Here is a 56,853-nt window from a genome sequence, read left to right on the forward strand (position 1 = left end):
CTTGGCGGCCACGCCGCGCAGCGTCGTGGTGCCGGCGGCGCTCGCGGTCGGCGCCTTGGCGGCCGGCTTGGCCGGGGCGGACTTCTTGGCCGGCTCAGGCGCCTTCGCCGCCGGCTTCGCCGCGGGCCTGGCCGGGGCGGCCGCCTTCGGCTCGGCCTTGGCGGGGGCCGCCTTGGCGGGCTGCTCCTTGACCGTGGCCACTGCTTCCTGCTGCTCGGCCGGCTCCGGCTTCGCGGCCGGCTTGGCCTGCCCCTCCGGGCGCGGTGTGGCGGCGCCCGGGGCCGGCCGGTAGTCGGCGAAGAAGTCGTGCCAGGCCGAATCGACGCTCGAGGGGTCGGCGAGGTAGCGCTGGTACATCTCCTCGACGATCCACTCGTTCGGGCCGAAACCCGCCAGTGGGTTCTCCTGCGAAGTCTGCTGGGTCGACACGGCCGCTAATCGCCTCTTTCACGCGGTTGTGAATGTCACGGTGGCCCCCGGTGACCCCCGGTTGCCGACGCTGGGTAAACCGATGCCAAGGCTACGCCGTGCGCTGGGCGCAGGCATTCTCGCCTCCGGCTGGTGGTCCGTTTCACAGAAGATGCCAGAAGTTCGGCAAACGCTGCGTGATCCGGCGACTCCTGCTAGACGGCGAAGGCCCCCGCCGGTGACGGGTGTCACCGGCCGGGGCCCGGCCTGAGCGCGAGGTCAGGAGATGTCGCGCTTGCGGATCGTGGCGACGCCGATCGCGCCGGTCACCACCGCGTACCCGATCAGCACCGCGGCGCCGGCCCAGCGGGGCGGGTTGCCGGGGATCTCGGTGCCGGCCACCATCAGGCTGGAGGCCAGCGACGGCACCAGCAGCTGGAGCTGGTTGATCCAGTCGCCGAAGCGGCCGGCCAGCAGGCCGATGGCGATCGCCGCGCCGATGGTGCCGCCCAGGTAGAGCAGGATGCCGGTCACCGTGGCGCCGATCTGGCTGCGGATCAGCACGCCGAGCCCGACGCCGAGCACCGACCAGAGCAGGTAGGCCAGGCCGTTGAGCGCGACCGACGTCCAGACCTCTCCGCTGCCGAGCTGGGTGCCCACATTCGTGGCATTCAGGATCATCGGCCCGAAGATCAGGTTCAGCACCGTGGTGACGACCCAGAACAGCAGCGCCAGCACGCCGGCCGCGACCAGCTTGGCCAGCATCACCGCGGTGCGGTGCGGCGCGGTGAGGAACGTGGTGGTCACCGTCTGGTGGAAGAACTCGCTGGTCACCACCACGATGCCGAGCAGCAGCACGATGAGCAGGCCGAAGAACTGGCCGTTCGTGTAGAGGTTGGCGGCCAGGCTGTCGGCGCTGGAGATCGCCTGCACCTGGTCGGCCTGGTCGGCCGGTACCTCGCCCAGGTCGCCGCCGGCCAGCGCGTCGGTCTGCAACCAGTTGAACAGCAGCGCCAGCGCCCAGAGCGGCAGGCTGATCAGCCCGAAGATCCACCAGGTGCTGGTGGTACGGATCTTGAGCAGTTCGGATCGGACAAGCGTCATCGGATCTCCGCCTTTCCGGCCGTCAGCTCCAGGAAGACCCCTTCGAGGTCGGGCCGCTCGGTGGTCAGCTCGTGCAGCTCGACCTTGGCGGCCAGTGCGAGGCGGCCCACGGTCGGGGCGTCCACGCCGCTGACCAGCAGCGCGCCGTGCGGGTCGGCGTCGACGGTGGCGGACTGCTCGCGCAGCACCGTGGCCAGCTCGTCGGCCTGCGGGGTGCGCACCCGCACCCGGACGCCGTGCGTCATCGACGCCATCACCTGGTCGACCGGACCCTGCCGGACCAGCTTGCCGGCCGCGATGATCACCACGTCGTCGGCGAGCAGCTGCATCTCGGAGAGCAGGTGGCTGGAGACCAGCACCGTACGACCCTCGGCGGCGAGACCCTTGAGGAAACCGCGCATCCAGCGGATGCCCTCCGGGTCCAGGCCGTTGGCTGGCTCGTCCAGGATCAGCACCTGCGGGTTGCCGAGCATCGCGGCGGCGATGCCGAGGCGCTGCTTCATGCCCAGCGAGTAGCCCTTGAACTTGCGCTTCGCCGCGGGCGAGAGCCCCACCAGGGCGAGCGCCTCGTCGGCGCGCTCCTTCGGCAGCCCGGCCGCCGCGCAGATCACCCGCAGGTGGTTGATGCCGGTGCGGCCCTTGTGCGCGCTGGACGCCTCCAGCACCGCGCCCACCGTGCGCAGCGGGTCGGGCAGGTCGGCGTACCGGCTGCCGCCGATGGTCGCCGTGCCGGCACTCGGCGTCACCAGGTTCAGCAGCATGCGCAGCGTGGTCGTCTTACCGGCGCCGTTCGGGCCGAGGAAGCCGGTGACCCGGCCCGGCTCGACGGTGAACGACAGGTTGTCCACCGCGCGGACGGTCTTGTATTGCTTGGTCAGGCCGGACACGATGATCTGGCCGGTCCCGGCACTGGGGCGTGGCTGCCCGTCGGACATCATTCTCCTCTCCTGCCCCGGCGGGCATGACGCGCGCCGGTGGGGGCGCTGTTGCGGGGGCGCCCCGCAACAGCCTTCCAACCCGGCGCAAGGGGGTCAATCAGGCGGGACGTGTACGCGCCGTCCTCCTCAGGTAGGACATCAGGCGGTCGCCAGCGCCACCCAGGTGGCCCGGGCGCGGCCGAGCAATGCGCCGTCCGCACCGTACAGGCTGGTGTGCACCTCCGCCTTCCGCCCCTCGCCGCCCACCGCGAGGCCGGTCACCACGCACTCGTCGCCGGGTCGTGGCAGCGCCGTGACCTGTGCGGCGATCCGCCCCAGGACGTACGGGCGGCCGGGCGCGAGCACAGCCCAGCCGCCGGGGCAGTCCAGCGCCGCCCACACCGTCGCGGGCGTCACCTCGGCCGGGGCGCGGAACGGCGCGGCGGTCCGCCCGTCCGGCAGCCGCCCCGGGAAGATCCGCAGGCCGTCCGGGTGCGCCGGGCCGCAGACGAAGCAGCGGGGAAACGGGTGGTCCAGCAGACCGGGGTACGCCCGCGCGGCGTCGGCCGCCGTCGCCCGGTCCACCGGCGGCACCACCGCCTCGACCGGCTCCACCCGGCGTACCTGGGCGATCAACTGGCCGTCCGGGTCGCGTACCTCGCCGTCGGCGGCGGTCAGCGGGGTCTCCAGCGGCGGCGGCCGGCGCAACGTGACCTCCACCGGCCCCCGGTCGTCGATCAGCGCGGCGAAGATCCCGGCGCTCCAGCCGCCGTTGCCCGAACCGTCCGGTCCCTGGAACCGGGCCTCGACCAGCATGCGCACCTCCGGGTTCACCTCCGCCGGCGCCCTCGCCGGCGTCCGGCAGCCTCGCACACCCCCGCGCCGCACCGGCCGTCCCGGTGCGCACGACGCCGCCGACCGGCGTTCACCGGATCGACACCCCTCACCCCGCCCGGTGGCAACCCACGGCACCTACACAGGAGCCATGGCCGTTCTGCACGCCGCTGGCGCACCGCTCACGACCAGCGGTTACACCCTGCTGATCGCCGACGACCCGACACTGGTCGCGGCCGCGCAACGCCTGCGCCACGAGGTGTTCGCCGGCGAACTCGGCGCCACAGTGCCGAGCGCCGTCACCGGGCTCGACTCCGACGAGTTCGACGCGCACTGCGACCACCTGGTGGTGCTGCGCGAGGGCACCGGCGAGGTCGTCGGCACGTACCGGCTGCTGCCACCCGGCCGCACCGCACGCCGGTACGCCGACGGCGAGTTCGACCTGCGCCCGCTCGCCCCGCTCCGCGACGACCTGGTCGAGGCGGGCCGCTCGTGCGTGCACCCGGACCACCGGACCGGCGCCGTGATCAACCTGATGTGGGCCGGGATCTGCCGCTACCTGCATCTGCGCGGCTCCCGCTGGCTCGGCGGCTGCGCCTCGGTGCCGGTCACCGACGGCGGGGTCGCCGCCGCTGCGGTGTGGGCCGAGGTCAGCGCCCGGCACCTGGCCCCGCCGGCGCTGCGGGTGACCCCGCGCCGACCCTGGTTCGCCGAGGCGCCCGCCGCCGACCCGGGCGCGCTCACCCCCGCCGAACGCCGGGCGCTCGTGCCGCCGCTGCTGCGCGGCTACCTGCGGCTCGGCGCCTGGGTGGCCGGTGAGCCGGCGTACGACAGCGACTTCGGCTGCGCCGACTTCTACGTGCTGTTCTCGCTCGACCGGATGAACGCGCGCTACCTGCGGCACTTCCTCGGCGGCGGCTCGTGACCGCCGCTGCTCCTCCGCGTGGCAGGGCCGCGGCCGGTCCCGTCGGGGGCGTGGCCGGTCGTGCCGGGGGCGGGCCGGGGGAGGGCCTGTGGCGGCCCGCGTCGGGCTGCGGGCCGGACTGCCTGCCGCCGCCCACCACCCCGGAGGTGTCGCGCCTGCGCCGGGCGGGACGGCTGCTCGGCGTACTCGGAATGCTGCTGGCCGGGGCCGGCCTGGCCGCGCTCCTGCCGCTGCTGCCGGCGGCGCGTGGGCGGGCCGCGACGCGCGGCTGGGCGCGGTGGACGCTGCGTACCCTCGGGGTGCGGCTGGTGGCCCGGGGCCGGGCGCCGCGCGGCCGGGCGTTGCTGGTCGCCAACCACGTCTCGTGGCTGGACGTCCTGGCGGTGCTGGCGGTCTCGCCGGCCCGGATGCTGGCCAAACGCGAGGTGCGGCGCTGGCCGGTGGTGGGTGCGCTCGCCGCCGCGGCGGGCACCGTGTTCGTGGACCGGTCCCGCCCGCGCGACCTGCCCGCCACCGTCGCGCGCGTGGCCGAGTCGCTGCGCTCCGGGCGGCCGGTGGCGGTCTTCCCGGAGGGTACGACCTGGTGCGGCGCCGCCACCGACTGTCGCCCGGCCGGTGGCTTCCGCCCGGCGATGTTCCAGGCCGCCGTGGCCACCGGCACGCCGGTGGTGCCGCTGGACCTCGCCTACCGGTACGGCGGTGACCCGGGCACGCTCGCCGCCTTCCTCGGCGAGGAGACGCTGTGGGCCTCGATGCGCCGGGTGCTCGCCGCCCGGGACCTGACCGTGGTCGTGACGGTGCGGGCCGCGCTGTACCCGGCGCCGGGGGCGGACCGTAGGGCGCTGGCCCGGGCCGCCGAGGCCGCGATCCGCCCGGCCCCGCCCGTCCGCAGGCCTGACCGGCGCGCGCGTCGCGCCGGACCGTCAGAGATCTTGGAAGCAAACGGCCGTCATGAGGACCTTTTGCTTCCAAGATCTACCGGCTGCGGGCGGACGAGGGGGCGAACGGGCGTCGGAGACGCGACACAGTCGCGATAGGCGCTTGTTCAGTCGCGATGTATCGCGTTACGCTCCTCGTGTTACTCGACGTGCCGTCGGTCGGTACGTCGTCGAGGGGAGGACGCCATGACCAACTGGACGGTCGACAGCCCGCAGCGGATCACGGTGGACGAGCCGGTCACCCGGCTCGACGTCCGGCTGGTCAGCGGCCGGCTCAACGTGGTCGCCACGGACGGCCCGGCACGGGTCGACGTCACCCGGATCGGCCGGCGGCCACTCCTGGTCGAGATGCGCGACGGCCGGCTGACCGTCCAGCACGAGCGGCCGACCCGGTGGCCGGGCGTGCTCTGGTCCTTCGGCGGCTTCCACCGCCGGTATCGCGCCGAGGTGTCGGTCGCCGTACCGGCCGAGGTCCTCGCCGACCTGCACCTGGTGGACGGCACGCTCGTCGCCTCCGGCCTGCGCGGGGACACCAGGGTCGACGTCACGTCCGGCGAGGTCACGCTGCGGGGGTTGCGGGGACGCACCAGCGCCAAGGTCATCTCCGGCCCGGTCGAGGCGCTCGGCATCGGCGGCGACCTCGACCTGGAGACGGTCTCCGGTGAGCTGATCCTCGCCGACAGCGCGCCCGAGCGGGTACGCGCCCACGCCGTCTCCGGCTCGATCACCTGCGACCTGGACAACCCGCGGGGCAGCGAGATCCGGCTCAGCGCCATCTCCGGCAGCATCACCGTACGGGTCCGCGAGGACAGCGACCTCACGGTGCACCTGCACACCACCGCCGGCAAGATCACCAGCGGCTTTCCGCAGGTGGACGGCGGGCAGCGGGGCTTCGGTTCGATCAAGGACAGCCACGGAGTGCTCGGCGGCGGTACGGGTAGGCTCTGGGCCTCCGCGACCTCCGGCAGCATCGCGCTGCTCGCCCGCCCGGTCGCGACCGCCGAGGACGTGGAGGAGCTGCCGTGACCGCCGTGTTCAGCCACGGCCGGCTCCGGCTCTACCTGCTGAAGCTGCTCGACGACGGCCCGAAGCACGGATACGAGCTGATCCGCCTGCTGGAGGACCGCTTCCTCGGCCTGTACGCGCCCAGCGCCGGCACCATCTACCCCCGTCTGCAACGGATGGAGGCGGAGGGCCTGGTCACGCACACCGCCGTGGGCGGCCGCAAGGTCTACGAGATCACCGAGGCGGGCCGCGCCGAACTGCGGCAGCGCGCCGACGAGCTGTCGACCCTGGAGGCCGACATCGGCGCCGCGGTCGAGGACCTGTCCGCGCTGGCCGGTGAGATCCACAACGAGGTACGCGGCTCGGTCCGCGACCTGAAGCGCGAACTGCGCGAGGTGGCCCGACAGACCCGGCAGGGCGCGTGGACGGCCTCCGCCACGGCCCGTCCGGCGGGCGACGGGGGATCGGCCCGTCCGGACGACTCGCCGCTGCTCGCCGAGTTCGACAAGCGGCTGGCCGCGTTCACGGTCGAGGTCGGCGCGCTGGTGCGGGCGCGGCGGCTCAGTGACAACCAGCTCCGGACCGCGATCCGGATGCTCGACGGAGCGGCCGAAGGGCTGCGGCGACTGTTCCGCTGATCTCACAGGTTGTTTCCAGGGTCCACCCAGCGTGGCCGCAGCCGGAGCGCGGATGATGGGGCCCATGGCGGCTACCCAGACGGAGGCTCGACTGCTCGTGGTCGAGGACGATCCCAACATCCTCGAACTGCTCTCCGCGAGCCTGCGTTTCGCGGGCTTCGACGTGGCCACCGCGACCAGCGGCAGCGCCGCGCTGAACGCGGCCAAGGACCACCGGCCCGACCTGGTGGTGCTGGACGTGATGCTGCCCGACCTGGACGGCTTCGAGGTCATCCGGATGCTCCGCGAGGGCGGCACCCGTACCCCGGTGGTCTTCCTGACCGCGCGCGACGCCACCGACGACAAGATCCGCGGGCTCACCCTGGGCGGCGACGACTACGTCACCAAGCCGTTCAGCCTGGAGGAGTTGACCGCCCGGATCCGGGCCGTGCTGCGGCGCACCGCGACCGGCGACCAGACCCCGTCCCGGCTCACCTTCGCCGACCTGGAGCTGGACGAGGAGACGCACGAGGTGCACCGCGCCGGTCAGCGGGTGCAGCTCTCGCCGACCGAGTTCAAGCTGCTGCGCTACCTGATGCTCAACGCCAACCGGGTGCTCAGCAAGGCGCAGATCCTCGACCACGTCTGGAACTACGACTTCCGCGGTGACGACAACATCGTCGAGTCGTACATCTCGTATCTGCGCCGCAAGGTCGACAACACCCAGCCGCGGCTGATCCACACGCTCCGGGGAGTGGGTTACGTGCTACGCAAGCCGGCGGCGTGAACGTCGTCCACGACGCGAAGGGCAGGCTGCGCAGCGTCCCGCTCCGGCTGAAGCTCGTCGCCTCCGTCCTCGCGCTCGTGGCTGCGGCCCTGGTGGTGATCAGCGTGTCTACCGCCTATTTCCTGCGCAGCTATCTCGTCGGGCAGATCGATACCGAGCTGAGCGACTCGGTGAACCGGTTCGAGTCGATCCCGCCGACCGGTATCACGTTGCCCAGCGACTACCTCGTGGTGCTGACCAGCCGGGGCAGCGGAGAGGTCGACGGCGGAATCGCCTACGACACGGATCGGTTCCAGGAGCGGGACCTGCCGAGCTGGCCCACGGAGGTGAGCGGGTTCCGGAAACTGGAGGGAGATCCGTTCACCGTCCGGGCGCGCGACAGCTCGGTCCGCTGGCGGGTGCTCTACACCCAGTTGCCGAACGGGCAGATGGCGTTGATCGGGGAACATCTGACCGACGTCGACATGGCCGTCCGGCAGCTCGTGTGGATCGACCTTCTGGTCGGGGGCGCGGTGCTGATCTCACTGGCGTCCGTCGGCGCCGGAATCGTCCGTACCAGCCTGAAGCCGCTGGTGGAGATAGAGCGTACGGCGGCGGCCATCGCCGGCGGCGACCTGACCCGGCGCGTGCCCGACCCGGAGATGGGACGGCCGTGCCCGACCTCGGAGCTGGGTCGCCTGTCCCGGGCGCTGAACGCGATGCTGGCGCAGATCGAGGCCGCGTTCACCGCGCGGGCGGCCTCCGAGGCGGCGGCGCGCAGCGCCGAGATGGGCGCGCGGGACGCGGCCGCGTACGCGCAGGCGTCTGAGGCGCGGGCCCGCCGGTCCGAGGAGCGGATGCGGCAGTTCATCGCCGACGCCTCGCACGAGCTGCGGACGCCGTTGACGACGATCCGGGGCTTCGCCGAGCTGTACCGGCAGGGCGCGGCGCGCGCGCCGGAGCAGACCGCCGACCTGCTGCGCCGCATCGAGGACGAGGCGGCCCGGATGGGGCTGCTGGTGGAGGACCTGCTGCTGCTGGCGCGGATGGACCGGGAACGGCCGATCGCGCTGGCCCCGGTCGAGCTGCCGGTGCTGGCCTCGGACGCGGTGGAGGCGGCCCGGGTGGTCGCCCCGGACCGGCGGATCGAGCTGGAGCGGGACCCGGGCGCGGGCCCGCTGGTGGTGCTCGGCGACGACGCCCGGCTGCGCCAGGTGATCGGCAACCTGATGACGAACGCGCTCACCCACACCCCACCGGACGCCTCGGTGACGCTGCGGCTGCGGGCGGAGGCGGGCAACCTCGCCGTGGTGGAGGTGGCGGACACCGGTCCCGGCCTCACGCCGGAGCAGGCCGAGCGGGTCTTCGAACGGTTCTACCGGGTGGACGCCGCCCGTACCCGGCGGGCCGGCGGGCCGATCAGCACCGGCCTCGGCCTGGCCATCGTGGCCGCGCTCGTGGCCGCGCACCACGGCACCGTCGAGGTGGACAAGACCCCCGGTGGCGGGGCGACGTTCCGGGTGAAGCTGCCGCTGCTGCCCGAGGCGCCCGAGCCGGGCGAGTGACGTTCAGAAAACTTCCAGGCGGATTCCAGGCTGATGACAGTGCCACAGGGAAAGCTGGGGGCATGACCGACCACGAGACCGATCCGCAGCGGTCGCCGGCCCCCGCCGACGCCGAGCCGTCGCACCACACCGCCGAGCTGCCCCGCGTCGAGAGCGGGACGTCGGACTCCTCGAACACCTCGAACACACCGGCCGCCGCGCCGGTTCCGGCCGACTCCCCGGCCGCCGGAACCACGGCGCAGGCCGGAACCACGGCGCAGGCCGGAACCACGGCGCAGGCCGGAACCACGGCGCAGGCCGGAACCACGGCGCAGGCCGGAACCACGAACCCGGCCGCTCCGCCGGCCGGCCCGTACCCGCCGCAGGGCGGGACGCCGTACCAGGCCGCGGCGCAGCAGCAGCACCCCTGGTACGGGCAGCAGCACCAGCAGCACGGCTGGGCCCAGCAGCAGAGCGGCTCGGGCTACCAGTCGGCGCCGCACAGCGGCGGGCCGGTCCCGTCGTACCAGGCGCAGCCGTACCAGGGACAGCACGGACAGCACGGGCAGCACGGCTACCAGCCGTACCAGGCCGGGCAGCCGACCCCGCCGTGGGGCACGCCGCAGCCGGCGCGGCCCAGCCGGGCCGGGAAGATCGTCGGCGTGGGCGCGCTGGCGCTGGCGCTGATGTTCGGCTCGGGCGTGGCCGGTGGCGCGCTGGCGCTCGCGCTCGACGGGGACGGCCCGACCCGCACCTACTCCGCCGCCCCGATCATCAACAGCGCCGACCTGCCCAAGATCGCGGCGTCCGTCCAGGACAGCATCGTCACGATCATGACGGGCAGCGGTGAGGGATCCGGGGTGATCCTCAGCGCCGACGGGTTCGTGCTGACGAACAACCACGTGGTCGCCAGCGCCGGTGGCGACACCGTCCGGGTGGTCTTCGCCAACGGCAAGAGCGCGACCGCCAAGATCGTCGGGACCGACCCGAAGACCGACCTCGCGGTGGTCCAGGCCAGCGGGGTCAGCGACCTGAAGGCGGCGAAGTTCGGCGACAGCGACGCCATGCAGGTCGGTGACCAGGTGCTCGCCCTGGGCAGCCCGCTCGGCCTGCAGGGCTCGGTCACCGCCGGCATCCTCAGCGCCCGCGACCGCACCATCCAGGCGGGCAGCGGCCAGCAGAACCCGCAGCAGGGCGCCAGCTCGATCTCCGGCCTGCTGCAGACCGACGCCCCGATCAACCCGGGCAACTCCGGCGGCGCGCTCGTCAACACCCGGGGCGAGGTGATCGGCATCAACACCGCCATCGCCACCGCCGGGCAGGGCAGCACCGGCAACATCGGCGTGGGCTTCGCCATCCCGAGCAACAAGGCCAAGGACGTGGCCGAGAAGCTCCAGCGCGGCGAGAAGATCAGCCACCCCTCGCTCGGGGTGAGCGTGAACGGCGCCGAGGACGGCGGCGCGCTCGTCGCCGCCGTCACTCCGGGCAGCCCCGCGGAGAAGGCCGGGCTCCAGCGCGGCGACGTGATCACCAAGTTCGGCGACAAGGTGATCAACGACTCGAACGATCTGGTCGGCGCGGTGCAGGCCGGCAAGGTCGGCGACCGGGTCGAGGTCGAGTACAAGCGAAACGGATCCGCCGAGACCGCAACCGTGACGCTCGCCGAGACGTCATAGTCCCCAAGACCTGCCTCCCTCCTGGGCGGCGGGCGACGGAGCCAAGGGGGTTGGCTCCGTCGCCCGCCGCCCGTCCTCTTTCTCACCCGGTGCGGGTGAGACCGGCTCACCCGCAACCGGGCCACGCTGGGGGCATGACCACCACGTCCACCGTGCGTACCGACCAGCAGATCCAGCGCGACGTCCTCGCCGAACTGGACTGGGACGCGCAGACCCGGGCCACCGACGTCGGCGTGACGGTCGCCGACGGCGTCGTCACGCTCACCGGGCGGGTGGACAGCTACGCGCGGCGGTGGGCCGTCGAGCGCTGCGCCCACCGGGTACGCGGGGTGCGCGCGGTCGCCAGCGACCTGGAGGTCGACCTGACCGCCACGGACCGGCGTACCGACGCCGACATCGCGATCGCGGCCGGCCGGGCGCTGGAGTGGGACAGCTTCGTGCCGGCCGAACGGCTGGACGTGACGGTCGCCGCCGGCTGGGTCATGCTCCGGGGCGAGGTCGAGTTCGGCTTCCAGCGCCGTACCGCCGAGCGTGAGCTGCGCCGGCTGCGCGGCGTACGTGGGGTGACGAACCTGATCGAGGTACGGCCCCCGGCCCCGCCCAGCGACGAGCAGCAGCGCCTCGACCTGCGCCGCCTGCTGCTGCGGCGGACCGGCACCGAGCGCATCGACGCCCGGGTCGACGGCGACACTGTGGTGCTCGACGGCGTCGTGGGCGCCTGGTGGCAGCGCGAGGAGGCGGAACGGGCCGCGTGGGCCCTGCCGGGCGTACGTGAGGTGCACGTCGGGATCGTGGTGTCCGGCTGAGCCGACGGCGTGTCGTTTACCGCGGGCCGGGCCGGGAACCCGCGACCCAGCGGGTACGCCGGGGACCGAGCGGGGAGGACTCGTGGCCGTGAACCAGCAGTCCTCGGAGCGCTGGCGGGCCGGGCCGCTGCGGATCGCGATGGTGGTGCCGCCCTGGCTGTCGGTGCCGCCGCCCGGCTACGGCGGGCTGGAGACGCTGGTCGCGGGACTGGTCGACGCGCTCGTCGAGCGGGGGCACGCGGTGACGCTGTTCGGGGCGGGGACCGGGCACGGCACCTCGGCCGACTTCGTCTCCACCTGCGACGAGCTGCAGTACGAGCGGATGGGCGAGTCGCTGCCCGAGCTGGCGCACCTGGCCCACGTCGACCGCCTGATCGGCCCGGCGGACTTCGATCTGGTGCACGACCACAGCACGATCGGCCCGCTGGTGGCCGGACGCCGCCGGGTGCCCACTGTCGCGACCGTGCACGGCAACCCGGTGGGCGAGTACGGCACCGTGCTCGGCAACACCGACCGGGGGGTGGGCCTGGTCGCGATCTCGCACGCGCAGCGCCGGGCGAATCCGGGGCTGCCCTGGGCCGGCACGGTGCACAACGCGATGCCGCTGCGGGACGTCCCGCGCAAGCGGGCGCCCGGGACGGGACCGGTGCTCTGGCTGGCCCGGTTCAGCCCGGACAAGGGCCCGGACGTGGCGATCGCGGCGTGCCGGGCGGCCGGGCTGCCGCTCACGCTGGCCGGCAAGTGCAACGAGCCGGCCGAGCGCCGCTACCTGGAACAGGTGGTACGGCCGCTGCTGGGCGACGACGTCACGCTCGTGCTGAACGCCGACCGCGAGGCCGCGTGGCGGCTGCTGCTGGAGGCCCGTTGCCTGATCATGCCGATCCAGTGGGCGGAGCCGTTCGGCATGGTGATGGTGGAGGCGATGGCGACCGGCACCCCGGTGGTGGCGCTGCGCCGGGGCGCGGTGCCGGAGCTGGTCCGCTCCGGGGTCACCGGGTTCGTCTGCGACGACGCCGACGAGCTGCCGGCGGCGTTGTCGGCGGCAGCCGGCCTGGATCCGGCGGACTGCGTCGCGCATGTCGCGGAGAACTTCTCGGTGGAGCGGATGGCCGCCGACTACGAGGCGGTCTACCGGGGCTTCCTGGCCGCGCGAGCGGGCACACGGGCACCCCGGGCGGTCGCGCCCGCGGTCGCGGGCTGACCGGTCAGGTCTGCCCGGCCACGAGTTCCGCGGCGGCCGCGTCGAGTCGCCGCGCGTACCCAGGGGTGATGCTGCCCTCGCGGCGGCGTTCGTCGATCTTGTCGCGGAGCCGGTCCACGGCGGCGGTCACCTCGCCCTCACCGCTCGCGGCGACCGCGTTGCGCAGCAGGTTGCGCAGGTCCACCCCGACGTCCTCGCGGATCTGACCCTCCGCCAGCCCGGCCTCGATCAGCCCGTCGACCCGTTCGGCGGCGTCGGGCTGGCCGGTCGCGGGCGGACGGTTGCCGCCGGTGGCGGGCGCGCTCGACGGTGTGGCCGGCGCCGTGACGACCGGCGGCTCCGGCGCGGGCGCGACGGTGGACGGCGGCTGGACCGGCCCGGCGGTCGGCAGCACCCGGGGGTCCTCCGGCCGGTCCGGTGTCAGCGTGGGCACGAGCAGCGCGGCGGCGGCGACCACCGCCACGCCGGCCGCCGCGAGCGCGAGGACGCGCCGCCGGCTCGGCGCGGCGGCCGGGTTGCCCGGCGGGACCGGGTCCGCGGCCGGCCCGGGCGGCGGGGGAGCGGGCGTCGGGGCAGGCGCAGGAGTGGGCGTCGGCGGCAGCGCGGGCAGCGTCATGGTGGGCGCCAGCATGGTGGCGGCCTGCGGGTCGGCGGGCAGCATCTGGTCGCGCAGCACGGCCGCCACCCGGTGCGCGGTGGGCCGCTGTCGCGGGTCGCGGGCCAGGCAGCGCAGGCAGATCTCCGCGACCGGTCCCGGCAGCCCCGGTACGCCGTCGAGGCTGGGCTCCGGGCTCTCCGCGAGCGCGGCGCTGAGCTCCTCCCAGGTCTCCGCCGGGTACGGCGGGTGCCCGGTCAGCGTCTCGAACAGCAGCACGCCGAGCGAGTAGACGTCGGTGGCCGGCTGGGCCGGCGCCCCGTCCAGCCGTTCCGGCGCCACGTACGCGGGGGTGCCGAACGTGCCGCCGTCCTCGTCGTCGTCCGGCGTCCCGACCCGGGTGGCGATGCCGAAGTCGAGCACCTTCGCCCCGGTGCCGGTCATCATCACGTTGGCCGGGGTCACGTCCCGGTGCACGATGCCGAGCCGGTGCGCGGCGGCGAGCGCCTCGGCCACCTGCGCGCCCGTCTCCACCGCCTCCGGCCAGGGCAGCGGCCCCTCGGTGAGCCGGTGTTCCAGCTCCTCACCGGCGAGCAGCTCCATCACCACGAACGAGGTGATCGAGCCGTCCGGCGCCACCGTCTCGCCGTAGTCGTGCACGGCCGTGACATGTGGATGGTCGAGCTGGGCGGCCGAGCGGGCCTCCTCGCGCACCATGTCGCGGAACCGGGCGTCGGCGGCGAGTGAGGGCGCGAGCACCTTGACCGCCACCACCCGGTCGAGCACCTCGTCGCGGGCCCGCCAGATCACCGACATGCCACCGGCGCCGATCCGGTCGATGAGCCGGTACCGACGGGCCAGCAGGCGGCCGGCCTGGAGTGTCGCCATCAGCTCGCACCTGCCTGGGCTCGGGAGCGCTATCAGGTTGCGTGAATGTGTCTTACCTGTCAACAGTCCGCGCGGCGCCGATCGCGCGGCGCGCATCCGTGATGGCTCCCGGTCACCGCCGGGACCAGCGGGGACGGTCCGCCCGGCCGGCTGTGGGCCGCGTGCCAGGATGAACGTCATGGCAGCAGGTCCGGTGGCGTTCGTGCTCGGCGGCGGGGGAGTGCTCGGCGCGGTCGAGGTGGGGATGCTGCGCGCCCTGTTCCGCGCCCGGATCAAACCCGACCTGGTGCTGGGCACCTCGATCGGCGCGGTCAACGGCGCCCTGGTCGCCGCCGACCCGACCGAGGCGGTCACCGACCGGCTGGTCCGGCTCTGGGCGTCGCCCGAGGCCAGCGAGGTGTACGGCGACTCGGTCGCCCGCCAGCTGCGCCGGTTCGCCGCCCGTACCCACCTGCACTCGCCCCGGCCGCTGTACCGCCTGCTGGAGAGCACACTGGGCGAGGACACCACCTTCGCCGACCTGGCCGTGCCGTTCCGCTGCTGCGCCGCGAACATCGAGCGCGCCGCCGAGCACTGGTTCCACAGCGGGCCGCTGGTGCCGGCCGTGCTCGCCTCCGCCTCGGTGCCCGGGCTGCTGCCCCCGACCCAGATCGACGGCCAGCACTACATCGACGGCGGCGTGGTCAACTCGATCCCGGTCGGCGAGGCGGTGCTGCTCGGCGCGAAGCAGATCTTCGTGCTCCAGGTGGGCCGGATAGAGCGTGAGCTGAGCCCGCCGCGCCGCCCCTGGGAGATCGCCCAGGTGGCGTTCGAGATCGCCCGCCGGCACCGGTTCGCGCGGGAGATGGCGGCGCTGCCCGAGGACGTGGAGGTACACGTGCTGCCCACCGGCGGGCTGGAGCCGCGCGACGACAGCCCGTGGGCGTACCGGGACACCGCGGCGGTGGGCCGGCGGATCAGTCGCGCGTACACTGCCTCCCGCCGATACCTGGACACCGCGCTGGAGCGCTGATGCCGTTGCCGCCCCGCTGGCTCCGCCGGCTGGTGCTCGCGCCCGGAGTGGTGCTGCTCGCCTTCTTCGTGGTGACCACGCTGCCGGCCTGGGCGCTGCTCGCGCTCGCCGCGTCGCCGCTGGTGCCGGGACGGCTGCGCCCGCTGCGGCTGCTCTGGTTCGGCACCGTCTACCTGGTCTGGGACGCCGCCGCGCTGCTCGCCCTGTTCCTGCTCTGGCTGGCCTCCGGCTTCGGCGTCTACAAGCGTGCGCCGGCCTTCCAGCGGGCCCACTACGTGCTCGCCGGGTGGTTCCTGCGGGTGATGTTCTGGCAGGCCCGGTGGACGCTGCGGCTGAGCATCGACGTGGTCGGCACCGACCCGGACACCGCCCTGCCCGGCCGCCCCGAGCTGGTGGTCTGCCGGCACGCCGGGCCCGGTGACTCGTTCATCCTGATCCACGCGCTGGTGAACTGGTTCAACCGGGAACCCCGGATCGTGCTCAAGGAGACGCTCCAGTGGGATCCGGCCATCGACGTGCTGCTCAACCGGCTGCCCAACCGGTTCATCGCGGCCGGGCCGGACGGGCGCGACTCGGTGGTGCGGCAGATCGGGCACCTGGCCACCGGCCTGGACGACGACGACGCCTTCGTGATCTTCCCGGAGGGGGGCAACTTCACCCCGTCCCGGCGGCTGCGCGCGATCGACCGGCTCCGCGGGCTCGGGCTGGAGCGGATGGCGCGCCGCGCCGAGCGGATGCGGCACGTGCTCGCCCCGCAGCCCGGCGGGCTGCTCGCCGCGCTCGACGCCGCGCCGGACGCCGGAGTGATCTTCGTGGCGCACACCGGCCTGGACCAGATGCTCACCGTCGCCGACGTGTGGCGCGAGCTGCCGATGGACAAGCGGATCGTGATGCGGTTCTGGTCGGTGCCGCCGGAGGAGATCCCGGCCGGCGAGCAGGAACGCATCGACTGGCTGTTCGACTGGTGGGCCCGCATCGACAGGTGGATCGCGGACAACCGCAACGGCACCGTCGACGCCTGATCCGATTCCCCGCGCCTGTTCGGCGCGCCCGTCGCGCGCCACGTAAGGTGCGCTGGTGGAGCAGATCTGCGTGGTGACGACTGTGGTGGACGCCCGCGGGGTCGCGGACGTGCTGGCGGCCGCGGCGGTCGCCGGCCGGCTGGCGGCGTGCGCCCAGGTCGGCGGCCCGGTGGACAGCACCTACTGGTGGCAGTCGGCGATCCAGACCACCGCCGAGTGGCAGGTGCGGTTCAAGACCGCGCCGGACCGGGTGGACGCGCTGGTCGACCAGCTCCGCGCCAACCACCCGTACGAGGTGCCGGAGATCCTGGTCAGCCGGGAGGACAGCGGCAACCCCGGTTACACCGCCTGGGTGCGCGAGCAGACCCGGCCCTAGGTACTCCTACTCTGTCCGCCCGCCCCGCCGCCCGCGAAGCTGGCCGGGTGGAGAACACCGGCTACCCCTGCCCCGGTTGCGGCGCCCCGGCCGACCTCGTCGCCGGATGCCGCGGCTGCGGCCGTCCGCCCTACCCGCCCGCCGCCGAGGTGATCCGGCTGGACCGGGAGATCACCGAGCTGGCGCCGCGCGTCGAGGCGGCCCGGCTCGCGTACCACGATCTGTCCGGCCGCCTGTCCACGGCCCGGCAGCGGCGGTCGGCGCTGGCCGCCCGGATCCGTCAGGAGATCCCCGTGCCGGGCGCCGCCGGTCCCGCGCCGCTCCCGGCGCCGCCGCCGCGTCAAATCCCGCAGGCCCCCGCCCCGGTACGCCCCGGCGGCGCGGAAACCTCCACCCGGGCGGTGCAGGGGCTGCTGTTCGTCCTGGGTGGACTGCTGCTCGGCACCGCCGCCGTGGTGTTCACCGCTGTCGCCTGGGCCACGTTCGGGGTGACCGGCCGGGCGCTGATCCTGCTGGCGGTCACCGCGCTTGCTCTGGCCGCGCCGCTCGTCGCCCGGGCGCGCGGGCTGCGCGGCACTGCCGAGACGCTCGCCTCGGTGGCGTTGCTGCTGGTGGTCCTGGACGGGTACGCCGCCTGGTCGGTGGACCTGTTCGGGGTGACCGGCCTGCCCGGCAGCCGGTACGCGGCGCTGGTCGCTGCCGTCAGTACCGCGGTGGCGGCCGGATACGCGCTGGTCAGCCGGCTCACCGCACCCTGGTTCGCGGCGTGGCTGCTGGCGCAGCCGGCGCTGCCCCTGGCCGTGGCCGCGTTCCGGCCCACCGCCGCCGGCTGGGCGCTGGTGCTGACCGCCGTGGCGCTCGGCGACCTCGCGGTGGTGGTGGCGCTGCGCCGCCGTACCTCCGGCAACCGCGCCGTGGTGGCGGTCGGGCTGGTGCTGGGCTGGACCGGGCACGGCGTGGCGCTGGTCGTGGCGGCCGGCTGCGCGCTGGTGCCGCTGGCGGTCGGCCACGCGGCGGGCACGCCGCTGCTGGCCGGTGGCCCGCTGCTGCTGGTGGTGCTGGCAGCGGTCGTGGGCGCGGTAGCGGCCGGCGGCCGGTTCTGGCGCGCGACCACCACCGGACTGCTGGCGCCGGTGCTCGCGGGCGCGTTGATCCGGCCGGTCGCCGAGCTGCGTTCCGGGCTGCTGCTGATCGCCGCCGGCCTCGTGGTGGCGGCGCTCGCCGGTGCGGTCCGGGCGCTGCCCGCGCCGGTGCGGACCGGTCCGCTCGTGGGCGTGCTCGCGGTGGCCGCCGCGCTGGGCCAGGTCACCGTCGTGCTCACCGGCGTGGTCGGCGCGGCGACCGCGAGCGCCTCGTTCCCGGCCTGGCAGGGCGGGCGGGACGTGCCGGTCCCGTCCTGGGGCTGGCAGCTCCCGGCGGCCCTGCTGCTGACCGCCGGCGCGGTCGCGCTGCTGACGCCCCGGGCCGGCCGGCCGCTGGTCGGTGTGATCGCCGCCGGGCTGGTCGCGCTCGCCGCGCCGGCCGTGACGGCCGTGCCGTGGCCGCTGGTGCTGGTGGTGGACCTCGTGGCGGCCGCCGCGCTGCTGCTGGCGGCGGTGGCCCGGCCGCGCCCGGGCCGGGTGGCGGTCCCGGTCGCCGCGTCGGCCGCCGCGGTGCTGCTCGGGCACGCGCTGCTGGTCGGCGTCGCCGCGCCCGGCGGGGCGGTGGCGGTGCTCGCCGTGACGGCGCTGCTCGGCGTGACGGTGGCCGGGCTGGGCCGGCGCGGGCTGGGCGCGCAGCCGGTCGTCGGCGGCGTCGCGCTCGCGGTGGCGCTGGTCGCCGTACCGGCGGCGGTGGCCGTCGCGCTGTTCGGCCTCGGCGCGCCGCCGTGGTGGCAACTGCGGGGTGCTGCCGCCGCCGTCGTGGTGCCGGTGGTCGTCGTCCTCGCCGTCCGTCGCCTGTGGACCGACCTGAGCGGGTACGCCTCGACCGGGCTCGCCGTGGCGCTCGCCGGGACCGGCCTGGTGCCGCTCGTCGCGCCGGGCGGGGAACCGGTGGCGCTCTACGCGGCGGCGGGGGTCCTGCTGGCGCTCGCCGCCGGGGGTGGCTCCCGGCCGGCGGCCGCCCCGCGCGCGGTGGGCGCCGCGCTGGCCGTGGTGGCGTTGCTGGCCACGGCGCGGACCGTGCTGCTGGTGCTCGCGAGCCTGCCGGTGCGGCCCGGGTCCGGGGTGCCCGCCGCCGCGGCGGCTTCCGCCGGGACCGCCCGCGCCGGGCTGGTGCTGCTGCTCCTGGGCGTCGCCGCCGGGGCGTACGCCGCGACGGGTCGCCGCGTCGCGTGGTGGGTCGCCGGGGCGCCGTTCGGCGCGGTGGCGCTGCCGGTGCTGGCCGAGGCGGCCGGCGCGCCCTGGCCGGTGGTGCCGGCGACGGCGTTCGGGGTCGGGCTGGCCGCGTTGCTGACCGCCGCGCTGACCGGGGCGTACCGGGCGGTGCTCGTGCCGCTGGCCGTGGTGCTGGCCGTACCCGGGTTCGGTGGTCTGCTCGCCACCCGGGCCGGGACGCTCGCCGCGCTCGGTGTGCTGGTGGTGGCCGGGGCGGTGACCGGGGTGGCCGGACGGCCGGCGGTGGTCCGGATCGTGGGGTGGCTGGGCGCCGTCGCGGCGGCCACCGGGTTCGCCCTCGTCGCGTCGCTGACGGCCGGGCAGTCGCTGCGTACCGGGGCGTTCGCGGTCCTGGCCGTCGCGGCCGTGACGCTGCACGCGGCGCCGCTGCTGCGCGTGGTCCGGTCCGGCGGTCCGGGCGGCGTCGGGCGGGCCGGCGCGTGGGCGCTGGAGGCGGCGGCGCAGGCGGTGGCGCTGCTCGCGCTGCTGCTCACCGGCGGCTCGTTGCGGCACGCGGCGGCGGTCTGCGTGCTGTGGGGCGTGGCCGTCGCGGTCCGGGTGCTGCGCCGGAGCGAGTCGCCGGGCGGGCGTCGCGTGCTGGCCGCGGTGGCCGCCGGCAGCGAACTGGTCGGTGGGTGGCTGGTGCTGGCCGCGCGCGGGGTGGTCGTGCTGGAGGCGTACACGCTGCCGGCGGCGGCGCTCGCCCTGGGCGCCGGGCTGCTGGCGCTGCGACGCCGGCCCGGGCTGACCAGCTGGCTGACGTTCGGTCCGGCGCTCGGCGCGGCGTTCCTGCCGAGCCTCGTGTCGGTGCTCGTCTCCGGTGAGCCGCAGCCGTGGCGGCGGCTCGCGCTCGGCGCGGCGGCGGTGGCGGTGGTGCTGGGCGGGGCGGCCCGGCGCTGGCAGGCGCCGGTGGTGCTGGGCTCGGCCACGCTGGTGCCGCTGGCGCTGCACGAGCTGGCCCGGGGCTGGGACCTGCTGCCCCGCTGGCTCTTCCTGGGCGTGGGCGGGCTGCTGCTGATCGGGCTGGCCGCCACCTACGAGCGGCGCCGGCGTGATCTGGTCCGGCTGCGCGAGGCCGTGGCCCGGCTCGGCTGACCCGAGCGGCGAGCCCTCTCACCGACTGTGGTGAGAGGGCTTCGCTGCGCCGGTGCGCCTCACCTGATCGGCGAGCCGCCGTCGACCGGGATGGTGTGGCCGTGGATGAACGACGCGTCGTCGCTGGCGAGGAAGCAGACCGCGCGGGCGATCTCGTGCGGTTCGCCGTACCGGCCGGCGGGCGCCTGCATGGTCAGGTCGTAGAACGGGAAGTCGCTGGTGATCTCCGCGCCCTCGAAGGCGGCGGTCTTGATCACGCCGGGGCCGATGCCCACAGCGCGGATGCCCTGGTGGCCGTAGTCGTAGGCGATCTGCTTGGTGAGCCCGATGACGCCGTGCTTGGCGGTGGTGTACTCCGCGCCGACCTCGCTGGCGACCAGGCCGGACGCCGACGACACGTTGATCACGACACCCTTGCCGCGCTCCAGCATGTGCGGCAACGTGGCCTTTGTGGCGAGGAAGACGCCCTTCAGGTCGACCTCCATGACGCGGTCCCACTGCTTGTTCTCGATCTCCAGCAGCGGCACGTACGCGCCGAACACGCCGGCGTTGTTCACCAGCACGTCGATGCGCCCGTACGCGTCGAGGGCGGCGCTCACCATGGCGCGTACCGAGTCCTCGTCGGTGACGTCGGCCGCCACCGCCACCGCGTCGCCGCCGGCTTCCTTGACGCGGGTGACAGTCGCCTCGGCGCGTTCCAGGGAGAGGTCGGAGACGACGACCTTCGCGCCTTCGGCGGCCAGCTCGACGCACATGGACATGCCGAGTCCGGAGCCGACCTGGTCGGGGCTGAAGCCGCCGCCCGTCACGAGCACCACCTTGTCTGTCAATCCACGCACCGTGATGTCTCCCGTCTGTCGATGACCGTGCGTCCGGCACGGCTGACCGTTCGGATGAACGGCACTCATCTTTACGTACAGATTAGCTGGTCAGAGGGGGTGCGCCCACCGATGCGTGGGCTTGCTGCGGTGTGACGAAGATCGTTTGCCCGGGTCCGGCCCGGCGGGGTAGGGACAGCACCACCCCCGAGCCGGGGGTCTGCGGGATTACCCACGGCGACGATCGTCGCCAGAATCGGTGACGGAGAGTCGCGTACGAGAGCGTGGCTCGCGCATCGGGGGGCGACATGACTTCTTCCACGTCGACGGAACCCGCGGCACGGCGGGGCAGCGACTACGCGCGGCTGTCCCGCCGCATCGCCGAGGCGGGACTGTTGGAGCGGCGGCCCGGCCGGTACGCGCTGCGGATCGCGCTCACGCTCGGCGCGTTCCTGGCCGGCTGGGCCGTGGTGGCGCTCGTCGGTGACTCGTGGTGGCAGGTGCCGCTGGCAGTGGTGATGGCGGTGGCCACCACACAGGTGGCGTTCCTCGGCCACGACGCCGGGCACCGGCAGATGTTCCGGCGGCGCGGGCCCAGCGAGGCGGCCGGGCTGGTCGCCGGCAACCTCGCCGTCGGGCTCAGCTACGGCTGGTGGGTCGACAAGCACAACCGCCACCACGCCAACCCGAACCACACCGACGAGGACCCGGACGTCGGCGCGGGCGCGCTGGTGTGGACGTACGAGCAGGCGAGCGCCACGCGCGGCCTGGGCCGGTGGATGGCCCGCCGCCAGGCGTGGCTGTTCTTCCCGCTGCTGCTGCTGGAAGGGCTGGCGCTGCACGTGGCGAGCGTGCGGGCGCTCGTCGACCGCGAACCGGACGGGCGGTGGCGGGTGCCGATGCGGCACCGCGCGGTGGAGGCGCTGCTGCTCGCCGCCCACGCCGCCGGCTACCTCGGTCTGCTGTTCGCGGTCATGTCACCGGCCAAGGCGCTGGTGTTCGCGGCCGTGCACCAGGGGCTGTGGGGCCTCTACATGGGCTGCTCGTTCGCCCCGAACCACAAGGGCATGCCGATGCCGACCGACGAGGACGGCCTCGACTACCTGCGTAAGCAGGTGCTCACCTCGCGCAACGTACGCGGCGGCCGGCTCGTCGACCTGGCGCTGGGCGGGCTCAACTACCAGATCGAGCACCACCTGTTCCCGAACATGCCCCGCGCCAACCTGCGCCGGGCCCGGCCGCTGGTGATGGCGTACTGCGCGGAGCAGGGCGTCCCGTACGCGGAGACCGGGCTGATCGAGTCGTACCGGCAGGCGCTGGCGCACCTGCACGACGTGGGCCGCCCGCTGCGCGCGGGCTGACCCGGCCGGCTGCCGGTAGGGTCGTCGCTTGGTGGAGGGCGCGCCACGGTGGTGGCGCGCGGCACGGCGGGGCGTACCACCCCGGCCGCGTCACGGGACGACATCGTGCGGAGCTGCGGCATGAGATTCGAGATCAGCAAGGTGCTCGACGCCATCGAGGGACGGGTCTGCACCGATCCGTCGCTGGCCCGGGCCGTGGTCGACCTGGCCGAGGTCATCCGCTGGCAGAACCTGGACGGCGGTCGGCCGGCCAGCCTGCTGCGCCTCGGCATGGTCATCGACGCGCTGTCCCGGCAGATCGGTGAGGACAGCGTCCCGGTCTACGCGATCGTGCACCGGGCGCTGCTGTCCGACGCCGACCTGACCTCCAACGAGCGGATGGTGGTCCGCCGCTGGGCCGACGACGGCCTGGTGGAGGTGCTCGACCAGCCCGGTGACCGGATGCTGGAGGTGGCCGACCTGCTCGGCCTGCCGGTGCTCACCCGGGCCCGGCTGGACGGGCTGGTCGGCCGGTACCCGTGGCTCGGGCAGGCCGGGCGCGTGCTCGCCCCGGTGCCCGGCGCCGGTGGGCCGGTGTTCATCGCGCACGTCGGCGGCGGCCAGGACCCGGCCACCGGCAGCCGCTCACCGGCCGGCGTCAAGTTGCTCTCCCGGCAGTGGCGCTGCCCCGAACCGGGCTGCGCGCTGTTCGGCGGCGGCGGGGGCGGCGGCGCGTTCGCCGACCTGGCCGCCGTGGACCGGGCGCCGGCCGAGCAGCCGCCGCCCACGCTGCGCACCGGCGCACCGACCTGCCCCCGGCACGGCGCTCGGCTCTCCGACGCCGGTCCGCGCCCGCGTACCGAGGTGCTCGCGGTGCGCATCGGCGGGCTGGTGCGCAAGCGGTTCGCGCTCACCGAGACCGAGCCGGTGCAGGTCGGCCGGGCGCCGGAGGGGCCGGGCGCGGTGACGCTGGGCCAGTGGCTCAACGACGAGGCCCGGCGCTGGATCAGCCGCAGCCACATCCGGCTGGAGCTGCGCGTGGGCGAGGTGGTGGTCACCGACACCAGCACCAACGGCTCCGGCGTACGCCCGGGTGGCTCGATGGCGGAGAACGAGCGGATCGCGCTGGCGCCGCAGCAGTCCCGGGTGCTCGCCGAGGGGGACCTGATCGAGCTGTACCCGGGCGTGCAGGTGGGCCGCGCCGCCAAGATGAGCAGCGACGCCACGTACACCCCGAACTCGGTGATGGCCGAGGCGCCGACGATGGCGATGCGGCTGCCACGTCAGTGACCCGCACGCGAAGGCGCCGGGACCGTCGCGGTCCCGGCGCCTTCTCGCGTACGGCCTCAGCCGGCCAGCACGGCGGCGAGCTGCGCCACCGCGTGGTCGATCTCCTCTTCGGTGATCACCAGCGGCGGGGCGAGCCGGATGGTCGAACCGTGCGTGTCCTTGGCGAGCACACCCCGCTCCATCAGCAGCTCGCACGCCTGCCGGCCGGTCATCAGCGCCGGGTCGATGTCCAGCCCGGCCCACAGGCCGCGACCGCGTACCGCCACCAGGCCCTTGCCGAGCAGGCCGCGCAGGCCGGCGTGCAGCCGCTCGCCCAGCTCGGCCGAGCGGCGCTGGAACTCGCCGGTCGCCAGCAGCCGGACCACCTCGGTCGCGACCGCGCAGGCAAGCGGGTTGCCGCCGAACGTCGAGCCGTGCTGGCCCGGCTGGAGCACGCCCAGCACGTCGCGGTTCGCGGCCACCGCCGACACCGGCACGATGCCGCCGCCGAGCGCCTTGCCCAGCAGGTACATGTCCGGCTCGACGCCCTCGTGCTCGCAGGCGAACGTCGCGCCGGTACGCCCCAGGCCCGACTGGATCTCGTCGGCGACGAACAGCACGTTGCGCTCGGTGCAGACCCGGCGCACACCCGGCAGGTAACCCTCCGGCGGCACCACGACGCCCTGCTCACCCTGGATCGGCTCCAGCAGCACGGCCACCGTGTTCTCGTCGATCGCCTCGGTCAGCGCGGCCAGGTCGCCGTAGGGGACCACAGTGAAACCCGGGGTGTACGGCCCGAAGTCGGCGCGTGCGTCGGAGTCGGTGGAGAAGCTGACGATGGTGGTCGTACGGCCGTGGAAGTTGCCCTCCGCCACCACGATGTTGGCCTGGCCCGGCGTGACGCCCTTGACCTGGTAGCCCCACTTGCGGGCCACCTTGATGCCGGTCTCCACCGCCTCGGCGCCGGTGTTCATCGGCAGCACCAGGTCCTTGCCGCAGAGCGCGGCCAGCTCGCGGCAGAAGTCGGCGAACTGGTCGTGGATGAACGCGCGGCTGGTCAGCGTGAGCCGGTCGAGCTGCGCGTGCGCGGCCTCGATCAGCTTCGGGTGCCGGTGGCCGAAGTTCAGCGCCGAGTATCCCGCCAGGCAGTCCAGGTAGCGGCGGCCGTCCACGTCGGTCAGCCAGGCGCCCTCGGCCGACGAGATCACCACGGGCAGCGGGTGGTAGTTGTGCGCCGTGTGACGCTCCGCGTCCCGGACCGCGGACGGAGTCCGCAGCATGTCGTCGATGATCACTTGCTCGCCTTTCCCTGACGGAGTCGCAACGTGCAGCACTTCGGTCCGCCGCCGGCCTTGCGCAGCTCGGACAGGTCGATCCCGATGGTCTCGTAGCCCCGGTCGCGCAGCTTCGCGGCCAGGTCGGTGGCCTGCGCGGGCAGCACCACGTGCCGGCCGTCGCTCACCGCGTTCAGGCCCAGCACCTCGGCGTCGGCCATGGTGGCGTGGATCGCGTCCGGGAACAGCCGGCGCAGCACCGCCCGGCTGCCGGGGGAGAACGCCTCCGGCAGGTACGCCACGGTGCGCTCGTCGAGCACGGTGAGCGCGGTGTCCAGGTGGTAGAAGCGGGGATCCACCAGCTGCATGGTGACCACCGGGTAGCCGAAGACCTCCTGGAGCTGCGCGTGCGAGGCGTGCGCGGTGCGGAACCCGGTGCCGGCGAGCAGGTGGTCACCGGCCAGCAGGATGTCGCCCTCGCCCTCGTTGACGTGCTTCGGGTCGTACATCTCGAAGCCGGCGGCCTCGAACCAGGCCCGGTACGCGGGCGCCTCGTCGGCGCGCTGCGGGTCGCGGAATTGCACCGCCATGGCCTTGCCGTCGATCACGGTGCCGCCGTTCGCGGCGAAGACCATGTCCGGCAGGCCGGCGACCGGCTCGATCAGGTCGACCTCGTGGCCCAGGTCGAGGTACGTGCGCCGAAGCTGCTCCCACTGCCGGATCGCCAGGTCGGCGTCGACCGGGGCGGTCGGGTCCATCCACGGGTTGATCGCGTAGTCGACGGCGAAGTACGTCGGCCGGCACATCAGAAAGCGCTGGCGGATGGCGTCCATCGTCATGTCGTGCTCCCAGGGTCGGGCGCGCCCGGCCACCGTCGGCCCACGGGCTGGCGCCGTGGTCCAACGTTATGCGGCCCGGGTAGACGACATCCACCGCGAGAAGTTGCGTTGAGCAGCGAATCGTTGCGTTGAGCAAGTGGGCGGCGAACGATCGTTGCGTCGACGCCGGACACACTTCGGGGGCGGCGAACCGCCGCCCCCGAAAGAGGTGTTGCCCGGCCGGTGAACCACCGGAGCTGATCAGGCTGCCGACGCCCTGCGTCGGCGATCGGGACAGTGCCCGTCAGAACCAGTTGGCAAACTGTGAGTCGAGCCACTCGCGGAAGCGGCCCACCCAGTCGCCGTCGGTGGTCGGCCAGTCGAACTGGCCGGTCATCGCCACGATGCCGAGCACCACCGCGGCCAGGCCGACGGCGATGCCGATCAGCGCGTCGGTCTTGCCCGCCACGTGCCGGCGACGGGTCGCGATCAGGCCCAGCACCGCCAGCACCGCGCCGGCCGCGCCGACGCCGATGCCGTACCCGGCGAGCGTGCCGGAGAGCACGAACAGCGCCCCGACCACCGAGACGATCAGGCCGAGCGTGGCGAGCAGGCTGGCCCGGGGACGCTTCGTGGTGTACGGCTCCGGCCGGTCCACCCGGCCGTCGCCGTCGGTGTCCGTACCGTCGGGGCGGCCGTCCCGGTCGAGGTCGGCGCGGCCGTCGCGGTCCAGGTCGGTGGTGCGCTCGGCGACGGGCGCCGCGCCGGCGGTCCGCGCGTCGGTCACCGGAACGGTCCGCGTGTCGGCGTCGACCCGGCGGCCGGTGACCGCACGCGCCGCCGCGCCCCGGTCCGCGGCCCGCCGCCGTGCCTCCGCCTCCCGCTCGTCGTCGGCCGCCACGGTCCGGCGGCCGGTCGTCGTGGTCGCCGTCCGGCCGTCGGTGGTGGCGTCGAGGTCGCGTGCGTCCCGGTCGGTCGCCGCGTCCCGGGCGCGCTCGTCGTCGGTGGCGGTGGCGGCGCTGCGGTACGTGGTCCGCTCCTCGTCGCGGTCGGTGACCACCGGCCGGTCGGCCGGCTGCTCGGCGGTCCGGTCGCGTTCGTCGACGACACCGTCGCCGTTGGTATCGGTACTGGTCGCCGGAGCGTTCCGGCGGGACAGGATCTTCACTGTGGCACCTCCTGATCCAGGCGCGGAGGCCGCGCATGACATGCAGGAAGTACCCAGGGGTGCCGAAATCGACACCCCTGGGCTCGCTCCGCACGCTCAGGCGTGCCGTCCGGTCACGCCACCGTGCGTGACCACTGCTGGTTGGTGCCCGAACCGCAGGTGTACTGCTGGACGTCCGCGCCGTCTCCGGTGCCGGCGTTGACGACGTCCAGGCACTTGCCGCTGTGCCGGGCCCGCAACTGGAACCAGCCGTCGCGCGCGGCCCACTGCCACTGCTGGTTGGCGCCGCTGCCGCAGGTGTACTGGATGATGTTGGCGCCGTCGGCGGTGCTCGCGCTGGCGACGTCGAGACACTTGCCGCTCGCGGCGTTGACGAGGCGGAACCATCCGCCGCCGGCGTCCTGGAACTCCCACCTCTGGTTCCCGCCGCCGTTCCAGCTCCACTGCTTGACCTCGGCGTTGTTCGCCGTGGAGCCGTTGATCACGTCCAGCACCCGGCCGCTGTGCCGGGCGGTGACGCGGTAGTACGCGGGCGAGTTGCCGGTGACGGTGCCCGCCGCCGCGTCGATGGTGACCGACGGGTACCAGGTCAGGCTCATGCTGGTGGCGGTCGGGAAGGCGATCGGCAGCCACACGTACTGGGAGTCGTTGGCCGGGCCGCCCCACGCTCCGGCCCACCTGTCACCCAGATAGAGGTAGCTGGTGCCGGACGTGCCCTGGACCGGCAACACGAACGCCGGCTGCGAGTTGAACGTGGTGCCGTTGCCCACGTCGGTCCAGCCGCTCCACGGTCCCGAGATGCTCGACGCGGTGGCGTACCGGGCCTGGTTCGGGCTCCACCCCGTCGCCCCCGACGTCAGCAGGAAGTAGGTGCTGCCCCGCTTGAACATCGCCGGCGCCTCGCGGTGCGCGCCGTCCCAGAAGTTGCCCACCAGGGTGGCCACGTTGAGGTAGTCCGACGTGAGCCGGTAGATGTTCAGGTCGTAGTTGTCGTCGGCGGCCGAGATCATGTACGCGGTGCCGTTGTCGTTGTAGAGCGTGATGTCCCGGGACATGTGCTGCCCGAGCGGCCGGAAGCTGCCGTGATAGGTGTAGCTGCCGTCCACAGTGGCCGAGGAGGCGACAGCCGCCCGGGCCTCGTTGTAGTCGGACCCGTTCTCCTTGTGCATCCACATCACGAACCGGCCGGTGGCGGCGTTGTAGATGACCTTCGGCCGTTCGATGTTGGCGACCCGCAGCTCGGCCGCCGACGACTGGGTGAGCACGTTGTTGCGGAACTCCCAGGTGCGCAGGTCCGTCGAGCGGTAGACGGAGACCGCCCGGAACGTGTTGTCCGGGTTGCGGTTCTCGCCGAACCAGTAGTAGTAGTCGCCGACCTTGAGCACGCCGCCGCCGTGGGCGTGCACCACGGCGCCGCTCGTGTCGGTGAACTGGGTGCCGTTGGTGACTGTCACCGGCGCCGCCAGCGCGCCCGCCGCCGGTCCCAGCACCGCCGCCGCGAGCGCCACCGCGAGCGCCACCACGACCGCGCCGTACCGTGTCGTCCCTCGCACGGCTGTCACCTGCCGCACTTCGGCGTGATGGTGCCGGGCGTCGCGCCGGCCGCCACGAGCAGGCCGAACGTCGTCGAGCCACCCGGCGGCAGCGTCCCGTTCCAGGAGGCGTTGCGGACCGCGACGTCCTGGCCGGTGCCCTCCGCCACCCCACCCCAGACCGACTGGATGCGCTCGTCACCCGACCAGCGCCAGGAGACGAGCCAGCCCGGTGCCGGTTCGGCGCCGTCGTTGCGCACCGTCACCGTGGCGACGAAGCCACCGCCCCAGCTGGCGTCGATCGTGGCCGTCGCGGAGCAGGTTCCCGACGTCCGGGCCGGCCCGCCGATCACGTACGGGTCCCGTGTGCCGTGGGTGTCGCCGAACCGGAACCAGTAGTCGGTGTCGGGGGCCAGGCCGGTGACTGTCACCTTTCCCTGGCGCTCCGGCCCCGTGACGGCTTCGGCCACCGGGTTGCGCCACGCGGTGGCGTCCTCGCGGCTGGTGAAGAGGCTGACGAGGAGCGGCGGGTCGTAGCCGCAGGGCGGGCTGAGCACCATCCAGTAGGTGATGGTGACGCTGGTCGCGGTGGCCCCGGTCACCTGGCCGGTGACCGGCAGCGCCGGCGGGCAGGCGAAGGTGGGCGTGGGAGTGGGCGTCGCCGTGGCGGCGGCCGTCATCGCCGTGGCGGCGGGTGACTGGTCGGCACCGGCCGAGGCGGTCAGGCCGGTCAGGGTGAGGGTGGCGGCCAGTGCCGCGCCGAGCGTACGGAGCATGTGTCTCTCCCGAGCTGGGGGCGCCGGGGGCGGTCGGCGCCGGAGTGGTGGTGGACCGCGATGTCGCCGCCGTAGCGGCACGGCGGAGCGCCGGAGACGACTGCCCGGCACCGGGGTGGCACATCACCCCGCGCTTGTCCCTCCGGCGAGATCGAGCGGCTCGCACTGGCTCCCGAGCGCTACCGCCGCCAGTCTTTCAGTCGACGAACGTCGATTCAACGTCGTCCCAGCACCCGACGTGGCCGGCCATCCGATCCGCTGGCTACGCTTGGTCGTTGTGCCAGAGGGACACACCATCCACCGCCTCGCCGCCCGGCACGCCGAGCTGTTCGCGGGCGACAAGGTGCACGCAGACAGCCCGCAGGGCCGCTTCGCCGAGGGCGCGGCCCGCCTCAGCGGCACCGTCCTGGACGGCACCGAGGCGTACGGCAAGCACCTGCTGCACCACTACGCGGTCGAGCTGACGCTGCACGTCCACCTGGGGCTGTACGGGAAGTTCGCCGACGGGGCCGGGGAGCCGCCGGCCCCGGTCGGGCAGGTGCGGCTGCGCCTGCACAGCGATCGGAACTGGCTGGAGCTGCGTGGCCCGACCGCCTGCGAACTGCTGACCCCGCCCGAGGTGACGGCGCTGCGCGACCGGCTCGGACCCGACCCGCTGCGCGCCGACGCCGACCCCGACCGGGCGTACGCGCGGATCCGGCGCAGCCCCACCCCGCTCGCCGCGCTGCTGCTGGACCAGTCGGTGGTGGCCGGCACCGGCCTGATCTTCGTGACCGAGGCGCTGTTCCGGGCCGGCCTGCCGCCGCTGCTGCCGGGCCGCGACCTGAGCGCGGCCGGCTGGGCCGAACTCTGGGCGGACCTGGTGACGCTGATGACCCGCGCGGTCGAGCGGGGCCGGATCGACACGGTGCGCGACGCCGACCTGCCGGAGGTCACCGGCCGGGCGCCGCGCGTCGACCGGCACGGCGGCGAGGTGTACGTCTACCGCCGCCCCGGCGCGCCCTGCCACGTCTGCGGCACCGAGGTGAGCCGGGGCACGCTGGCCGGACGCAACCTGTACTGGTGCCCCACCTGCCAGGCGGGCTGACTCACATCTCGTCGAGCAGCCAGCGGGCCGCCTCGACGTTGCCGGGGAAGACCTGGTCGCCGCCGATGCACCAGGCCACCGTCTGGCCGATCGCCCAGCCGCGTACCCGCTCCCGGTCCAGGCCCAGCTCGGCGCTGAGACGGTCGAGCCGGTGCCGGACCGCCGCGGGGGAGTGGCCCAGCTCGGCGCCGCGCACCAGCGGCACCACCGCGAACTCCCGCTCGCCGACCAGCGGCTTCGGGTCGATCACCAGCCACGGATCGCGTCCCGCCGCCAGGATGTTGCCGGCGTGCAGGTCCTGGTTGACCAGCACCTGCTCACCCTGGCTCGGCGCCAGGTCGGCGAGCAGCCCGAGCGCGGCGTCCAGCAGCCGCCGCTCGTACGGGCGGTTGGCCCGCTGCCAGTTGCCCGGCATCCGCTCCGCCCAGCCGGCCGCCTCCTCGGCGAGCGGAGTGAACGGCGGTCCGGCCGGCACCCCGAGGCGGGGCAGCAGCTCGACCGCCACGTCGAGCGCGGCGTCGGGCGGCAGGCCGTACAGCGGGGTGCCGGGGTCACAGCGCTCGACGAGCAACGCGCGCCGGCCCGGATCGTGGGCGAGCAGCCGGATCGCGCCCCGGCCGTCCCAGTGCGCCAACGCGGTGGCCTCGTGACGGCTGTCGTCGTCCGGGTACTGCAGCTTCAGCACCGCCCGCGTCCCGTCGGGCAGCGTCGCGGGCAGCGCCAGCGACGCGAACGCGTACCCGAACGGCGGCCCGACCGTCAGCTCCCACCGTGCGACGCACGCGGCGAGCCGGTCCGGCAGCTCCGCGAGCCAGGCCCGCCCGGCCTCCGTCCGCTCGACCCAGCGCAGGCTCTCAGGAATGTCACACCGCATCCGGTCATCCTGGCCGAGCGAGGCGACCGGCCGTGCACCGCGGCGTCCTCGACGCGCACGCCGACGAAGTGACGCTCATGGCCGTCCCGGCCCTCGCCGAGCGGCCTGACGAAGACGAGATGGATCAACCGGACGGTGCTCATCTGCCCGAGATCACCGCCGACGCCGGTCCCACCCTTGACGCAGCCACGCCTCCCACCAGCTCGCCGAGGTGGTGGCATCATCACCCTTGATCAACACCACCTCGCCGAGGTGGTGGTGTCGCGGAGCCGTTGATGCCACCACCTCGGCGACCTGGTGTTGATCAAGCTGGGCCGTGGCTGTCAGTCGGCGGGCAGCATTCGGCACCCGGTGTTGACCAAGGAGTTCGCGTCACCGGAGCGTCAGAAATTCGCCGCAAACTCCTTGATCAACTGGCAGGAGTGGAGGGTTCGGCGCGGGACGTCAGGTGCCGGGTGTGGTTGGGGAAGGGGCGCCAGTGTGATCCGCGGTCAGGGGAGCCGGGCCGGGGCAGTCGTCGTGCCCGGCCCGGTGCCCGTCCGGATCTACCATCCGTCCGGGGTCGGTCGGCGGCGGCGGGCCAGCAGCATCAGGCCGGCGCCGACGATCAGGAGAGCCCCGCCGCCAGCCACCAGCGGCGCGGTGGCGGGACCGGTGATCGGAAGCCCTCCGGTGCCTCCGCCTCCGACGGTGCCACCGCCTCCGCCGCCGCCCGGCGAGGGCTCGCCGCCGGGTGTCGACACGCGTACGGTGACCACCTCGGACACGCCGACCAGCGCCGGGTCTTCGCTCGGGACGACCACGCGGTAGCGCAAGGTGCCGGGTGTCTTCGGCGTGATGGTGATGCGGTACGCGCCGCGGTCGCCGTTCGTCAGGTCGGCGGCCACCTTCCGCCACGTCCTGCCCTGGAGCTGCTGGAGTTCGATGTCCAAGCTGCCGTCGGGCTTGACCACGCCGGTGATGGTGACTGTGGTGCCGGGCCTGACGGTGGTGCGGTTCGCTTTCGCCGTGACTGTCGGCCTCACCCGGGGGTGGTCAGCCGCGACGACGATGTAGCGCGGCGAGATCTCCGAGGGGGACGGACGGATGATGCCGACGCACTTGAGGTAGTTGTCGCCCTTCGGATAGGTCCGGGAGAACGTCCCGTCGGCCTTGGTGGTGCCGTTGGGCTCGCTCAGGTATTCGACGCAGACGTTGTCGCTGCCGAAGAAGATCGGCTGGTTGCCGATGCCCTCGCCGGTGTCCTCGTAGTAGAACCGTCCCGCCACGGTCAGCGGACCGTCACCGACCAGTGGGTCCGGGGTGAAACGCATGGTGACCGCGGGCCGGTGGGTGCCGGTGACCTTCAGCCTGGTGTTCGCCGAGGCGGACGGGTCGACGTCGAGCCGGTTCCAGGCGGCGTCCGTAGCCACCAGGTGGTTGACCTCCCAGGTGCCGTTCCAGGTCGACGGCACCTGGATCGTCGCGCTCCAGGTGCCGTCCTGCGGGGTGCCGGCGGTGAGCGACAACTCGGCGCCGTCGGTGCGGTCCGTGCCGACGAGGCGCAGACCGACGTAGGGCAGGGAGCCGCCGTCCATCTCGGAGGCCTCGACCACGCCGGTGTCGTCGGTCAGGTGCACCGTCACCGTCACCGGCACCAGGTCGACGCCCGAGACGGAGACCGCGTCGGGTGAGACCGTGACGTCCACCAGCACCGGTGGCGTCTGGTCCGCCACGGCCGCAGGGGAAGGCGTGGCGGTTGCGGAGGGCGTGGCGGTTGCGGAAGGTGCGGCGGTTGCGGGCGGCGCGGCGACGAGGACACCGCCGGGCAGCAGGAGAAGAGCCGTCGCGGCCATGCGCCACACTCGCATGTCGGTGCCCCTTCCGAGGTTGACCGGTAACGGAGAGTTCTCCTGTCGGTACCGTACTCCGTCGATGTGTTGCCGGCTGCCCCGTCGGCCTGTCGATTCGCCGGGACGGTCGGCCGAGGACCCCGGCCGACCCGCCCTCCGACTCGGCCGGCGGCTCAGCGCAGCCGGCGGATGTCCCCGTACGCCCGGTAGAAGCCGCCCCGGCCGGACTCGCGGACCTCGGTGACCAGGAAGCGCGCGCCCGGCTCGCGGATGCCCTTGGGGAACTGCACCGGCCAGTCCCGCCGGTAGCCGTCGGCCAGAACGTGGACGCGCAGCCGGCCGCCCTGCTCGACGCACTGCACCAGCACGCCGTCGCGGTCGTCGGTGGTCACCTCGACGGAGGTCCAGGCGGCCGGCTCGGGCAGCCGGGCCGGCGCCTTCACGTCGACCACGTCCGGCACGCTGCCCGCCTCGGCCGCCCGGATCGCCGCCTCGCTCGCGTCGATGCAGGCCAGGTGGCCGCTCGTGGTGACCACGTAGAGCCGGTTGTCGTGGTACTGCATCGAGTACGCCGAGCCGCAGCCGGTGCCCAGCTTCCACAGCCGGTTGCCGGCCTGGTCGAAGCAGTAGATCGAGGACGCGCTGTCGCCCGCGAACACGTACCGGCCGCCCTCGGCGGTGGCGCAGGAGAAGACCGCGGCGTCACAGCGGTACGTCTGCTCGGCCCGCCCGTCCTTGCGCAGGCGGACCACCTCGCGGGTGCCGGTGCCGGCGAACACGGCGTCCCGTTCCTGCCAGCCGAACAGGACCGCCCCGGTGCCGGTGTGCCACAGTTCCCGCCCGGTACGCCAGTCGTAGCCGGTGACCCCCTGCGAGTGGCCGTGGTAGATCGCGTCGGCGTCGCAGCGCACCATCCACGCGGACCGGCCGCGCCCCGGCCGGCGCCAGAGGAACTCGTCCTCGTGGTCGATCGCCGAGATGCCGCCGTCGCGATCGGACACGCCCAGCACGCCGTCGTGGATGTCCAGCCAGTAGATGTCGATCTCGGGCGCGATCGCGTACGCCGCGCGCGGCACCTTGCCGGACAGGTCGTAGACGTTGCCGTCGTCGCAGCCGGCGTAGACCCAGGCGTCGTCGGCGACGATGCACTTCACCCCGTCGGGGAGCCGGACCTGGTTGACCAGCCGGGCGTCGTGGTCGAGCGTGGTGATCACGCCGTGCTCGTTGCCGACCATGCAGTGCCGGTCGTCGACGAAGATGCCGAAGGCGGGCGCGCCCGAGGCGTACCGCCAGAGGACCGGCGCGGTGCGGGCGGTGGAGCGGGTGCTGACGATCTGCCGGCGCGAGACCGTGCGCTTCTGGCGTACGCCGCGCACCGCCGGGGCGTACCCCTTGCGGACCTTCTCGCCGATCTTCTTCGCGGCGGCGGCGCGGGCGCGGGCGTTGTCCGGGAAGGTGCTCGTCTTCACCTGGCCCTGGTCGCCGATGCGCCCGTAGCGCACGGTCATCGCGGTGTCGTCGACCACCACCTCGTAGAACTTGTGCGCTCCACCGTCCACTTCGGACAGTTCGAGGTAGGTCGTCTCCTGTGACATGGGGGTTTACCTCCGAGGGGAAGTGCCGGACCGGCAACGCGCACACGCTAACGCCGAGCACCGACAAACCCGGGTCTCGGTGTTAAGAAGGGGCCCTTCCTCTACCGGAGGCGTTAATAGGGGGCCCTTCCTTACACAGCGGCGGCGAGGGCGTCGACGGCCTTGCGGGCGGCGATCAGCACCGGGTCCCACACCGGGGCGTACGGCGGCGCGTAACCCAGGTCGAGCGCTGTCATCTCGTCCACCGTCATGCCGTTCCACAGCGCCACGGCGAGCGCGTCGATCCGCTTGGCCGCCTCGGACCAGCCGACGATCTGCGCCCCGAGCAGCCGCCCGCTGGGCCGCTCGGCGATCAGCTTGACCGTCATCTCCCGCGCGCCCGGGTAGTAGCCGGCCCGGTTCGTCGACTGGGCCAGCACCGTGACGAACTCGAAGCCGGCGTCCAGCGCGTCCCGCTCGCGCAGCCCGGTGCGGCCCACCTCCAGCTCGCAGACCTTGGTGACGGCGGTGCCGATCACGCCGGGGAAGGTGGCGTAGCCGCCGCCGATGTTGATGCCGGCGACGCGGCCCTGCTTGTTGGCGTGCGTGCCGAGCGGGATGTGCACCGGCATGCCGCTGACCCGGTGCAGCGACTCCACGCAGTCACCGGCAGCCCAGACGCCGGGCACGCCCGGAACCCGCATCCGGCGGTCCGTCCGGACGCCGCCGGAGGGCCCGATCGGCAGGCCGGCGGCCTCGGCGAGCGCGGTGTTGGGGCGTACCCCGAGACCCAGGACCACGACGTCGGCCGGGACCGGTCCCTCGTCGGTGACCACGGCGGAGATCCGGCCGTCCCGCTCCTCCAGCCCGGTGACGGTGAGGCCGGTGCGGACGCCGATGCCGGTGGCACGCATCGCGTCGGCCACCAGCTCGCCCATGTCCGGGTCGACGGTCGACATGGGTTGGTCGGCCTGCTCCACCAGTTGGACGGAGAGCCCGCGCTGCACGAGCGCCTCGGCCATCTCCACGCCGACGTAGCCGCCGCCGACCACCACCGCGCGCCGGGGCCGGGGCTCGCGTTCCAGCCAGTCGATCAGCGCCGCGCCGTCGCCCAGCGTCTGTACGCCGAACACGCCCGACACGTCGTCGCGCGCCCAGTCCGGCTGCACCGGGGACGCGCCGGTGGCGTACACCAGGGTGTCGAAACCGGCGCGGACCTCGCCGCCGCCGTCCAGGTCCCGCGCGATCACCTCGCGGCGGTCCAGGTCGACGGCGGTGACCTCGTGCCGGGTACGGACGTCGATGCCGAAGTCGTCGCGGAAGGTCTGCGGATCGCGGCTGATCAGCTCGTCCCGCTCCTCGACCAAGCCGCTCACCCAGTAGGGGATGCCGCAGGCCGAGTAGGAGGTGAAGTGCCCCCGCTCGAACGCGACGATCTCCAGGTCGGACCGGTCGCGGCGGCGGCGACGCGCCTGTGACGCCGCCGACATGCCGGCGGCGTCGCCGCCGATGACGATCATGCGCTCCGCCACGCCGCCCATCCTGTCACGCCGGGACACGGCCGTGCGGCCGCTCAGCCACGGGTCTGGCGTGCCACGTCCGTGACCACGTCGACGAGCCGTCCGGTACGCGCGAACACCGCCCGCTGCCGGGCCGCTCCGCTGCCGTGCCGGCGCAGCCCGCCCAGCAGATCGGTCACCCGGTCCAGGTCGCCGTGCCGATCCAGTTTCGGGCGCAGCCGGTCGACGAGCCGGTCCAGCAGCTCCCAGGCCGGGCGCAGCTCACCGTCGGTGAGGTCGACGCCCTCGCCCTCCAGCCCGTCGTGGGCGGCCCGCCAGTGCGCCGCGACGAGCAGGTGGTGGTCGGTGTTGACGGCGGGACGGCCGGCGGCGATGTCGGTGAGCGCGGTCGCCACGAGCGCGCGGACCAGCGCGGCGACGAGCACCGCGTCGTCCACGGTCGGGCAGACGTCGCCGATCCTGATCTCCACGGTGGGGTACTTGGCGGAGAGCCGGGCGTACCAGTAGAGCATTCCCTCGTCCAGCATCACGCCGCTGGCGATGAGCTGCCGGATGAGCCGCTCGTAGTGCTCGTGCGACTCCAGGTACGGGGTGGGCGCGACCGACGGCCAGCGTTCCCACTCCACCGAGCGCCAGCTCGCGTACCCGGTGTCCTCGCTGCGGGAGAACGGGGAGTTCGCGGTGACCGCCTGCAGGATCGGCAGCCACGGCCGGACGTGGTTGAGCACCTGCACGCCGGTGTCCGGGTCGGGGATGCCGACGTGCACGTGCATGCCGTTGTTGCCGGGACCGGGCACCAGCAGCCGGAACCGCTCGATCATCCGGTCGAAGCGGGGCTTGTCCACCACCGGCGGCACCGGCCCGTCGACCGGTCCGGTGCCGATCGCGAGCAGCCGTACGCCGGCCCGCTCGGCCGCGTCGGCCAGTTCGGCGCGCAGCATCGACAGCGAGTGCCGGATCGAGGACAGGTCCAGCCCGGGCGGGCTGCCGATCTCGATCTGGCTGGTCTGGAACTCGCGCTCCACCTGACCGCGCAGCTCGGCCGGCACCTGCTCCATGACCAGGTCGACGGCGGGTACGGCGGTCCCGGTGTGCGGGTCGGCGAGCAGGAACTCCTCCTCGACGCCGACTGTCAGCAGGTCGGTTCCGCCCGACGCGGCGCTCCGCTCACGCTCCGCCACTGAGCCGCTCATCGCCACCACCGTCTCCTCCGGACCACTCGCGGCACGGTGCCGCGTGGCCGAGGACCTGTTACCCACCGTGTCCGTTCCGGAAAACGTGCCGGTGGGCGTGTCGGCGCCGGTTCGCCCGTTCGGGTCGGTCGAGTGCGTTCGCGCACGGGGCAGCAGGGCGTGACACGGCGGGATACCGTGGTCGCGTGGCGGGGATGCTGGCGGTGCTGACGGGGGCGTGGGCGTACGCGCTCGCCCTGTTCGCCGACCGGCCGGCCGGGCTGCTCGCCGGCGCGGCGGTGGTCGCCGCGCTGCTGCTCGCCACCCTGCTCGCGCTGCGGGTCCGCGCGCTGCCCACGCCGCCCGGCACCCGGTTCGCCGCCGCGTTGCGGGCCCGCGCCCGCCGTCGCGGCGTTCCCCGCCAGGTCGACCCGAACGCGCCGGGGCGTCCGCGCCCCCGCGCACCCGGCCTGCGCCCCTCGGCCGCGTAGCCACCCTCCGGCCCGCGCCGGCGGGCCGCCGTTTCCTTCCCGGCTTTCGCGGCCGATTCCGTCGTCATCCGTCCCGCCGTGCGGCACGTCGCCGCCCGGGACACCCGGAATCGCCATCGAGGGGTCCACCCATGCTCGCCTTCGCACCGTTGCACTCCGCGGCGTCGGCCGCGGCCACCGTCGTCACCTGGCTCGCCGACGTGCTCGCCCCGCTCACCGGCGGCGCCGCCACGGCGGCCGCCATCGTCCTGTTCACCGCCGCGGTCCGGCTGCTGATCTCGCCGCTGACAGTGGCCCAGGTCCGCGGGGAGCGGCGCCGGACCGCACTCGCCCCCGAGGTACGGGAACTCCAGCGCCGGTACGCCGACGACCCGGCCCGCCTCCAGACCGAGTTGTTCGCGCTCTACCGCAACGCCGGGGCCAGTCCGGTCGCGGGCTGCCTGCCGGCGCTGTTGCAGGCGCCGTTCTTCCTGGTCATGTACCGACTGTTCGCCACCGGTGACGGCGCGCCGCAACTGCTGGGGGAGCGGCTGGCCGGCGTACCGCTGGGGTGGCACCTCGGCGACGGCCTGGCCGGCCCGGTGCCGCTGGTGTTCGGCGTGCTGCTGGCCGCGTTGCTCGCGCTGGCCTGGTGGTCGTCGCGGCGGATGCGCCGGGCGGCAGCCGCCACCGGCACGGTGGCCGGGACGCCGACCGAGGGTCCGGGCGCGGCGGTGCTCGGCCGGCTGCTGCCGCTGCTGCCGTACGGCACGGTGCTCGTCGCGCTGGTGGTGCCGCTGGCGGCGGTGCTCTATCTGGTGACCACCACGGCGTGGACGGCGCTGGAGCAGGTGATGCTGCGTCGCCCGCAGCCGGCGGCAGCCATCGACAAGCGTTGACAAGTGCGGGGGCGGGCGCGTAGAAATCGCTCTCAGAGAGCGCTCTCCCGGACCCGTCCCCGCAGAGAGGCACCCCGAATGAACCCGATCCCGGCGGCTCCGGCCGCCTCCGCCACCGTGCCCCGATCGCGCCGCCGCCTCGCCCTGGCCGCGGGTGTGCTCGCGCTCACCACAGCGCTCGCGGGCGTCTCGATGACCGCCCAGGCCGCGGTGCCCCCGACTCCCTCCGGCTGGAGCCTGGTGTGGAGCGACGACTTCACCGGCTCGGCCGGCACGCTGCCCTCGTCCGCCAACTGGATCATCGATACCGGCACCAGCTACCCGGGCGGCCCGGCCAACTGGGGCACCGGCGAGATCCAGACCTACACCTCCAGCACCGCCAACCTGGCCCACGACGGCTCGGGCAACCTGCGCATCACGCCGCTGCGGGACTCGGCCGGCCGCTGGACCTCGGCCCGGATCGAGACGGTACGGGCGAACTTCAAGCCGCCGTCGGGCGGCGTGCTGGCCCTGGAGGGCCGGATCCAGATGCCGAACGTGACCGGCGCGGCGGCATCCGGGTACTGGCCGGCGTTCTGGGCGCTCGGCTCGCCGTACCGGGGCAACTACCAGAACTGGCCTGGTATCGGCGAGTTCGACGTGATGGAGAACGTCAACGGGATCAACTCGGTCTGGGGCGTGCTGCACTGCGGCGTCGCGCCGGGCGGCCCGTGCGGGGAGTTCAACGGCATCGGCGCGTCCCGGGCCTGCCCGGGCAGCACCTGCCAGTCGGCGTTCCACACCTACCGGTTCGAGTGGGACGCCTCGATCAGCCCGCAGCAGCTGCGCTGGTACGTCGACGGCCAGCTCTTCCACACCGTCGGGCAGAACCAGATCGGTGAGCCGTACTGGAGTCAGATGACCAGCCACGCCGGCTACTTCCTGCTGCTCAACGTGGCGATGGGCGGCGGCTTCCCGGACGGTGTGGCCGGCTCGGCGACGCCGACCGCGTCGACGGTGTCCGGCCGGTCGATGCTCGTCGACTACGTGGCCGTCTACACCCGGGGTGGCGGGAGCAACCCGTCGCCGACCCCGACCACGCCGCCGCCGGGCGGGGTGCGTGACGCCTACTCGACGATCCAGGCCGAGTCGTTCAACGCGCAGAACGGCGTGCAGGTGGAGACGTGCTCCGAGGGCGGCCAGGACATCGGCTGGCTCGCCAACGGCGACTGGGCCCGCTACGACAACGTCGACTTCGGCTCCACGCCGCCGCGCGACTTCGTGGCCCGGGTGGCCTCCGGCGCGGCGTCCGGGGTGAGCGGGCTGGTGGAGGTCCGGGTGGACAGCCCGACCGCGCCGCCGATCGGCAGTTTCGCGATCGGCAACACCGGCGGCTGGCAGACCTGGCGCTCGGTGCCGGGCAACGTCGGCGCGGTGACCGGGCGGCGCACGGTCTACCTGACGTTCAGCAGCGGGCAGCCGTCCGACTTCGTCAACGTCAACTGGTTCACCTTCCGTCGCTGAGGCCGATGGGGGCGCGACCCGGACCCCGGTCCGGGTCGCGTCGAACCGGTGCTGGACAGAAACAGTTAACACTCCTAATAATAGGCGCACGTCGACGGTTGTGAATCCCTCTCCACCCCCCCCGCCCGTCCCCTGGAGGACGCCGTGAGACTCCGCCCCCGCCTGGCGACGCTCGCCGCCGCGCTGACCACCGCCGTGGTCGCCGGCGCGCTGCTCGCCGCCCCGCCCGCCTCCGCCGCCACCGCGGCCTTCGTCCGCACCTCCAGCTGGAGCAGCGGGTACGAGGCCCGGTTCACCGTCACAAACGACAGCTCCGCTGCCATCTCCTCGTGGAACGTCCAGTTCGACCTGCCGTCCGGCAGCACGCTCGGCTCGTTCTGGGACGCCCGCCTCACCACCTCCGGCCAGCACGTCACCGCCGTGAACCAGTCCTGGAACGGCGCGCTCGCCCCGGGCGCCAGCACCAGCTTCGGCTTCGTCGTCAGCGGCACCGGCGACCCGGTGAACTGCACCGTCAACGGCGCCTCCTGCGCCGGCGGCGGCAACCCCGGCAACCCGGGCGCGCCCGCCACCCCCGGCGGCCTGCGGGTCACCGGCACCACCGCGTCGTCGGTCTCGCTCGCCTGGAACGCGGTCTCCGGCACCGTCACCGGCTACCGGGTCTACGAGGGCAGCACGGTCAAGGCCACCGTCACCGGCACCTCGGCCACCGTCTCCGGGCTGGCCGCGTGCAGCGGGCACAGCTACACGGTGACCGCGTACAACGGCAGCGGCGAGTCGGCGAAGTCGGCGGCGGTCGCGGCCACCACCAGCGGCTGCACCGGTGGCGGCGGGGGCGCGATGGCCGCCGCTCCCTACCTCTACCCGGGCTGGGGCGACCCGCCCGCGCCGTCCACCGTGATGGGCGCGACCGGGATCAAGTGGTTCACCATCGCGTTCGTGCTCTCCGGCGGCGGCTGCACCCCGGCCTGGGACGGCAGCGGTCCGCTGACCGGCGGCACGCACGCCGCCACCATCGCCGCGATCAAGGCGGCCGGCGGCGACGTCATCCCGTCCTTCGGCGGGTGGAGCGGCAACAAGCTCGGCCCGAACTGCTCGTCCGCCGCCGCGCTGGCCGGCGCGTACCAGCAGGTCATCAACGCGTACGGGCTGAAGGCCATCGACATCGACATCGAGAACAGCGACGAGTTCGAGAACGAGGTGGTGCAGGACCGCATCCTGGACGCCCTGAAGATCGTCAAGCAGAACAACCCGGGGATCAAGACGATCATCACGTTCGGCACCTCGACCACCGGGCCGTCGTACTACGGCACCCGGCTGATCAACCAGGCCGCGGCCAAGGGCGCCGGGATCGACGTGTTCACGATCATGCCGTTCGACTTCGGCGGCGGCGCGAACATGTACCAGAGCACCGTCAACGCGGCCGAGGGCCTGAAGACCGCGCTCAAGAACGCGTTCGGCTGGTCCGACGCCACCGCGTACGCCCACATGGGCCTGTCCGGCATGAACGGCCTCTCCGACCAGCAGGAGCTGACCTCGCCGGCCACTTGGACGCAGATCCGCGACTGGGCGAAGGCGCGCGGCCTGGCCCGGTTCACGTTCTGGTCGGTCAACCGGGACCGGCCCTGCCCCGGCGGCGGCGTGGTCGCCAACTGCTCCGGCATCGCGCAGAACACCTGGGAGTTCACCGGCATCACCGCGGGCTTCTGAGCCCGCGACGCGGTCAGCGCCCGGCGGTCACCGACTGCCGGGCGCGCCGCCGGCGCACCTTCTTCACCGCCCAGCTCACGATCATGAAACCGAAGACGGCGAAGATCGCGTAGTTGAACCACGAGCTGTACCTGTCGACGTCCTCCCACCGCGACCCGAGGGTGAACCCGGCGCCGACGATCAGCGCGTTCCACACCCCGCTGCCGAGCGTGGTGAGCAGGATGAACTCACCGAGCGGCATCCGGTTCGCGCCGGCCGGGACGGAGACCAGGCTGCGGACCACCGGCACCACCCGGCCGATCAGCACCGCCCACCGCCCGTGCCGTTCGAACCAACGGTCGGCCTTCTCCAGATCCTGCAGGTCGACCAGCGGGATGTGGTCCAGCCAGCGCTTGAGCCGCTCCTCGCCGAGCGCCGCGCCGAGCCAGTAGAGCACCAGCGCGCCGAGCAGCGAGCCGACCGTCGCGGCGAGCACGATGAACACCACGTTGAACCGGCCCTCGGCGGACAGGTAACCGGCCATCGCCAGCACGATCTCGCTCGGGATCGGCGGGATGATGCTCTCCAGCGCCACCAGCAACGCCACGCCGACCGCGCCGAGCGAGTCGATCACGCTCGCCACCCAGCCGGTCAGCCCGGTGAACTGGTTCGGGTCGACGTCCTGGGCCAGGGCCATGTCGGTCCTTCCACGCGAGAGCCGGAGATCCGAAAGTGTTACCCGGACCGGCCGGTGTCACACCTGTGACTCAGCCCTCCGGGTGCAGCGCGGCGTCCGCCGGACCCCGTCGCCAGCCGGTGAAGCGGACCCGCAGCCCGCCCCGGCTGGGCGAGCAGCAGTACGGCCCGGCCGACGCCTGCGCCGCCGGGTCGAGCGGGGCGACGCGGACCAGCCGCCACGGCTCGTCGTCGCACCGGGCCCGGACGGTCAGCGCGTCCCCGGCCCGGCTCACCCGGACCGTCACCTCCCGGCCCGACCACTGCGGCACCGGCGCCACCGACCAGTCCGAGAACTCCTCGGTGACCACGGCGCCGACCTGCGGCGCGCCGTCGCTCACCTCGACCCCGGCCTTGGTCCACCGCCGCTCGTCCACCCGGACCAGCACACCGGCCTGATCGAACTGCTCCGAGTAGTCGAGGAGGAAAGACACCTCCACGGCGCTGCCCGCGCCGAACGGCGCGAGCAGTGCCGAGCCGTCGTCGTGCACGAAGCCGTAGCTGGTGCGCCGCCAGAAGTCGCTGCCGCCGTGCGGCTCGACGAGCAGGCCGCCGTCGACCGGCTCGGCCCGCTCGGGCGGGTTCAGCCAGTGGCCGGCGGACCAGTCGTACGCCTCGTTCATCCCGGCACCGTACCGGGTTTGACGGCGCGCACGTTCGGAGAAGTAGTCCTCGCATGGGTGACAGGTGGTATCAGGAGGCGGTCGTCTACTGCCTCGACGTCGACACGTACGCGGACTCCGACGGCGACGGAGTGGGTGACTTCCAGGGGCTGATCGGCCGGCTGGACTACCTGGCCCGGCTCGGCGTGACCTGCCTGTGGCTGAACCCGATCCACCCCTCGCCCAACGAGGACGACGGGTACGACGCGACCGACTTCTACAACGTCGACCCGCGACTGGGCACGCTCGGCGACTTCGCCGAACTGCTGCACCAGGCGAGCAACAGGGGCATCCGGGTGATCATCGACCTGGTGGTCAACCACACCTCGGACCAGCACCCGTGGTTCCAGTCCGCCCGGTCCTCGCCGGACTCGCCGTACCGGGACTGGTACGTCTGGGCCGACCACGAGCCGGCCGACCGCCACCAGGGCATGGTCTTCCCGGGCGAACAGCACGAGACCTGGACCTACGACCGGACCGCCAAGGCCTGGTACTACCACCGCTTCTACAAGTTCCAGCCGGACCTGAACATCGAGAACCCCAAGGTCCGCGCGGAGATCAAGAAGATCACCTCGTTCTGGCTCCAGCTCGGCGTCTCCGGCTTCCGGATGGACGCCGTGCCGTTCATCATCGAGCGCACCGAGCCGGGCAACCCGAACTCGCCGAAGGACTTCGACTTCCTCACCGACCTGCGCCAGCACGTGCAGTGGCGACGTGGCGACGCGGTCCTGCTGGCCGAGGCGAACGTGGAGCCGGACGAGCTGCCCGTCTACTTCGGTGACGGCAGCGGCTCGGGCAACCGGATCCACATGCTGTTCGACTTCATGCTCAACGGCCGGCTGATGCTCGCCCTGGCCCGGGAGGACCCGGAGGTGATCATCGAGGCGTTGCGGGACACCCCCAAGCTGCCCACCGGCGGTCAGTGGGCCACGTTCCTGCGCAACCACGACGAGATCGACCTGTCCCGGCTCACCGCCGACCAGCGCAACGACGTGCTGGCGAAGTTCGGCCCGGACGAGAACATGCAGCTCTACGGCCGGGGCATCCGCCGTCGTCTCGCGCCCATGCTCGGCAACGACCGCCGGCACATGGAGCTGGCGTACTCGCTGCAGTTCTCGCTGCGCGGCACGCCGGTGCTGCGCTACGGCGAGGAGATCGGCATGGGGGAGGACCTGTCGCTGGACGGGCGCGACGCGATCCGCACCCCGATGCAGTGGTCCTACGCGGACAACGCCGGCTTCTCCACCGCCGAGCCGGAGAAGCTGGTCCGCCCGGTGATCGACAAGGGCGAGTACGGCTACCAGAACGTCAACGTCACCGCCCAGCGCAAGGACCCGCGGTCGCTGCTCGGCTGGTTCGAGCGGATGATCCGGACGCTGCGGGAGGCGCCGGAGACCGGCTCGGGCAGCACCACCCACATCGACGTGCCGATGCCGCCGGGCGTGCTCGCGCACCGCGCCGACGGGCGTACCGGGACGATGGTCTTCCTGCACAACCTCGGCACCGAGGACGTCGAGGTGGACCTGAGCACGCTGGCCCCGGAGGCGGACCTGCCGATCGACGTGCTGAGCGACCGCAACTACGAGGACGTGGGCAAGCTCGACCGGCTCAAGCTCGGCGGGTACGGCTACCGGTGGATCCGGCTCTGCCGGGGCCACGGGCGGTAGGCGCGGCGTACCGGCGGGTTAAGCTCCTTCGATCGAGCCACAAGTTACCGGGAGGTAAGCATGTCGGAGGAGCCCCGCATCGCCGTCGTCACCGGAGCCGCGCGCGGCATCGGCGCGGCGACCGCCCGCCGGCTGGCGGCCGACGGCATGGCCGTCGCCGTGGTCGACATCGACGAGTCCGCCACCAAGGAGACGGTGGACGCCATCGGCTCGGCCGGCGGCCGGGCGCTCGGCGTCGGCGCCGACGTGTCCGACCGGGCCCAGGTCGAGGCAGCCGTGGAGCGGATCGCCGCCGAGCTGGGCGCACCGACAGTGCTCGTCAACAACGCGGGTGTGCTGCGCGACAACCTGCTGTTCAAGATGACCGAGGGCGACTGGGACACGGTCATGGGCGTGCACCTGCGCGGCGCGTTCCTGTTCAGCCAGGCCGCGCAGAAGCACATGGTCGAGGCGAAGTGGGGCCGGATCGTCAACCTGTCCAGCACGTCCGCGCTCGGCAACCGGGGCCAGGCGAACTACTCGGCCGCGAAGGCCGGCCTCCAGGGCTTCACCAAGACGCTGGCGATCGAGCTGGGCCCGTTCGGGGTGACTGTCAACGCGGTCGCGCCGGGCTTCATCGTCACCGACATGACCGCCGCCACCGCGGCCCGGATGAAGGTCGACTTCGACGACCTCCAGAAGCACGCCGCCGCCGAGATCCCGGTACGCCGCCCCGGCCGCCCGGAGGACGTCGCGCACACCATCTCGTTCCTCGCCAGCGAGGGCGCGTCGTTCGTCTCCGGCCAGGTCATCTACGTCGCCGGCGGTCCGAAGGACTGACCGCCCCCGACCCGGCGCGGGCCCGCTCAGGCGGGGTCGCGCCGGGTGCGCCAGAGCCAGAACAGACCGAGCACCGGCAGCACCAGCGGCACGTAGCCGTAGCCGCTGCCGAAGCCGGACCAGACCGTCTCGTCCGGGAACAGCTCCTTGTCGGCGATGCTCAGCACACCGACGCCGAGCACCCCGACCAGTTCGACGGCGCAGCAGGCCAGCGCGACCCGGCGGCCGGCGTGCCCGGCCCGGGCCAGCCCGACCGCCGCCACGATGTAGATCAGCGCCGCCACCGCGGACAGCAGATACGCCACCGGCGCCTCGTCGAACTTCGTGGCGATCTGCAGGCCGGCCCGCGAGGTCGCGGCGATGGCGAAGACGATGTAGACGGCGATCAGCAGCCGGCCCGGGCCGCGGTTGGTGGCGCGATGCTCGTGCGCGGTCGTGGTGTCAGCCACCGAGCGCCTCCCAGGTCTGCTGGAGCCGGACCGCCACGACCGGCGTGACAAGGCAGATCGCGCAGACGATGCCCGAGCCCCACCGGGTCGGCTCCATCCGCGCCAGCACCCAGGCCAGCGGCGGCAGGCAGACGAGCGTCGCCAGGTAGCCGAAGAACGCGCCCGGCTCGCCCGGCCGCTCGCCGCCGCCGAGCGCGACGAGCGCCACCACGGTCAGCGCGAGCAGCGCCACCTCCAGCACGGCCAGGCCGACGAACTGGATCCGGTCCGGCGGCCGGTGGCGTACCGCCGCCACCAGGGCCCAGAGCGCGACCGCCAGCGAGATCACGATCGCGACCGTGGCGAGCGGCCCGTCCACCGGCGATCCGGCGGCCGCCGCGACGGTCGTCGACACAGTGTCGTTCACCGGCACAGCCTACTAACCGGTGTAGTAGCGGCCCGCCCGCCGGGTCGAGGCGCGCCGGACCGGCCGGACGACTAGCGTGGATCACGGTCCCGGCGTACGCCGGTGGCGGACGTCGACGGCAGGGGGTCCGGGTGCGGTTCGGGTTGTTCGGCACGGGTTACTGGGCGGCGCAGACGCACGCCGCGGCCATCGAGGCGCACCCGCGGGCACGCCTCGCCGGCGTGTGGGGGCGCAACCCCGCCAAGGCGGAGGAACTGGCCACCCGGCACGGCGTACCGGCCTTCACCGACGTCGACGCGCTGATCGACGCGTGCGACGCGATCGCCGTGGCGCTCCCGCCGGACGTGCAGGCCGACATCGCCGTCCGCGCCGCCACCGCCGGGCGGCACCTGCTGCTGGACAAGCCGTTGGCGCTCGACCTCGCCGGCGCCGACCGGGTGGTCGACGCGGCCCAGGCGTCCGGTGTGGCCTCGGTGGTCTTCTTCACCCAGCGCTTCCACCCGAACGTCACCGGGTTCCTCGCCTCGACCGCCGCGGCCGGCGGCTGGCAGCACGCCCGGGCCACCATGTTCGCGTCGATCTTCCAGCCGGGGAACCCGTACGGCGACTCGACCTGGCGGCGGGAGCGCGGCGCGCTCTGGGACATCGGCCCGCACGCGCTGTCGCTGATCCTGCCGGTGCTCGGCCGGGTCACCCGGGTCGCCGCGATGGACGGCCCGAGCGGTCTGGTGCACCTGCTGCTCACCCACGACGGCGGCGCCACCAGCTCGCTCTCGCTCACCCTGGACGCGCCGTCCGAGGCGGTCACCCGGGACTTCGTCTTCTTCGGCGAGAACGGCACCGAGACCGTCCCGCCCGGCGACGGCAGCGCGCTCCAGGCGTTCTCCACCGCGCTCGACCAGCTGCTGGAAGAGGTCGACGCGGGCACCCGCGACCACCGCTGCGACGTGCGGTTCGGCCGCGAGGTGGTGGCGGTGCTGGACGCCGCGCAGACCGCCCGCGCCCAGGGCCGCACCGTCGAGCTGTAAGGAAGGGCCCCTTATTAACGCCTCCGGTAGAGGAAGGGGCCCCTCTTAACACCCGCAGGTCAGGCGCCGGCCAGCGTGACGATCGCCTCGCCCAGTTCGGTGGGGGACTGGAACTCCTCGGCCGGCAGGGACCGCAGCGCCTGCAGCGCCTCGGTGCTGGCACCGTTCTCCTGGCCCCAGCGAACCAGGTCCTCCCGGGAGACCGGGTAGTCCAGCCCGGCCAGGAACTCCTGCAACTGCGCGCCGGTGACGGTCATGCCGCCCGGCTACCCAATGAGCCCGGCGCCATGCCCCCCGCCGGGCCCGCGTCCGCCACTACGCCCGCCCCGCCGACCCGGGCCGCAGCCGCCGCCGTACGCCCGCCGCCCGACTCGACGGCGGCGGTTTGTCCCGGCGGGCCCCGGGTAGCCGCGGACATGCTGGTACAGCGGCTCGGCGCGCCGAGCGACTTCGACCCGCTGCTGGAGCGCGTCCGGGACGCCCGCGTGGTGATGATCGGCGAGGCGACGCACGGCAGCTACGACTACTACCGGCTGCGGGAGCAGTTGACCCGGCGCCTCATCGCCGAGCAGGGGTTCGACTTCGTGGCGGTGGAGGGGGACTGGCCGGACTGCGACCGGGTGCACCGGTCGGTGGTCGGCGCGCCGGACGGGCTCGCCGATCCGCTGGTGGCGCTGGAACGGTTCGAACGCTGGCCCACCTGGATGTGGGCGAACGCCGAGGTGGCCCGCTTCTGCCGCTGGCTGCGGGCGTGGAACCTGGAACGCCCGGAGGGGGAACGGGCCGGCTTCCACGGGCTGGACGTGTATTCCCTCTGGGAGTCGATGCAGGCCATCTTCGACTACCTGGGCGAGGAGGACCCGGCCTCGCTGGAGGCGTACCGCTGCTTCGAGCCGTACGGCAAGCGGCCCGAGGAGTACGCGATGGCCAGCCGGTTCGTCTCCGCCCGGTGCGAGGAGGAGGTGGTCCGGCTGCTGGCGCGTACCCGGGAACAGGCCGCCGCGGACGGCCCGGACCGCTTCTCGGCCTGGCAGAACGCGGAGGTGGTGGCCGGCGCGGAGCGGTACTACCGGGCCATGGTCGGCGGCGGCCCCGAGTCGTGGAACGTGCGCGACATCCACATGGCCGACACGCTCGACCGGCTGCTCGACCGGTACGGGCCGGGCTCGCGGGGAATCGTGTGGGCGCACAACACGCACGTCGGCGACGCCCGGGCCACCGACATGGCGGCGGACGGGATGGTCAACATCGGGCAGTTGGGCCGGGAACGGCACGGCCGGGACACGGTGGCGCTGATCGGCTTCGGGAGCTGGCGCGGCAGCGTGATAGCCGCTCCGCGCTGGGGTTCCCCGGCCGAGGCGATGGTGGTGCCGCCGGCCCGGAAGGGCTCGGTGGAGCACCGGCTGCACGAGCTGATGCCGGACCGGGCGGTGCTGGTCTTCGGCGGCGACGACCAGCCGGAGTGGGTGACCGGCGAGGCGGACCACCGGGCCATCGGGGTGGTGTACGACCCGAGCTTCGAGTCCTGGGGCAACTACGTGCCGACCCGGCTGGGCGAGCGCTACGACGCGTTCATCTGGTGCGACGAGACCACGGCGCTGCACCCGCTGCCGGCGCACGTCACGCCCGGCGAGATGGAGACGTACCCGGCGGGGGTGTGACCGGGTGGGGCCCGTCGGACCCCACCCGGTACGGCTCACACCTGGGCGTGCTGCTTCTCGGCGAGGTGGGCGCGCAGGCCCTCACCCTCGACGTCCACGTTGGGCAGGATCTTGTTCAGCCAGCGCGGCAGCCACCAGGCGGCGTTGTTCAGCAGCGACATGACCGCCGGCACGATGGTCATCCGGACCACGAACGCGTCGATGGCGACACCGATCGCGAGCGCGAAGCCCATCGACTTGATGATCGGGTCCTCCAGGAAGACGAAGCCGCCGAACACCGAGATCATGATGAGCGCGGCGGCGGTGACCACCCGGGCGCCGTGCCCCATGCCGTTGATGGTGGCCTGCTGCGCGGTGTCGCCGTGCACGAAGTCCTCGCGCATCCGGGAGACCAGGAAGACCTCGTAGTCCATGGCCAGGCCGAACAGGATGCCGATGAGCAGGATGGGCAGGAAGCTGACCAGCGGGGCCGGGGTGTCCAGGCCGACCAGGTCGGCCAGGTGGCCCTGCTGGAACACCGCCACGGTGATGCCGAACGTGGCCGCCACGGTGAGCAGGAAGCCCAGCGCCGCCTTGACCGGCACCAGGATCGACCGGAACACCAGCATCAGCAGCAGGATCGACAGGCCCACCACCAGCAGCAGGTAGACCGGCAGCGCGTCGGAGAGCTTCTCGGACACGTCGATGCCGACCGCGGTGACGCCGGTGAGCAGCACGTCGGCGTTCTGGATGCCGGCGACCTGCTTGCGGATGTCCTGCACCACCGTCTCGGTGGCCTCGTCGGTCGGCCCGCTCTCCGGGATCACGCCGAGCAGCGCGGTACGCCCCGACGGGTCGACCTGCGGCGGGGCCACCGCGAGCACCCCGTCGGTCTTCTGGATCAGCGCGGTGACCTGCGGGATGGCGGCCTGGGTCGCCTGCGGCGAGTCGGCGGTCACCACGACCGCGAGCCGGCCGGTGAAGCCGGGGCCGAAGCCCTCCCGGATCAGGTCGCTGCTGACCCGGGCCGGGGTGCCCTCGGCGGCGGCGGAGGCGTCCGGCAGCGCCAGGCGCATGTCCTGGGCCGGGATCGCGAGCAGGCCGAGGCCGAGCAGCCCGACCAGGATCACCGGGATGCGCAGCTTGGTGACCCAGTTCGCCCAGCGGAAGCCGAAGCCGGTGCGGTCCTCCGAGCCGGTGGCCGGGTCCTCGACCGCCTTGCGGTCACGCAGCTTGCGCGGCAGCACCTTGTGGCCGGCGAAGCCGAGCAGCGCCGGGGCCAGCGTGATCGCCACCAGCACGGCGATCGTGACGGTGCCGGCCGCGGCCAGGCCCATCACGGTGAGGAACGGGATGCCCACCACGGCCAGGCCGGCGAGCGCCACCACCACCGTGGCGCCGGCGAAGACCACAGCCGAGCCGGCGGTGCCGACCGCGCGGCCGACCGCCTCCTCCGGGGAGAGCCCGTCGAGGAGGTTCTGCCGGTGCCGGGAGGTGATGAACAGCGAGTAGTCGATGCCGACCGCGAGGCCGAGCATCAGCGCCAGGATCGGCGCGGTGCTGGTCAGCTCGACCGCGCCGCTGAGCGCGAACAGACCGGCCATGCCGACGCCGACGCCGATCAGCGCGTTCAGCATGGTCATCCCGGCCGCCACGAGCGAGCCGAACGTGATCACCAGGACGATCGCCGCGACCAGCACGCCGATGGCCTCGGTCGAGCCGACCTCCGGCTCGGCGTTCAGCACCTCGCCGCCGGGGGCGATCTGCCAGCCCTGCGCCTCGGCCTGCTCGCCGACCTTCTCGTACGCGTCGCGCTGCTCGTCGGTGATCTCGTCGACCCCGCCGGCGAACTGCACCTGGATCAGCGCGTAGCGGCCGTCCGGGGTGAGCGCCTGCGCCTGGTACGGGTCGACCGCGCCGACCACGCCGGGCAGCGTGGCCGCCTCCTGCGTGACCTGCTTGACCAACCCCTGGCCGGCGGGCGTGGTGAGCGCGCCGTCCTGTGGCGCCTTGATAGCGATCGTGCCGGTGGCGCCGCTGGCCGCCGGGAAGCGGTCGGCGAGCAGGTCGATCGCCTTCTGCGACTCGGTGCCGGGCATGGTGAAGTTGCTCGCCGTCGGGCCCCGCAGCGTGGCCGCGGCCAGGCCGAGGCCGACGAGTACGACGAGCCAGATGACGGCGACGAGTCGCCGTCGGCGCAGAGATGCCCGGCCGAGCCGGTACAGCAGGGTCGCCATGGACCTTCCTTGTCCTCGCAGGTTCGGATCAGATGGAGACTTCGAGCGCGCGGTACGCCACGGCGAGCAGCGCGGGTCGCAGCTGTTCGTCGGGGATGTCCAGGAACTCGCCGCAGGTCTCGGCGATGCCGGCGAGTACGACGAGCGCCGCGACCCGGGCCTCGGGCCGGTCGGAGAAGCCGGCGAACGCCGCGACCAGCCGTTCGGAGATCTGCTGGATGTGCATGAACGTGGGCTGCTGGAGCAGGTCGGAGAACTCGCCGCGGAGCAGCGCGATCTCGCGGCGGAAGCGGACCGCCAGGTCGACGAAGCCCTCCGCCGCGACGCGCTGTGCGTCCGCGCCGGTGTGCTCGGCGATCCGGGTGTCGAGTTCCTCCAGCACCGCGATGGCCGGCGCCATCAGCTCGCCGAGCAGCGCGTCCTTGCTGGCGAAGTGGTAGAGCACTGTGGCTTTGGAGCAGCCGACCTCACGGGCGATGTCCTGGAGTGAGGTGCCCTTGTAGCCGGTGACGGCGAACCGCCGAGCCGCCGCGGTGAGCAACTCGTCGTGGGTGGCCGGGGTGGGGCGCGCCATGACATCAAGCATGCCTGACCGATCGGTCAGGTGCTGACCGATCGGTCAGATAGAGCGCGTGGCGTTCGCCACATAAGGGCGATTTCAGTTGTTCAGGCCGGTGGGTGGCCGTGCCTACGGTCGTACTCGGCCCGGGCCGCGCTGATCGCCTCGCGGTGCCGTTCGGCCCAGCTGGTCAGCGCCACCAGCGAGTCGTACAGCTCGCGGGCCATCGGGGTGGCCGTGTACTCGACCTTTGGCGGCACGCAGGGGTGGACATGCCGGTCCAGCAGCCCGTCCCGCTCCAGGTTGCGCAGCGTCAGCGTGAGCATCCGGCGGCTGATCCCCTCCACCCGGCGCTCCAGCTCGGTGAAGCGGACCGGGCCGGCCGAGGCGGCGATCAGGATGCCGATGGCCCACTTCCCGCCCACCCGGTCCAGCGCCTCCCGCACGGTGCAGGCGCTCGCCTGCTCCGCCGCGCCCGATCCGCACCGGTCCGCCTCTGCCTCGCCCACGCCCCGATCGTCGCAGGTGCCGGCCGGTGAGGCGCGCGCCGGGCACCGTGTCGGGGTTGCCGAGCCGGGCCCGGCCCGGGATGGTGGTCCGATGGGCGCCGCCGACGAGACCCGGGCCGGAGTGTCGCTGACCAACCTCGACCAGCCGCTGTTCGACGGCGCCGGGGCGACCAAACGCGACCTGGTCGACTACCTCGACGCGATGGCTGACCGGATCCTGCCGGAACTGCGGGACCGGCCGCTGTCGGTGCTGCGGGTGCGGCCCGGCCAGGAGCCGTTCATGCAGAAGAACCTGCCGAAGTACACGCCCGACTGGGTGCGCCGTACCGAGGTGTGGGCCGAGGCGTCGCGCCGGCGCATCTCGTACGCCCTCTGCGACGACCGGCGGACGCTGCTCTGGTTCGCCAACCAGCGGGCCGTCGAATACCACCCGACGCTCGGCCGGGCCGCGCAGCCCGAGCACCCGACCCACCTGGTGCTCGACCTCGACCCGCCGGAGGGCGACTCGTTCCCGGCCGCCGTGCGGGTCGCGCTGCTGGTCCGGCAGGCGCTCGCCGACGCCGGGCTGGCCGGCGCGGTGAAGACGAGCGGCGCGAAAGGGCTGCACGTGATCGTGCCGGTCGACCCGGCCACCACGGCGGAGGAGGCCGCCGCCGCGACCCGGGCGCTCGCCGTCCGTACCGAACGGCTCGACCCGGCGGCCGCGACCACCGCGTTCATCGTCGCCGACCGCGGCGGCCGCGTCTTCGTCGACTCCACCCGGGCGTACGGGGCGACTGTGGTGGCCGCCTACAGTCCCCGGATCCGGCCCGGCGCCCCCGTGTCGTACCCGGTGGGCTGGACCGACCTGGAGAGCGCGAGCCCGGCAGACTTCACCGTGCGGACCGTGCCCGCGCTGCTGGGCGACCGGGATCCCTGGGCGGAGGCGCTGCCCGCGCCGCAGCGGCTGCCGGCGGACCTGGTCGAGCAGGGACGGACCATCCCGGTGGCCCGGGTGCAGGCGATGCACGAGGGCAAGCGACGCGCCAAGGCCCGCCGCGAGGCCGGGTGAGCCCGGTCCGCGTCAGCGCCGCCCGGTCCTCGCCGCCGGCGGGTGCTTGCCCCAGGTGAACGCGATCAGCACCACGGCCAGGGCCCAGGTGACGATCATCGTCCAGATCGGGTGGGTCTCGGTGGCCGGGCGGCGGGCTCGCCCGCGTCCACCTCCCGCAGGATCCGCGCGGCGCGGGGCAGGTCGCCGCAGGCGGTTGCGCGGCCGCGTTCGCCAGGGCCAGCCGGATGGCGCCGCCGGGGGAGGGGCTGCGTTCGTGCGCCCGCTGAGCCGCCGCCACCAGCTCGGCGGCGTCGGGGTGCCCGAACCGGGCCGCCAGCGACGCCAGCATGGTGAGCGTCCAGCTCCGCCCCGCGACGTCCAGCTCCTGGTTCAGCGCCCGCCCGAGGTACGTCAGGGACAGCGAGGGACGCTGGGTCGCGTAGTAGGCGCCGAGCCGCCCGAGCAGCATCGCCCGCTGGCGTGGCCCGTACCGGTCGGCGGCGACCTCCCGGTGCAGCATCCGCAGCGTCTCGTCCACCCGGCCCGCCAGGTAGAGGTTGTCGGCGACGTCGACCAGCCAGGCCAGGCGCGCCTCCGCCGCCCCGGGCGCGGGGGCGGCCAGCAGCAGATCAGCGGCCAGGCTGGGACCGACCGCCGGGTCGACCGCCAGCCGCGCGGCCAGCGCCGAGGCGGACCGGCTCACCGCCGGCAGGACCCGCAGCAGCTGCCGGGCCGCCTGGGCCGGGCGCCCGGCGTCGGCGAGCACCTCGGCCGCCGCCTCGCGCAGCGCCTGCCGCACCGAGGGCGGGGTGTCCCGCAGTACGTCGTCGCGCAACGCGATGGAAGACAGCCGCAGCCCGGCGGCGGTGTCGACGAGGAACCCGCGCGCGATCAGCTCCTCCACCGTCGCGTCGATCCGCTCGTCCGACGTGGTGCCGGTGTGCGCGGCCACCGCTTCGAGGAACCACAGCCCGCAAGGGGCGTCCGCGACGGCGACGGCGCGCATCACCGATCGGTGCGCGGTGGTCAGCGAGGAGGGTACGCCCGTGTGCATCTTGGGGCGGTTGGTCAACGGAGTCTCGGGCAACTGGCTCACCTTCGCAGGTGCTGGGGTTCGACCCGTTCACCGCGAGGTTAGCCACCTCGTGACCTGCCCATCCCCGAATTCGGGGACACTGCTGCGCACGCCGGGGACACGACGAAGGCCCCTGACCGGGCTGGTCAAGGGCCTTGCGATGACTGCTCTGGTGCCCCCGGCAGGATTCGAACCTGCGCTCCCGCCTCCGGAGAGAGGCACCGTGTCAGGCCGCATCTGACCGTTGAGCTGGGCAAACAGCAAGCCAGAGCAGACAGGGCCGCAAGCTTTGGCACGGATTTGGCGCAGAGGCGTCCGGCATGCCCCCTGCGCACGCAGCGGATGGACCAGAATGAACGCCGCCCAGCGACTGCCTTCCCCACTCCGCACTCGGGTACTCCTTGGCGTGCCCTTTGTCGCTCAGCTCCCGAGCCCAGCCAGAGGCCCCAGCAATGGCCCTCAAACAGCCCGATCCGGAGGCGCGCAGCATGTCACGAGGGCCGTTGTAATGGCCCATACCATAGGAACTGCCGCTTCTCATGAGAATGACCAGCATCCGTCAGAGTCCTCGCAGAAGCAGTAGCTGCTGGCTATAAGATTCGGCATCCGAGGGGCATGAGGGGACAGCGCACAGTCCTGTATGGTGCATCGTGACCCATTGCTTACGAACAGGGCCGAGATGATCTGGATCAAGCGAGTCGAAGTCCGCGGGCTAGCAGGCCGGACCAGGGCCGTCCAATACAAACTCAACCCCGACGTCAACATATTCTTTGGCCAGAATGGTTCAGGAAAGACGGGACTTTTAAAGATCTTGCACGGGGCTCTGGCGAGCGAAGTGATGCCGGTGATACCCGTAGCATTCGACAGCGCAAGTGTTCTTGTTGAAACCGACGATGTCGGTGAGGAATCAAGGACTCTTCAGCGTGACGACGAGTTCGAGCTAATGGCACGTGAACTCCGCGCGAATCGGCGAGGTTACTTCCATCCTGGCTCAATTGAGGAGCCAATTCGTCAGAATGGATTGGGTTGGCAGGCCGAGGTAAAGGCCAAGAGAAACCGACGGGGCGCATCGCAAGAGGGCCTGCTGCCTCCCAATCGGCGGATTCGTCACCTGCCGCACGGCTTCTTGTCCATAACGCGATTGACAACGGACCTCAGTCGCTCAGGCCGCTACGGCTCGCCGGCTCACACTCTTGACGAATGGGAATTTGATGAGATCTTCGGAGAAGCGCTCCAGGATCGTTGGAAGACGTACACCAACCGGGTCTTGTCGGAAGTGCGCCGAGCCCAAGAGGGCGCCCTGGCTCAGATTCTCGGAGTAGTACTATCGCCGCAGGGCGAATCCGAGGCGACCGGTGATGACATCGATACCGAGCAGGCATACAAGCGGGTTAGGAACTTTCTGGGAAGGCAAGGCGGGCAGAGCCACCGCAGAAGCGGTTTCCCGAAGATCGACTTTGGTAAAGAATACAAAAATGACCCTAAGTTGCGGCGAGTCGTTAATCTGATCGACCAAGTGGAAGGTCAGATTGAGCACATCATGAAGACCAGGGTAGCCCTCCAGGACCTCGTAACTGAATTGATGGGCCGCGAAAACAAGAAGCTCACGTTTACTGACGAAGAAATTCGAGTTCAGCTCGACAGTAATCGTATGATCGGACTTGCGCGGCTTTCGTCGGGTGAAAAGCAGCTATTGAGGGTGTTGGTGGAGGCAACGATGGCTGGACCAAACCCGATCATTATCGACGAGCCGGAGCTGTCAATGCATATTGACTGGCAGCGGAAGTTGTTGGCGGCAATGCGAACACTTAACCCAGACGCTCAGATCATCGTCGCGACGCACTCCCCCGAGATCATGGCCGACTACGAGGATGAGAAGATCTTCCGTCTATGAACCGCCTAGTCCACTCCCCCAAGGGCTATCTCAGGCAGATGCAGATGTCCACATACAAAGTGTGGATTTTTGTCGAAGGGAAGACCGATCGCTATTTCTACTCGAAGCTGGCGGAAGCCACGGCGACTCGTCGGTCCCGCAATAGCTTCATTGTGGCCATGGCGGATGAACTGCTTGGAAGCCCTGGTAAGGGCGGAGGAAAGAGCGTCCTGCTATCCTTTTTCGATCAACTTCGAGAAACAGGCGGCTTGATTTCCAGGCTCGGGGGTAAAGAGACTCGGGCGGTATTCTTCGTGGATAAAGATGTCGCCGACATTACGGGGGGTCGAAGGCGTAGCCCTCACGTCATCTACACGGAGTACTACAACGTCGAAAACTACGCTTTCAAATACGGAGACATCGCAGATGCGCTTGCGGCATCCCTTGATATACCGCTACA

At 73.0% G+C, this 56,853-nt stretch carries 51 protein-coding genes (2 of these 51 cut by a window edge); 27 read left to right on the top strand and 24 right to left on the bottom strand.

The genetic code is table 11. From position 1 onward, the window contains the following. The 4 genes from DQE82_RS28530 to DQE82_RS28545 form a co-directional block, all read right to left on the bottom strand. Positions 1 to 429: the 5' end (the start) of a multifunctional oxoglutarate decarboxylase/oxoglutarate dehydrogenase thiamine pyrophosphate-binding subunit/dihydrolipoyllysine-residue succinyltransferase subunit gene (locus tag DQE82_RS28530; protein WP_113974699.1), read on the bottom strand. It extends 3,315 nt beyond the left edge of the window; the window shows 429 of its 3,744 coding nt (coding positions 1–429); it begins with the start codon at positions 427 to 429; its stop codon lies off the left edge, out of view. Positions 430 to 687: 258 nt separating this feature from the next. Next, positions 688 to 1,512 (bottom strand): ABC transporter permease, encoded by an 825-nt coding sequence (locus DQE82_RS28535; RefSeq protein ID WP_104112716.1) that lies wholly within the window; start codon positions 1,510 to 1,512, stop codon positions 688 to 690. After that, a complete protein-coding gene (locus DQE82_RS28540; RefSeq protein ID WP_369799327.1) occupies positions 1,509 to 2,450 on the bottom strand; it encodes an ABC transporter ATP-binding protein in 942 nt (313 codons plus the stop codon). The genes DQE82_RS28535 and DQE82_RS28540 overlap by 4 nt, the downstream gene beginning before the upstream one ends. A 138-nt stretch (positions 2,451 to 2,588) precedes the next feature. After that, on the bottom strand, positions 2,589 to 3,245 hold the full coding sequence (locus tag DQE82_RS28545; RefSeq protein WP_069087399.1) for a hypothetical protein: 657 nt from the start codon (positions 3,243 to 3,245) through the stop codon (positions 2,589 to 2,591). A 169-nt stretch (positions 3,246 to 3,414) separates the two neighbouring features. Here DQE82_RS28545 and DQE82_RS28550 point away from each other — a divergent pair, with 169 nt between their 5' ends. The 9 genes from DQE82_RS28550 (at position 3,415) to DQE82_RS28590 (ending at position 12,741) form a co-directional block, all read left to right on the top strand. Further along, positions 3,415 to 4,188 (top strand): GNAT family N-acetyltransferase, encoded by a 774-nt coding sequence (locus tag DQE82_RS28550; RefSeq protein WP_113974700.1) that lies wholly within the window; start codon positions 3,415 to 3,417, stop codon positions 4,186 to 4,188. A gap of 50 nt (positions 4,189 to 4,238) precedes the next feature. Further along, complete coding sequence (locus tag DQE82_RS28555; protein ID WP_113974701.1) at positions 4,239 to 5,225, top strand: 1-acyl-sn-glycerol-3-phosphate acyltransferase; 987 nt, start codon at positions 4,239 to 4,241, stop codon at positions 5,223 to 5,225. 87 nt (positions 5,226 to 5,312) lie between these two features. Continuing rightward, positions 5,313 to 6,152 carry a DUF4097 family beta strand repeat-containing protein gene (locus DQE82_RS28560; RefSeq protein WP_043328551.1) on the top strand — a complete coding sequence of 280 codons (840 nt, stop codon included), beginning with the start codon at positions 5,313 to 5,315 and terminating at the stop codon, positions 6,150 to 6,152. Beyond that, positions 6,149 to 6,769, top strand: a complete 621-nt coding sequence (locus DQE82_RS28565) for a PadR family transcriptional regulator (RefSeq protein ID WP_030503210.1) — start codon at positions 6,149 to 6,151, stop codon at positions 6,767 to 6,769. Before DQE82_RS28560 ends, DQE82_RS28565 begins: the two co-directional genes overlap by 4 nt. A 64-nt stretch (positions 6,770 to 6,833) precedes the next feature. Beyond that, positions 6,834 to 7,535 (top strand): response regulator transcription factor, encoded by a 702-nt coding sequence (locus DQE82_RS28570; RefSeq protein ID WP_043328553.1) that lies wholly within the window; start codon positions 6,834 to 6,836, stop codon positions 7,533 to 7,535. Further along, the gene (locus tag DQE82_RS28575) at positions 7,532 to 9,079 is read left to right on the top strand and encodes a HAMP domain-containing sensor histidine kinase (protein ID WP_113974702.1); all 1,548 of its coding nucleotides are present in this window, start codon (positions 7,532 to 7,534) and stop codon (positions 9,077 to 9,079) included. The genes DQE82_RS28570 and DQE82_RS28575 overlap by 4 nt, the downstream gene beginning before the upstream one ends. Before the next feature lie 62 nt (positions 9,080 to 9,141). Beyond that, positions 9,142 to 10,734, top strand: coding sequence for a trypsin-like peptidase domain-containing protein (locus DQE82_RS28580; RefSeq protein WP_113974703.1), 1,593 nt, complete (start codon positions 9,142 to 9,144; stop codon positions 10,732 to 10,734). 134 nt (positions 10,735 to 10,868) lie between these two features. Continuing rightward, positions 10,869 to 11,540 carry a BON domain-containing protein gene (locus DQE82_RS28585; RefSeq protein WP_104114516.1) on the top strand — a complete coding sequence of 224 codons (672 nt, stop codon included), beginning with the start codon at positions 10,869 to 10,871 and terminating at the stop codon, positions 11,538 to 11,540. A 139-nt stretch (positions 11,541 to 11,679) separates the two neighbouring features. Further along, complete coding sequence (locus tag DQE82_RS28590; protein ID WP_187694160.1) at positions 11,680 to 12,741, top strand: glycosyltransferase family 4 protein; 1,062 nt, start codon at positions 11,680 to 11,682, stop codon at positions 12,739 to 12,741. A 4-nt stretch (positions 12,742 to 12,745) separates the two neighbouring features. Here the strand turns inward: DQE82_RS28590 and DQE82_RS28595 are convergent, their stop codons facing one another. After that, positions 12,746 to 14,224 carry a serine/threonine-protein kinase gene (locus DQE82_RS28595; protein WP_113974705.1) on the bottom strand — a complete coding sequence of 493 codons (1,479 nt, stop codon included), beginning with the start codon at positions 14,222 to 14,224 and terminating at the stop codon, positions 12,746 to 12,748. Positions 14,225 to 14,402: 178 nt separating this feature from the next. Here DQE82_RS28595 and DQE82_RS28600 point away from each other — a divergent pair, with 178 nt between their 5' ends. The 4 genes from DQE82_RS28600 to DQE82_RS28615 are packed head-to-tail and all read left to right on the top strand — an operon-like array spanning position 14,403 to position 20,086. Next, complete coding sequence (locus DQE82_RS28600; protein ID WP_043328558.1) at positions 14,403 to 15,236, top strand: patatin-like phospholipase family protein; 834 nt, start codon at positions 14,403 to 14,405, stop codon at positions 15,234 to 15,236. Further along, positions 15,236 to 16,258: a 1-acyl-sn-glycerol-3-phosphate acyltransferase gene (locus DQE82_RS28605; RefSeq protein ID WP_064447864.1), complete on the top strand. Its 1,023-nt coding sequence runs from the start codon at positions 15,236 to 15,238 to the stop codon at positions 16,256 to 16,258. Before DQE82_RS28600 ends, DQE82_RS28605 begins: the two co-directional genes overlap by 1 nt. A 55-nt stretch (positions 16,259 to 16,313) precedes the next feature. Next, positions 16,314 to 16,634, top strand: coding sequence for a divalent-cation tolerance protein CutA (cutA, locus tag DQE82_RS28610; RefSeq protein ID WP_030503202.1), 321 nt, complete (start codon positions 16,314 to 16,316; stop codon positions 16,632 to 16,634). A 47-nt stretch (positions 16,635 to 16,681) separates the two neighbouring features. After that, a complete protein-coding gene (locus tag DQE82_RS28615) occupies positions 16,682 to 20,086 on the top strand; it encodes an SCO7613 C-terminal domain-containing membrane protein (RefSeq protein ID WP_113974706.1) in 3,405 nt (1,134 codons plus the stop codon). A gap of 59 nt (positions 20,087 to 20,145) precedes the next feature. Here the strand turns inward: DQE82_RS28615 and DQE82_RS28620 are convergent, their stop codons facing one another. Then, positions 20,146 to 20,925, bottom strand: coding sequence for an SDR family NAD(P)-dependent oxidoreductase (locus tag DQE82_RS28620; RefSeq protein ID WP_082931086.1), 780 nt, complete (start codon positions 20,923 to 20,925; stop codon positions 20,146 to 20,148). Between the two features lie 287 nt (positions 20,926 to 21,212). On the opposite strand from DQE82_RS28620, the gene DQE82_RS28625 reads away from it, so the two are divergent. Further along, positions 21,213 to 22,265 (top strand): acyl-CoA desaturase, encoded by a 1,053-nt coding sequence (locus tag DQE82_RS28625; RefSeq protein ID WP_113974707.1) that lies wholly within the window; start codon positions 21,213 to 21,215, stop codon positions 22,263 to 22,265. Between the two features lie 120 nt (positions 22,266 to 22,385). Beyond that, positions 22,386 to 23,534 (top strand): FHA domain-containing protein, encoded by a 1,149-nt coding sequence (locus DQE82_RS28630; protein ID WP_064447934.1) that lies wholly within the window; start codon positions 22,386 to 22,388, stop codon positions 23,532 to 23,534. A gap of 56 nt (positions 23,535 to 23,590) precedes the next feature. On the opposite strand, the gene rocD is transcribed toward DQE82_RS28630, so the two are convergent. From rocD to DQE82_RS28655, 5 genes are all read right to left on the bottom strand, one after another. Then, on the bottom strand, positions 23,591 to 24,805 hold the full coding sequence (gene rocD, locus DQE82_RS28635) for an ornithine--oxo-acid transaminase (protein WP_187693737.1): 1,215 nt from the start codon (positions 24,803 to 24,805) through the stop codon (positions 23,591 to 23,593). Then, the gene (gene ddaH / locus DQE82_RS28640; RefSeq protein WP_181373781.1) at positions 24,805 to 25,620 is read right to left on the bottom strand and encodes a dimethylargininase; all 816 of its coding nucleotides are present in this window, start codon (positions 25,618 to 25,620) and stop codon (positions 24,805 to 24,807) included. The genes rocD and ddaH overlap by 1 nt, the downstream gene beginning before the upstream one ends. Before the next feature lie 289 nt (positions 25,621 to 25,909). After that, entirely contained in the window at positions 25,910 to 26,773 is an 864-nt protein-coding gene (locus DQE82_RS28645) for a DUF4190 domain-containing protein (RefSeq protein ID WP_064447861.1), read from the bottom strand. A 113-nt stretch (positions 26,774 to 26,886) separates the two neighbouring features. Further along, positions 26,887 to 28,326 (bottom strand): RICIN domain-containing protein, encoded by a 1,440-nt coding sequence (locus DQE82_RS28650; protein ID WP_199496151.1) that lies wholly within the window; start codon positions 28,324 to 28,326, stop codon positions 26,887 to 26,889. Between the two features lie 5 nt (positions 28,327 to 28,331). Beyond that, positions 28,332 to 29,081 carry a cellulose binding domain-containing protein gene (locus DQE82_RS28655; RefSeq protein ID WP_064447860.1) on the bottom strand — a complete coding sequence of 250 codons (750 nt, stop codon included), beginning with the start codon at positions 29,079 to 29,081 and terminating at the stop codon, positions 28,332 to 28,334. Positions 29,082 to 29,358: 277 nt separating this feature from the next. Between DQE82_RS28655 and DQE82_RS28660 the strand changes: the two genes are divergently transcribed. Further along, on the top strand, positions 29,359 to 30,168 hold the full coding sequence (locus DQE82_RS28660; RefSeq protein ID WP_113974730.1) for an Fpg/Nei family DNA glycosylase: 810 nt from the start codon (positions 29,359 to 29,361) through the stop codon (positions 30,166 to 30,168). Between the two features lies 1 nt (position 30,169). Here the strand turns inward: DQE82_RS28660 and DQE82_RS28665 are convergent, their stop codons facing one another. From DQE82_RS28665 to DQE82_RS28690, 5 genes are all read right to left on the bottom strand, one after another. Continuing rightward, positions 30,170 to 31,042: an aminoglycoside phosphotransferase family protein gene (locus tag DQE82_RS28665; protein ID WP_113974709.1), complete on the bottom strand. Its 873-nt coding sequence runs from the start codon at positions 31,040 to 31,042 to the stop codon at positions 30,170 to 30,172. Between the two features lie 545 nt (positions 31,043 to 31,587). After that, complete coding sequence (locus DQE82_RS30740) at positions 31,588 to 32,757, bottom strand: hypothetical protein (RefSeq protein ID WP_158560018.1); 1,170 nt, start codon at positions 32,755 to 32,757, stop codon at positions 31,588 to 31,590. 290 nt (positions 32,758 to 33,047) lie between these two features. Further along, on the bottom strand, positions 33,048 to 34,469 hold the full coding sequence (locus DQE82_RS28680; RefSeq protein ID WP_069087377.1) for a WGR domain-containing protein: 1,422 nt from the start codon (positions 34,467 to 34,469) through the stop codon (positions 33,048 to 33,050). A gap of 131 nt (positions 34,470 to 34,600) precedes the next feature. After that, a complete protein-coding gene (locus DQE82_RS28685; RefSeq protein ID WP_113974731.1) occupies positions 34,601 to 35,980 on the bottom strand; it encodes an FAD-dependent oxidoreductase in 1,380 nt (459 codons plus the stop codon). A 41-nt stretch (positions 35,981 to 36,021) separates the two neighbouring features. Beyond that, complete coding sequence (locus DQE82_RS28690; protein WP_113974711.1) at positions 36,022 to 37,170, bottom strand: glutamate--cysteine ligase; 1,149 nt, start codon at positions 37,168 to 37,170, stop codon at positions 36,022 to 36,024. A 185-nt stretch (positions 37,171 to 37,355) separates the two neighbouring features. On the opposite strand from DQE82_RS28690, the gene DQE82_RS28695 reads away from it, so the two are divergent. The 4 genes from DQE82_RS28695 to DQE82_RS31400 all read left to right on the top strand — a co-directional run bounded on the left by DQE82_RS28695 (position 37,356) and on the right by DQE82_RS31400 (position 41,722). Beyond that, entirely contained in the window at positions 37,356 to 37,631 is a 276-nt protein-coding gene (locus DQE82_RS28695) for a DUF6412 domain-containing protein (RefSeq protein WP_043328576.1), read from the top strand. A 131-nt stretch (positions 37,632 to 37,762) separates the two neighbouring features. After that, entirely contained in the window at positions 37,763 to 38,509 is a 747-nt protein-coding gene (locus DQE82_RS28700) for a YidC/Oxa1 family membrane protein insertase (protein WP_113974712.1), read from the top strand. 78 nt (positions 38,510 to 38,587) lie between these two features. After that, complete coding sequence (locus DQE82_RS28705; RefSeq protein WP_043328578.1) at positions 38,588 to 40,012, top strand: carbohydrate-binding protein; 1,425 nt, start codon at positions 38,588 to 38,590, stop codon at positions 40,010 to 40,012. A 144-nt stretch (positions 40,013 to 40,156) separates the two neighbouring features. Then, positions 40,157 to 41,722 carry a cellulose binding domain-containing protein gene (locus tag DQE82_RS31400; protein WP_069087379.1) on the top strand — a complete coding sequence of 522 codons (1,566 nt, stop codon included), beginning with the start codon at positions 40,157 to 40,159 and terminating at the stop codon, positions 41,720 to 41,722. Positions 41,723 to 41,735: 13 nt separating this feature from the next. Here the strand turns inward: DQE82_RS31400 and DQE82_RS28715 are convergent, their stop codons facing one another. Both DQE82_RS28715 and DQE82_RS28720 read right to left on the bottom strand, forming a co-directional pair. After that, positions 41,736 to 42,398, bottom strand: coding sequence for a DedA family protein (locus tag DQE82_RS28715; RefSeq protein WP_043328580.1), 663 nt, complete (start codon positions 42,396 to 42,398; stop codon positions 41,736 to 41,738). Between the two features lie 70 nt (positions 42,399 to 42,468). Continuing rightward, complete coding sequence (locus tag DQE82_RS28720) at positions 42,469 to 43,059, bottom strand: DUF1349 domain-containing protein (protein WP_113974713.1); 591 nt, start codon at positions 43,057 to 43,059, stop codon at positions 42,469 to 42,471. Positions 43,060 to 43,112: 53 nt separating this feature from the next. Here DQE82_RS28720 and DQE82_RS28725 point away from each other — a divergent pair, with 53 nt between their 5' ends. Together DQE82_RS28725 and fabG are read left to right on the top strand one after the other, a co-directional pair. Then, positions 43,113 to 44,765: an alpha-amylase family protein gene (locus DQE82_RS28725; protein WP_043328583.1), complete on the top strand. Its 1,653-nt coding sequence runs from the start codon at positions 43,113 to 43,115 to the stop codon at positions 44,763 to 44,765. Positions 44,766 to 44,825: 60 nt separating this feature from the next. Continuing rightward, positions 44,826 to 45,584, top strand: a complete 759-nt coding sequence (gene fabG, locus DQE82_RS28730) for a 3-oxoacyl-ACP reductase FabG (RefSeq protein ID WP_113974714.1) — start codon at positions 44,826 to 44,828, stop codon at positions 45,582 to 45,584. Positions 45,585 to 45,610: 26 nt separating this feature from the next. On the opposite strand, the gene DQE82_RS28735 is transcribed toward fabG, so the two are convergent. Continuing rightward, the gene (locus DQE82_RS28735) at positions 45,611 to 46,033 is read right to left on the bottom strand and encodes a hypothetical protein (RefSeq protein ID WP_043328585.1); all 423 of its coding nucleotides are present in this window, start codon (positions 46,031 to 46,033) and stop codon (positions 45,611 to 45,613) included. Continuing rightward, positions 46,026 to 46,439: a hypothetical protein gene (locus DQE82_RS28740; RefSeq protein ID WP_082931094.1), complete on the bottom strand. Its 414-nt coding sequence runs from the start codon at positions 46,437 to 46,439 to the stop codon at positions 46,026 to 46,028. Before DQE82_RS28740 ends, DQE82_RS28735 begins: the two co-directional genes overlap by 8 nt. A gap of 131 nt (positions 46,440 to 46,570) precedes the next feature. On the opposite strand from DQE82_RS28740, the gene DQE82_RS28745 reads away from it, so the two are divergent. Next, positions 46,571 to 47,467, top strand: coding sequence for a Gfo/Idh/MocA family protein (locus tag DQE82_RS28745; protein WP_113974715.1), 897 nt, complete (start codon positions 46,571 to 46,573; stop codon positions 47,465 to 47,467). A 59-nt stretch (positions 47,468 to 47,526) separates the two neighbouring features. On the opposite strand, the gene DQE82_RS28750 is transcribed toward DQE82_RS28745, so the two are convergent. Next, complete coding sequence (locus DQE82_RS28750; protein WP_043328589.1) at positions 47,527 to 47,724, bottom strand: DUF2795 domain-containing protein; 198 nt, start codon at positions 47,722 to 47,724, stop codon at positions 47,527 to 47,529. 159 nt (positions 47,725 to 47,883) lie between these two features. Between DQE82_RS28750 and DQE82_RS28755 the strand changes: the two genes are divergently transcribed. After that, positions 47,884 to 49,128: an erythromycin esterase family protein gene (locus DQE82_RS28755; protein ID WP_113974716.1), complete on the top strand. Its 1,245-nt coding sequence runs from the start codon at positions 47,884 to 47,886 to the stop codon at positions 49,126 to 49,128. Between the two features lie 35 nt (positions 49,129 to 49,163). Here the strand turns inward: DQE82_RS28755 and DQE82_RS28760 are convergent, their stop codons facing one another. The 3 genes from DQE82_RS28760 to DQE82_RS28770 form a co-directional block, all read right to left on the bottom strand. Continuing rightward, a complete protein-coding gene (locus DQE82_RS28760) occupies positions 49,164 to 51,344 on the bottom strand; it encodes an MMPL family transporter (RefSeq protein WP_043328592.1) in 2,181 nt (726 codons plus the stop codon). 28 nt (positions 51,345 to 51,372) lie between these two features. Then, the gene (locus DQE82_RS28765; protein WP_043328594.1) at positions 51,373 to 51,918 is read right to left on the bottom strand and encodes a TetR/AcrR family transcriptional regulator; all 546 of its coding nucleotides are present in this window, start codon (positions 51,916 to 51,918) and stop codon (positions 51,373 to 51,375) included. A 92-nt stretch (positions 51,919 to 52,010) separates the two neighbouring features. Next, positions 52,011 to 52,412 (bottom strand): helix-turn-helix domain-containing protein, encoded by a 402-nt coding sequence (locus tag DQE82_RS28770; protein ID WP_043328596.1) that lies wholly within the window; start codon positions 52,410 to 52,412, stop codon positions 52,011 to 52,013. Positions 52,413 to 52,503: 91 nt separating this feature from the next. Between DQE82_RS28770 and ligD the strand changes: the two genes are divergently transcribed. The 3 genes from ligD to DQE82_RS28795 form a co-directional block, all read left to right on the top strand. After that, positions 52,504 to 53,463 carry a non-homologous end-joining DNA ligase gene (gene ligD, locus DQE82_RS28775; protein WP_104114537.1) on the top strand — a complete coding sequence of 320 codons (960 nt, stop codon included), beginning with the start codon at positions 52,504 to 52,506 and terminating at the stop codon, positions 53,461 to 53,463. A gap of 1,736 nt (positions 53,464 to 55,199) precedes the next feature. Next, positions 55,200 to 56,414, top strand: a complete 1,215-nt coding sequence (locus tag DQE82_RS28790; RefSeq protein WP_158560019.1) for an ATP-binding protein — start codon at positions 55,200 to 55,202, stop codon at positions 56,412 to 56,414. Further along, positions 56,411 to 56,853 carry the 5' end (the start) of a DUF4435 domain-containing protein gene (locus DQE82_RS28795; RefSeq protein WP_113974718.1) on the top strand. It continues 478 nt past the right edge of the window, so the window shows 443 of its 921 coding nt (coding positions 1–443); its start codon is at positions 56,411 to 56,413; its stop codon lies off the right edge, out of view. The genes DQE82_RS28790 and DQE82_RS28795 overlap by 4 nt, the downstream gene beginning before the upstream one ends.

Origin of the sequence: Micromonospora sp. LHW51205 (assembly GCF_003315815.1) — a bacterium.
GTDB classification, from domain to species: domain Bacteria; phylum Actinomycetota; class Actinomycetes; order Mycobacteriales; family Micromonosporaceae; genus Micromonospora; species Micromonospora chalcea.

Excerpts from the sequence above, each read along its gene's own strand:
- DQE82_RS28700 (WP_113974712.1), top strand. The coding sequence starts at position 37,763 with ATGCTCGCCTTCGCACCGTTGCACTCCGCGGCGTCGGCCGCGGCCACC.
- fabG (WP_113974714.1), top strand. The coding sequence starts at position 44,826 with ATGTCGGAGGAGCCCCGCATCGCCGTCGTCACCGGAGCCGCGCGCGGC.
- ligD (WP_104114537.1), top strand. The coding sequence starts at position 52,504 with ATGGGCGCCGCCGACGAGACCCGGGCCGGAGTGTCGCTGACCAACCTC.
- DQE82_RS28765 (WP_043328594.1), bottom strand. The coding sequence starts at position 51,918 with ATGGCGCGCCCCACCCCGGCCACCCACGACGAGTTGCTCACCGCGGCG.
- DQE82_RS28580 (WP_113974703.1), top strand. The coding sequence starts at position 9,142 with ATGACCGACCACGAGACCGATCCGCAGCGGTCGCCGGCCCCCGCCGAC.
- DQE82_RS28725 (WP_043328583.1), top strand. The coding sequence starts at position 43,113 with ATGGGTGACAGGTGGTATCAGGAGGCGGTCGTCTACTGCCTCGACGTC.
- DQE82_RS28560 (WP_043328551.1), top strand. The coding sequence starts at position 5,313 with ATGACCAACTGGACGGTCGACAGCCCGCAGCGGATCACGGTGGACGAG.
- DQE82_RS28590 (WP_187694160.1), top strand. The coding sequence starts at position 11,680 with ATGGTGGTGCCGCCCTGGCTGTCGGTGCCGCCGCCCGGCTACGGCGGG.
- DQE82_RS28720 (WP_113974713.1), bottom strand. The coding sequence starts at position 43,059 with ATGAACGAGGCGTACGACTGGTCCGCCGGCCACTGGCTGAACCCGCCC.
- DQE82_RS28665 (WP_113974709.1), bottom strand. The coding sequence starts at position 31,042 with ATGCGGTGTGACATTCCTGAGAGCCTGCGCTGGGTCGAGCGGACGGAG.
- DQE82_RS28760 (WP_043328592.1), bottom strand. The coding sequence starts at position 51,344 with ATGGCGACCCTGCTGTACCGGCTCGGCCGGGCATCTCTGCGCCGACGG.
- DQE82_RS28705 (WP_043328578.1), top strand. The coding sequence starts at position 38,588 with ATGAACCCGATCCCGGCGGCTCCGGCCGCCTCCGCCACCGTGCCCCGA.
- DQE82_RS28680 (WP_069087377.1), bottom strand. The coding sequence starts at position 34,469 with ATGTCACAGGAGACGACCTACCTCGAACTGTCCGAAGTGGACGGTGGA.
- DQE82_RS28605 (WP_064447864.1), top strand. The coding sequence starts at position 15,236 with ATGCCGTTGCCGCCCCGCTGGCTCCGCCGGCTGGTGCTCGCGCCCGGA.
- DQE82_RS28570 (WP_043328553.1), top strand. The coding sequence starts at position 6,834 with ATGGCGGCTACCCAGACGGAGGCTCGACTGCTCGTGGTCGAGGACGAT.
- DQE82_RS28655 (WP_064447860.1), bottom strand. The coding sequence starts at position 29,081 with ATGCTCCGTACGCTCGGCGCGGCACTGGCCGCCACCCTCACCCTGACC.
- DQE82_RS28715 (WP_043328580.1), bottom strand. The coding sequence starts at position 42,398 with ATGGCCCTGGCCCAGGACGTCGACCCGAACCAGTTCACCGGGCTGACC.
- DQE82_RS28550 (WP_113974700.1), top strand. The coding sequence starts at position 3,415 with ATGGCCGTTCTGCACGCCGCTGGCGCACCGCTCACGACCAGCGGTTAC.
- DQE82_RS28695 (WP_043328576.1), top strand. The coding sequence starts at position 37,356 with ATGCTGGCGGTGCTGACGGGGGCGTGGGCGTACGCGCTCGCCCTGTTC.
- DQE82_RS28630 (WP_064447934.1), top strand. The coding sequence starts at position 22,386 with ATGAGATTCGAGATCAGCAAGGTGCTCGACGCCATCGAGGGACGGGTC.
- DQE82_RS28600 (WP_043328558.1), top strand. The coding sequence starts at position 14,403 with ATGGCAGCAGGTCCGGTGGCGTTCGTGCTCGGCGGCGGGGGAGTGCTC.
- DQE82_RS28750 (WP_043328589.1), bottom strand. The coding sequence starts at position 47,724 with ATGACCGTCACCGGCGCGCAGTTGCAGGAGTTCCTGGCCGGGCTGGAC.
- ddaH (WP_181373781.1), bottom strand. The coding sequence starts at position 25,620 with ATGGACGCCATCCGCCAGCGCTTTCTGATGTGCCGGCCGACGTACTTC.
- DQE82_RS28540 (WP_369799327.1), bottom strand. The coding sequence starts at position 2,450 with ATGATGTCCGACGGGCAGCCACGCCCCAGTGCCGGGACCGGCCAGATC.
- DQE82_RS28755 (WP_113974716.1), top strand. The coding sequence starts at position 47,884 with ATGCTGGTACAGCGGCTCGGCGCGCCGAGCGACTTCGACCCGCTGCTG.
- DQE82_RS28625 (WP_113974707.1), top strand. The coding sequence starts at position 21,213 with ATGACTTCTTCCACGTCGACGGAACCCGCGGCACGGCGGGGCAGCGAC.
- DQE82_RS28595 (WP_113974705.1), bottom strand. The coding sequence starts at position 14,224 with ATGGCGACACTCCAGGCCGGCCGCCTGCTGGCCCGTCGGTACCGGCTC.
- DQE82_RS28545 (WP_069087399.1), bottom strand. The coding sequence starts at position 3,245 with ATGCTGGTCGAGGCCCGGTTCCAGGGACCGGACGGTTCGGGCAACGGC.
- DQE82_RS28790 (WP_158560019.1), top strand. The coding sequence starts at position 55,200 with ATGATCTGGATCAAGCGAGTCGAAGTCCGCGGGCTAGCAGGCCGGACC.
- DQE82_RS28535 (WP_104112716.1), bottom strand. The coding sequence starts at position 1,512 with ATGACGCTTGTCCGATCCGAACTGCTCAAGATCCGTACCACCAGCACC.
- DQE82_RS28585 (WP_104114516.1), top strand. The coding sequence starts at position 10,869 with ATGACCACCACGTCCACCGTGCGTACCGACCAGCAGATCCAGCGCGAC.